This window comes from Loigolactobacillus iwatensis, assembly GCF_003950295.1.
Taxonomy (GTDB): domain Bacteria; phylum Bacillota; class Bacilli; order Lactobacillales; family Lactobacillaceae; genus Loigolactobacillus; species Loigolactobacillus iwatensis.
On record NZ_RHNP01000026.1, the window covers coordinates 1 to 42,352 of the forward strand.

The window sequence follows — 42,352 nt, forward strand, 5'->3', positions numbered from 1 at the left end:
GTGAGCTCTTTTTCTGCACAAAAATCCTGTTAATAGTTTACCATTTGTAAACTATCAACAGGAAAAAGTATAGAGCCCAATTTTAAGGGTGATCTTTTTTAGTGGCTTAAGGATTTAAATTAAACATTTTGGCAAATAAATAACGTCAGCATTGATTCAATAAAACCAGGGAGTGGAATAAAAGTCTGGATTTACGTTCTAGAATGGCGTTCGAAAATAAGCGGAGGCTGGGATTTTTGTCCCAGCCTCCGCTTACTATTTTTGATCATTTACTCTAGTACATGGACCCTAAACTGACTTTTGTACTACTTTCATTTTTTTACTTTTCGGTGGTTTGTGTTTCGGCGGTGTGATTATAGTTACCATAGATGTAAAAGTACTGGTTACTAACGCCGTCAAAAGTTGGGTTCATACTATTTTGATAAGTTTCCGCGTTGGATAAAGTTGTTGCTGAAAGGCCAAGTTCTTTACGGATTTTTTTCGATAAACGATTTAATTCCTTAGTTGAAGCAACTTGGTAGGAAGAGCCGGTAATCCAGGCATCTTGGCCTTGAAGTTGGTCAGATTTTATATCGGCGGTAGCCCCGCGGTAGTGGAGGGCAAGCGTTTTGATTTGCGCAAAGGTTAAATTGGTGCGGACATTCTTTTCTAAATCCTTTAAAACCTTGTCGTAATCAAACAGCATCTTTGGCGTAGCGGCTTTTTTCAAAATTGCTCGAATGACTTGTTGTTGCCGAATTTGCCGCCCATAATCACCACGCGGATCCTCATGGCGCATTCTAGTATAAGCAAGTGCCTGCTCACCGTTTAAGTGGTGCATTCCTTTTTTGAACTTTTGGCCGCCAGTCCAAACACTAGTGAAGGAAAATGGAATATTAACGTCAATACCACCGACGTCATCAACCAGCGTTTGAAGGGCGCCCATATTGATGGTCATGTAATAACTAACGGGAACGTTTAATAGGTGTTGGACACTATTAACGGCCATTTTAGAGCCACCTAGGTCGTAGGCAGCGTTAATCTTTTCCATAGCGTTATTCTGTGAACCACTTAATTCTGCTAGCGTATCACGGGGAATAGAGTTCAAGGTCATTTTTTTAGTATCAGGATTAATTGTTGCGAGAATAATCGTATCCGAGTTACCACGGTAAGTTCGTCCCGCAGCGCCAGTATCAGCTCCTAATAATAAAATACTAACGGGCTTGTGTTGTTGAATAGTGGTTGTCGTTGGAATACCATCCTTAGCGTACATACCCTTAATTGTCTTACCAGTATCATGATAAAATTTAACGATAAAGATACCACTGAGAATCAGAATAATTGAAATAATGAGTAATAGAATCTTAGTGAATGGGTGGCCTTTCTTAGGCGGCCGCTGTGCCATTCGCGATGGTGTATCAGTCTCTTCCATGTCTTCCTCCTATTGCTGCAATCTGTTTCTATTATAGCCGATTTTTTAATGATAGCAATTAGCGCCAAAGGTTTAAGGGATTATTATGAAATCAAAAATGTGTTTGACATTAGAAAATGATGGTGTTATTGTTAGAAACAAGTTAAATAATTCAAAGTGTTGAAGAGAAGAGTAACTGAATTATTTTTGTTAGCGAGCCCTGATTGGTGAAAGTGGGTAAAAATAAATTTGGTGAAGATGGTCTTGGAGCTTGTTAGTTGGTGCTGTAAGCAGTGCTAATTATCCGTCTGCAAACGATAACTTGCAAAGGTATAGTTAATAAGATGTACCTGATAAGGTCATGATTGTGAAATCAAGGCAAATATGGGTGGTAACGCGAAAGCTTTCGTCCCTGTTACGTTAAAGTAACGGGATGAAGGCTTTTTTATTTTATGGAGGCGAGCATATGATGTCCGTAGAGCAAGATTTAAGTAAGCAGTTGGTATTAAATACGACTAATGATTTTAAAGCGAAAACGTTAACAATTCTGGTGTTGAATTTAATGCCAAATAAATTGGAAACCGAGGGACAATTTGTCGATTTATTAAATGATCAGAATCATAATCTGGCTTTAACTTTCCTTTACCCGGAAACGCACCACTTTAAGTCGGCCGACACATTACCTTACTTACAGGAAAGTTACGCCACCTTCTCGCAAATTAAAGCAGGTTATTACGATGGGTTAATTATTACCGGGGCACCAGTAGAGACACTGGATTTTTCGTTGGTGGATTATTGGCGTGAATTTGGTGAATTGGTCGATTGGTCAAAGACACATGTTTCCCAAACTTTATTTATTTGTTGGGCGGCACAAGCAGGATTGTTTCATGATTACGGTATTAAGAAATATCCAGTTCGACCTAAAATATTTGGTATTTTTGGGCATGAAGTTCGGCAGCAGGCGCCATTAGTTGAAGGATTACCAGAGACTTTTTATTTACCACATTCACGTAACACAACATTAAAGTCCGCCGATATTCTGGCGCACCCGGATTTACGTTTATTAGTAGATGATTCCGATGTTGGTCCCGTAGTTGTTCAGAGCAGGGATGGCCGGCAAACTTTTATAACCGGGCACCCAGAATATAGTACCCAAACGTTGGCCAATGAATACCGCCGTGATTTAAAGGCGGGGATTCCGATCACTTTACCGGAAAATTACTTTTATGCCAACGATCCAACGCAGAAAATCATCAATCGTTGGCAACCAGCAAGTCAACAATTGATAAAGAATTGGTTTAAGTCATTTAAGTAAACTCATTTCCAAATTAAGTTGATTAATAAATAAACTGCACACTAATTTAAAGGAGAGAACAATAATGAGCGATAAAAAATTAAGATTTGAAACATTACAAGTTACTGCTGGTCAAACAGTTGATGAAACTGGTGCCCGGGCCGTTCCTATCTATCAAACAACCTCTTATGTTTTTAAGGACGCAAAGCAAGCTGCAGGCCGTTTTGCACTCACGGACGCAGGGAACATTTATACGCGGTTAACGAACCCAACAACAGATGTGTTGGAAAAACGAGTAGCGGCATTAGAAAACGGAACTGCCGGTGTTGCGCTGGCTACTGGATCGGCAGCAATCACGGCAGCAATTTTAAATGTGGCCGAAACGGGTGACGAAATTGTTTCGGCAAGTACAATTTATGGTGGGACTTATGATCTTTTCAGCGTTACGTTAAAACGTCTTGGAATTACGACTCATTTTGTTAATCCTGATGAACCGGCTAACTTTGAGGCGGCCATTAATGAACACACCAAGGCGTTGTACGTTGAAAGTATTGGTAATCCGGGAATTAATTTAGTTGATTTTGAAGCAATTGGTGCAATTGCCCATAAACACGGTTTAATTTTAATTGTTGACAACACTTTTGGGACGCCATACTTAGTTCGACCATTAGATCACGGTGCTGATGTTGTTGTACATTCGGCAACTAAATTTATTGGTGGTCATGGCACTTCAATGGGTGGTGTTATTGTGGAAAACGGCCAGTTTGATTATGCTGCTAGTGGTCGCTACCCGGGATTTACCACACCTGATCCTGCTTATAACGGTTTAGTTTGGACGGATGTTGCACCAGCGGCATTTACAACTAAGGCACGTGCGCAACCCTTACGTGATACTGGTGCCGCAATTAGTCCGTTTAACTCATTTTTATTAATTCAAGGTTTAGAATCACTATCTTTGCGCGTTGAGCGCCACGTTAGTAATAGTCGAAAGATTGTTGAATTTTTAAAAAATCACCCTAAAGTTGCTTGGATCAACTACCCTGAATTACCTGATAGTCCATACAAGGCGCTGGCCGATAAATATTTCAAAAATGGCGTTGGTTCAATCTTTACGATTGGCTTAACTGGTGGTGAGAAGGCGGGCAAAAACTTTATTGAAAAGCTTAATCTGTTCTCACTTTTAGCCAATGTTGGGGACGCTCATTCATTAGTAATTCATCCTGCCTCAACAACTCACGCGCAGTTAAATGAAGCAGAATTAAAGCAAGCCGGGATTACGCCGGATCTGATTCGACTTTCGATTGGGATTGAAAACGTCGATGATCTAATTGCTGATCTTGACCAGGCGTTGGCACAAGTTTAAAGGAAAGATATCGATCGGGTAGGCGGCCTTGAAGGGTTACTTATTCGATCGATATTTTTGCAAAAAAATAGAAGTCAAATTGGTTATAACAATTAAGTTAACCAATTTGATTTCTAGATTCAATCTACTTTAATGCCGAATCCTCGTTAATCAAGCGTGTAATTTTATTAATTTCGGCGTGAGCATTTTCAGCCGAATCCCGTGGAATGACGAACTGAGACTGCATTTTATGTGGATCTAAATTTAGCGGAACCGTTATTACGGATAAAAAAGAATGTTCATTAACACCCTTGTTAGTTGGTTCTTGTGCCGTTAATGCAGCAATCTTCTCGGGATGTGTTTTTAGTGGGATTAGATAATCGGCCAAAACACGGTAAGCGTAGTATTCGGCCTCTTCATAGAGTTCTCCCTGGGCGCTTAACTTAGGAATGTTTAGAAAATCAATTAAATATTGTTCATCATGTTTAGTGGTTCGAGTGGTAAAGTGGTAATCTTCGCTGTCTGTCATCATGCTTCTCCTTTAATCATCACAAAAATAACTGCTAATTTCTTAAATGTGATTTTAAGTAACATTAAGTTAAATTAACAGTTTTTTCATCTGTATCTAATGTATGCCATTTAGGTGTTATCTGCAAACTATTTGGCAAAGTATTTAACTGACGAAATTTTAGTAGTGAGAAGTGGAATAACGTAAATAGTCCAACTATAAAAGCTGTAAGGCTAATGGTATTGGTGCTCTAACTCATAGACTAGTTCAGGATCATCACCAGTTCGCTGATTTTTATTCAATTGATTGAGGCTTGTCATGTCAACATCACTTAGCGTGAAATCATAAATCGCGGCATTTTGTGCAATACGCGCCGGATTCTGTGACTTTGGAATAAAGGATAGGCCACGTTGTAAATGCCAGCGTAAAATAATTTGTGCGGGCGTCTTAGCGTATTTAGTGGCCAATTGTCCAATGAGGGGGTCCTTTAAAACGGTTCCGCGGCCTAAGGGACTCCATGCTTGAGTAATAATGTGATTTGCCTTTCCGTAATTGACTAAGGCCTCTTGTGACAAGTAAGGGTGATTTTCAATTTGATTAACAACTGGCATTTCGTTGGCCTGGGTTGCCAAGTAATCTAAGTGAGTTTGGTGAAAATTAGAGACGCCAATCTCACGAACCGTTCCTTCTTGTTTTAGATGTTCAAACGCCCGCCAAGTTGCAAAAAAACTAGAGTGAATTGGCCAGTGAACTAGGAGTAAGTCAACATAGTCAGTGCCCAAGCGTTGCAAGGAATCATCAAAGGAGGCCAACGTGTTGTCATAGCCCTGATTCTTTTCAGCAATTTTAGTGGTAATAAACAGTTCACTTCGTGGGACGTTTGTTTGTTTCAGAGCTTTACCTAACATCGTCTCGTTAGCGTAGGCCTGTGCAGTATCAAACAAACGATAGCCAGAATCAATTGCTTGGTTGATTGCCGTGTTCATTATTTTTTGATCATCTAATTTATAGACACCAAATCCTTCGATTGGCATTTTGTAACCGTCAGGAAACGAATAACGATCCATAATTGATTTTGTCATAGTATTAGCTCCTTCAAATTTAGATTCACTTTAAGTCTAGAACATTTTTGACCTAAAGCAAACTTAACTTGCCTTTTTTTCTTGTGGTTTATCGAAGAAAAAGGTTAATAAACCACCCGCGATTAATGCAACTAATACCAGCAAACAATTTCCAATTGTAAATTGCCAAGTTGGGGTAATTCCGCGCTGAACCAAAATAAGAATGGCGGCCAAAACAACGCCCCAAACGATGGCGTAAATCTGTGCTTCAAATTTCTTTAGTAAGTAGGTCATTAATCGGGCCATAATAAATAGTCCTAGAACGGCACCAATTGTAAATGGCACCAAAAGTAAAATTGTACTAAGTACGGACGCTGCAGTTTGGAAATCAGCCTTGAAAAGGGCAATAAAGAAGTCAATGACTTGGCCCATTGCGTTGTAAATTGTACCGTATTGGCCGATAACCATTAACATAATGGCACCGGAAATACCGGGGATCATCATTAAAGCAACAACGAAGAAACCGGCAAATAACATTGTCCCAAAGGCCATTGGCGAATTTAGACTGGATAAGGCAATGTGATTTTCGGCTTGACTATTTGTGGACAACTGCGTTAACCCGTAAATAAAGCCAAAGCCAATCAATGGCCAAAGTAATTGATACCAATGAAATTTTAACGGCTTAACCTTACGCCACATAAACGGAATTAGGCCTAGCATTAATCCAATAAATAGGGCGTAACTAGGTAGTGGAAACTGGACTGTTAACCAGAGAACACCCTTTGTTGCCGCTATGATGCCAATTAGGGCACCAACGGCAATCGGAGTTAGAAAGCGAAGACTGGCAAGTGGTTGGCGTCTTAATTGATTGATCTTTGCCATAATTGGTTCGTAAAGTCCAACAACAACGGCAAAAATACTACCAGACAGACCTGGAATAACGAGCGCTAACCCAATAAAAAATCCTTTAACTGCATTTAACATAGCTGACCCCCTCAATTTTTTGATCTGATTATGCTTAATTGCAAGCGTTTCTCTAAGTATACGAAATTTTTAGGGGGATTGTCACCTTATTTGGTAGTTTGATTGAACGTTAAGGGTGTGGTGGGTACTTCGATTCCGGCCTCGGCCAAGGCCCGCATATAGGCAGCTAAGTAATCGCTTTGAATGCGACCCTGAGCACCATTCTTAGTGTAAAGTACCACGCGTAAAGCCAGGTTACCGTTGCCAAGGTCCACAATCCCAAAAATATCGGGACCACTTTCAATGTCAGGGTACTTTGGTGTTAGCTCTTGGTTAACCTCATTCAAAATAGTCGTTACCTTTTTTGGATCTGTTTTTGGAAAAAGTCGGACGTCAAGTTGAATGCGCATATTGTTACGGGAAAGGTTACTAACAATATTGATGTTGCTATTTGGGATGTAATTCAAAGTACCATCGAAGCTTTTAACTTGAGTAACTCGCAGGCCAAGTGCAGTAACGATACCTTCAATACTACCGATGATAACGTGATCACCTACGTCTAATTGTTGTTCCAATAAAATAAAGAAGCCGGAAAGAATGTCCTTCACTAAATTTTGTGCGCCTAGACCAAGTGCCACACTTAAGATGCCGGCACTGGCAATCAACGTTCCAACTGGTACACCAAGAACGCTTAAAACCGCATAAAGGTAGAAAAAAAAGATTACGTATTTAACGGTATTATTAACTAAAATAAAAATTGTTTGGGAACGGCCCTCACTAATGTTGCGGTTGACCTTATAAGTGTTGAAGCTGCGGTCAATTAATAAGCGCGCTATTTTATTAATTAACCAGAATAATAATGAAAATAGAATGATTTCTAAAACTGTACCTAAAATTTTGTTAAGAATATCAATCCATTGGATACTTTCAACGAAACGAGTTAATAAATTTGCTTGATGATTAACGCTTTTATTAAGCGCAGCCTCGGTTAATTGCATTGTCGCTAGCATAATGTCACCCTTTTTTTATAATATAAATAAGTGTAACAAAGGCGACTTTAAAATAGCAAATCGCTACTCTTTGATTGAAGAAAGCGTTAAATGATGCTATCCTAAAATTATTAAGTAAAAGGAGGCTATGATATGACTGGTGGTGAAGCTGCTGCTTTAATTGCTGCAATTGCATTTCTGATTCTTGTTTTCTTTATTGTGCTCGTTTTAATTCGGGTAACAAAAATTATGCGGGAAGTTCAGACAACTGTGGCCGAAGCAAACCGCACAGTAACAACAGTAACAAGTGACGTTGATGCACTTTCAAAGGAAGTTGAAGGTTTGTTGACCAAAGCAAATGTCTTACTTGAAGATGTAAATGGTAAGGTGGCGAACTTGGACCCCGTCTTTCAGGCCGCCGGTGATCTTGGCGAAAGTGTTTCGGACGTTAATGAAGCCAGTCATCATTTGGTGGAACGGTTAACTAACATTGGTAATTCAACGGCCAAAGCTTCAACGCTGGGTCGAGTGGGGGTAGGAGCGTTACGTTTCTACCAAAATCATCGCCGCAAAAAAACAACAACTGATAATACGCAAGGGAGCGATTTATAATGGCTAAAGGAAAATTTTTGTTTGGTTTTCTACTTGGAGGTGCCACTGCATTTGCAGCAACACGTCTGTTAGCACCAGAATCAAGTGACGAATTAAAGGATAATTTAGCACGAAAGGTCAATCAGTTACGCGATAAGACCGCTGATTACGCTGATTTTGTTGACGATGCGGCCAATGACTTTACGGACGCTGCTGGTGAAACAACGGATACATTGAAGGATGCAGCCAGTGACGTTAAATCTAATTTACAAGATTCAGCGGCTGATTTGAAAGACAATGTTGCTGATGATGCGGACTATGCAGATATCAACATTGATGGCCACAGTGCCTTTGGTGAAGCCAAGGATAATATCACATCGGCAGCAAGTAGCGCTGCTGATGAGGCTGATGACAAATTAAAAGAGGCAACTGATGATTCAACTGCCTCGTCAAGTGATGCCGACGAAGATTAGTTTTAACTATTAGTTGGTGGGACCTTCGTTTGAATATTGAGGAAATAAAGAGAAGCGGCTAGGACTTTTTGTCCTAGCCGCTTCTCTTTTTTATGGCTCTATTTGGTAAGTAAGCTAAAATTTGTTGCTGTATCCTCTTAAAAGTTTGCGCAAGAAGGCTACTAAACTTTATTAGCAGTTTTGGTCAGTAATACTTTGAACTGAAGGTCTTTCCAAACACTCCCTTAAGCTAAAGTGCCTTTTTTGGATTGGTTATTAGTTAATGTACTGTAATTCCTTTGGTGTGTGGGTAAACGGTTTTGCCCCTGTTTCAGTAACGTGGACACAATCTTCAATTCGAACACCAGCAACACCAGGAATATAAATCCCGGGTTCAATTGAGAAACACATGCCAGGTTGTAATTCCATATTATTACCCGCCATAATTGAAGGAAATTCATGCGTGGAAGTACCAATTCCATGACCTAAGCGGTGAATAAAGTAGTCACCGTACCCGGCCTTGGTAATCACATCCCGGGCAATTTGATCTAATTCTGCTGCTGTAAGACCTGGTTTGACGGCTGCCTGAGCTGTTAGTTGTGCCTCCAAACAGACCTTATGAATATCAAGTGCCTTGTCACTAGGTTTACCGAAAGCAATGGTTCTCGTAGCATCGCTCATATAACCCTTGTTAACGGTGCCTAAATCGAATAAAACAAGTTCATTTGGTGCAAGTTTTGTTTCTTTAGGTTCGCCGTGAGGATCAGAGGCGTTAGTTCCAGCTTGAACAATTGTGCCAAAGCTCATTTTCATCACGCCTTGTTGCATTAACGCGTATTCAATTTCGGCGACAATCTGTTGTTCGGTTCGGCCGGCCTGAACAGCCTTAAAGCCAACACTGAAAGCATAATCGGCCTGCTTACCAGCCTCGTCCATTAGGGCAATTTCGGCGGGCGTTTTAATCAATTTGGCCTTTTCAATAAAGCGACTAGCATCGCCAGGGAAGGTTGCTTCCGGAAAATATTTCAGGATTGTTTCGTAACGGCCAACAGGTAGATCATCTTTTTCAATTGCCCAACGCAGGGAGTTTGGCTGGCGGTTTTTGATCTGTTCTGCAATGATGGCAAAAGGGTCTTCGTGATCTAAGTAACCATAATCACCATATTTCCAGCCAGCACCCTTGACTGCTTCAACTTCTAACTGAGGTCCAAAATAGAAGGGATCTTGATCTGGAAAGACTAAGAGTGCTTGCACACGTTCTTCTGGTTCAGCATAAAATCCGGAGAAATAGGCAACGCTTGTTGGGTTGCTGATGAAGGCTACATCTAAATTATTTTCTTGTAGCCAATGACTTAAACTCTGTAAGTGGTCCATAAAATCATCCTTTCTTAACTAAAGTCAGTATAGCATATTCAACACCCCGCGTTAGCAGATACCCATTAATGCTTGGTTTAAATAAATTATGAAAACAATCATGTAAGTTTTATGAAAAAAGGCTTTAAAACGCTTGCATTTGTTTTCAAACTTTGTTAAATTGGTAAAGGTGAATTTATGAAAACAAATGAAAGCGGAGAGAGGGACTTATAAATGGAAAAACAGACAATTACAATTTACGATGTTGCCCGTGAGGCAAGTGTCTCGATGGCAACCGTTTCGCGGGTTGTTAACGGTAACCCAAACGTTAAACCGGCAACGCGCAAAAAGGTTTTAGAGGTGATTGATCGTTTAGATTACCGGCCTAATGCTGTTGCTCGTGGTTTGGCTAGCAAAAAAACAACGACAGTCGGGGTTATTATTCCGGATGTAACCAATATTTATTTTTCATCATTAGCACGGGGAATTGATGACGTTGCAACGATGTATAAGTACAATATTATTTTGGCTAACTCTGATGAAAACGGTCAAAAAGAATTACAAGTGTTAAATACGTTGTTAGCTAAACAAGTGGATGGCATTATTTTCATGGGTAATCAGATTTCGACTAATATGCGTTCGGAATTTGCCCGTTCAAAAACGCCAATCGTTTTGGCCGGCTCAGTTGATTCGGATGAAGAAATTGCTAGTGTCAATATTGATTATATTGCTGCCGTTGAAGAAGCAGTTAGTACTTTAATCCGCCACGGCAATAAGAAGGTTGCTTTTGTTACCGGTAATATGGACCAACCAATTAATGGATTATACCGGTTAAATGGGTATAAAAAGGCCTTAGCAAAGGTTGGCTTACCATTTGATGAAAAGCTAGTATTTGAAACTGAATATAGTTATAAGGCCGGTGAAGCAATTTGGCCAGAAATTAAGGCTACTGATGCGACGGCCGCAGTAGTTGGTGACGATGAACTAGCAATTGGATTACTCAATGGTGCTGGTGATGATAACGCCAAATTCCCAGATGATTTTGAGATCATCACAAGTAATGATTCCAAGCTAACTGAGATGTCACGACCAAAGATGAGTTCAATCACACAACCTTTATATGATATTGGTGCGGTTGCAATGCGTTTGTTGACTAAGTTAATGAACAAAGAAGAAATTGAAAATCAAACAATTCTTTTACCTTACGGAATTGTGGAACGTGGTACTACTAAATAGTAGTTAATCGTTTTTTGATAAAGAATGTGGCGTCGAAACAAAAATCAATTTTTGTTTCGACGCCACATTTTTATTCCTCGATACTTCTTCTACCATTTTGGCAAAATAATCTTTGGTGTATACTAAAAGTGTAAGAATAAATGGAGGCGATCTCATGCGGAATTTTGCACGATCGGCAGGATGTTCGATCTTTTTTGTTATTTTTTACGCAGTTGTTTTAGTGGCGGTTATTTTTCAGGCTAACATGTTGGCCATGTTGTTGATGGCAATTGGTATGCTACTAAACGCAGTGATTAATCTGGGTGCGCGCTACCAAACTAAAAAATAGGCTAAATTAAAAAGGCAACGTAAAAAAGCAGGTAGTTTACTAACCAGAAATTGATTAGTAAACTGCTTGCTTTTTTATAATAGATTATCTACTTGTTGTTCCAATACCAATGTTCTGGCGTTTATTAATTGAAGTTGAACTACTACTTGGAATAACTTCGCCACCAAACAAGGCAGCATCAGGGTCACCACCATTAAAGTAGTTTTTCCAGAAAGCGTTATAGGCTTTTTTGGAACCCCCAATTGCAAAACGATATTTAACTGGATCAGGTGACCAGCCGGCGTAAAGTGATTTAGTTTTGCTTCCACTAATAGCCTGGCGTGAGCCTTGATAGCTTATTCGTCCAGGTAGTCGGCCAGTTGACTTAGTGACAGAAACTTCTGTCACTCCAGAAGGGCGAGTGCGTCGTTGGGTAGTTCCAAGAATGCTACTATCCGTGGTATTGATCGCATTAGCTAAGTTGGTCCAGTAGGCATTACTAACCTCACCGGAAGTATCCGTCAAGTTATACGAGTTTCCGTAGAAATTATCGTAACCAGTCCAAGTTGCTAACGTGACCTTTGGTGTGCTACCAACGAACCAACTATCCCGGTTATCATTTGAAGTACCAGTTTTACCTACAAGATTGCTGGTATTAAACGTTGCTGCACCAGGAATTTGACTGGCAGTTCCCTGAGTAACAACGGAACGCATCATGTTTGACATTACATAGGCCGTTGCAGGCGAGAAGACCTGCGTGGTTTTTGGTTTATGTTGATAAACAGTTTTTCCGTTATTATCAGTAATTTTTGAAACAACGTAAGCATCAGTGTGTTTGCCACCATTTGAAAGCGTGGTGTAAGCGCTGGCCTCATCGGCAACACTAACTCCGTATTGGGTACCACCAAGTGCTAAGCCAAGTTCTTTGTAGTCCTTATTGGTTAACTTAATCCCCATCTTTTCCATGTACGGCTTCACTGAGCCGTGTTTGCGCACTTGGTTATAGAGGTTGACAGCGGGAATATTATAAGAATATTTAAGGGCATCACGAGAACTAACAAAACGATTCTGAATTGTTTGACCGTAATCGGTTGGCTTATAGCCATTATAATTAACCTTAAAATCAGCGATCTTAGTTTCCGATCCAATGAGCTTGCGCTGAATGGCAGGACCATAAACTAATAGTGGTTTAATTGATGAGCCAGGGGAACGCTTAGTGTCAAAGGCGTGATTAATTTGTGTGACGGAAAAATCACGTCCGCCAACAAAGCCAAGGATGGCACCAGTGTGGTTATTAAGCAACACGCTACCATTTTGCGCCGGTTCTTTAACGTGAATCGTTTTGCCGGTCTGCGGGTCAGTTGACGTATCCTCATGTGTTGGACCAAATGTGTTGCCTTGTTCTTGGACCACGTTTTGCATACTATCGTAAACGGACTTATTGATTGTGGTGTAAACATGATAACCACGTTCAGTCAACAATTGGGAAGCCTGTTGGTAATACTGTTGATAAAGGTTGTTATCCTGATTGACCTCAGTTGCGGTCAATCCATCTTTTTTGTAAAGTTGCTTCATTAAAATATTTCGTGCGTCTTTAGTAACCAAGTTATAAACGTAACCGTATTTCTGGGTCGGCTCCGGATTTGGTTGCTTACTAAGAAAATCTTTTTTGAGATCGTACTTTTCAGCGGTTTGCCACTGTTGTTTAGTGATTTTATTGTCCCGGTACATTCTGAACAAAACAACGTTCTTACGGTCTAAACCAAGTGAAAGATTCTTTTTCAAAGAGCCGTTATTCTTATAAGGTGTATAGACTGAAGGACTTTGTGGTAGTCCGGCAATAAAGGCTACTTGTGGTAAGTTTAGGTCACTGGCTGGCTTTCCAAACAGCCCCTCCGCTGCTTCTTGAACACCGGCAACATTCTGGCCCTTATTATTTCGACCAAAGGTGGCGGCATTTAAGTAGGCCTGGAGAATTTCTGATTTTGAAAAGTATTTGTCGACACGTAGAGCAAGTAAAATTTCGCTAGCCTTACGTTTAAACGTCGTTTCAGAGTTTAACAATTGCATTTTAACTAATTGTTGGGTCAAAGTTGATCCACCAGTTTGCGTGCCAATTCCGGTTAAACTAGAAAAAAGGGCACGCACAACTGATTTAGGAACGACACCATGATGCTGATAGAAGTATTGATCTTCCGTTGATGTAATCGCCTTAGTTAAATTCGGTGAAATTTGATTAATTGAAACTGGCGTGCTAGTGATATTTGTTTGTAATTCACCTAATTTGACATTTTTAGCAAAATATAAATTTGAAGGTGCGTAATCACTATTAATTGCCGTTTTCATTGTATTATAACTTGGTATTGTATCCTTATTGAGTAATGACGCAAAATAACCTAGGCCAATTCCCACTGTTAATGTGCCAACAATCAATAAAAATGAAGCAATATGTAAGAATAAACTCTTTAAGACACTTATCGTGATGTTTAAATAGTAAAAGAAAGCTTCACGTGGGGTCGCATTTTCTTTGAACGTGATTTTTGGAAAACGCAAGAATTCAATAATACTATGCCCTAAACGACTAAAAAAGCCATGCATACCCTTCGTATGGTTACCCGAGCGTGTGCGTCGGTCAGACCTTGAGTTATGGTCGTCTTTCAACTTCATCCCACCTTAATAAATCAAAATACTCCTATGTATTATAACAGATTGCTTTTTAAATGCAGTGCAAAAATTAAGAAGTTAACAAAAACGAAAACTTTTTGCTGAAAATAGAGCTGGTAGTGAAATACGAAAAATGTCATGATAGTAAAAAGTGTTACTAGTGGCATAAACGAGATGTTGCATTCATATAAAATAGATATTAGTTTACCTAGGAGGCTTGGAGATGTACACAACTTTACTATTTGATCTAGATGATACGTTACTTGATTTTAAAGCAGCCGAAAAACAAGCGCTAAGTAGTCTTTTTCGAGAATTACGGTTGCCATTAACACAAACAATTCAGCAACGCTATGCTACATTAAATACTGGCTTATGGCAAGAGTATGAATTAGGAAAAATTACCCGGGAAACATTGTTGAAAACGCGGTTCACACTTTTATTTAAACAACTAGACCAGAAAATTGATGGTGTTGCCTGTGAAAAAAGGTACCGAAGTTATTTAAGCAAGGGACACGCGTTAGTTCCCCATGCCAGTGAAATTTGCGGAATCTTGAAACAAGATTTTCATTTAGAAGTTGCAACGAATGGAATTGCCAAAATGCAGTTACAACGGTTAGCGGATTCAGGCCTAGATAATTATTTTGAACGTGTTTTTGTTTCCGAAGAAGCAGGTTTTCAGAAACCACAGTTGGAATTCTTTAATTATATTGCACAAGAGTTACCATACTTTGAAAAGGAAAGGACGCTAATAATTGGCGATTCGTTGACGTCGGACATTGCTGGTGGCAATCGATTTGGGATTGATACTTGTTGGTTTAATCCTAATTTAGTTACCAATCAAACAAGTACCACACCAACATTTCAAATCAGACAATTACCCGATTTAATCAAATTATTGGGACAACAAAAATAAACACGAAATAAGCGGTAAATTTCACTGGTTTACCACTTATTTCGTGTTTTAATTTAATTTTAAAAAGTAATGATTAGACTGTTTTGCTTAACGATAGCGACTAATTGCACAGGCAGTCTGTCCTTCTGGCATTTGTTCGCTAGGGATAATCACAACTTTACCGCCAAAGTTTAACGTATAATCACTCAGATCAAAGAGTAGATTATGGCGTTGGCCGATGGGAGTGCTTTGATCTAGTCCATCGGCCGTCATAATTCCGGCCGCAAAGCCATCTTGTGCCAACAGTAGAGTATCAATTTGTCCGGCTTTGGCTGCCAAAACTAAATCTTGCGAAGTTGTAAGAATTTTTCGCTGGGGAATTGCGTTTTGGTAACGATCTAATGTAATGGCGACAATTGCAGCAGCCCACTGTTGGTGTAATGGTTCAGTTTGTTTTTGAATTTGTTCTTTACTGAGATTAGCAGGGGAGGCCGTAATTTTTAAATGCTGTGCCAAGGCACTATTTTTACTTAATTGACGGAATAACGCTTGATTTTCGCTTAAACCGAACAGAATTAAACGTTTTGAATCAGTGTGGTCGATGAGATAATCATCAATCGCCTGATAATAATTGTGGTGGTCAATCTCAGTTTCTTCATCTTTAGCGTTATGGCCGTGATAGCTGACACTACCAGCACCATCGCCGTTTGTTCGAAAATTGAGGTCACCACCCTTAATTTCTTCACCTAAGGCCTTTTTAAGTGTCGTTGGTGCGTCTTCAGGGAATGTAATTTCGCTAAACCGCTGACCTTCGTATTTAAAGAGGCGAAAACTATCTTGGTTTAAACAGAGCAACGTATAGTCAAATTGACGCTGATTATTATTGATAATGGGCATCAGATCTGGAAACCGGCTAACACTGACACGTTGAGTGACTGCTGAGTTTAAACGGGTAACCATCATTTCATTTTGATTAACGATAATTCCCAGACTGATCGACAACTGATCACGCCAAAATGTTGCGTCACTTAAGAGTGGTGTCAATTGTGCTTCAAAAGATGACCAATTTGTTTCGGGAAATAGGGTGGTAAACTGTTCCTTGGCTTCCTTTAATAAATTTTTATAAGTGATTTGTGATTTTTCTGCTTCGTTTCGCAGTGGCAGTGTGTTCAGATAAATTGAGACAAACGGGCCGTGCTGCAGATCGTTAAGTAACGTTTTCAAATCAATGTAATGTGTTGTAACCATAAGGTAGTCCTCCTTTGATGATGAAAGTATTGCCAATTCAGGCTACCTTAAGGTTAACAAGTTATCGGGATAAAAGCGATAAATATGCTAACGAGTTTTCTAATCGGAAATCTGGAAGTAGCGAATTCGTTTGTAAAGTAATGCACCAAGCCACCCAGCTGCAGCGGCCTTAATGATTGCCGGAATAATAAAGGGTATAAAGCCGGCATTAAAAGCGGCGGTGGCGGAAAGATGACCGCTAAATGCTAACCAAATAGTTCCCATGATTAACGTTGCGAACGCACCTAGTAAGTTAGCGGTTATAGCGTGAAAATAGTGATAGCCGAAATGTTGCAAGTAACTGCCGGTAATCCAGCCCGTTAATAGAAAACCAAATAGAAAGCCACCAGTTGGTCCAAATAACGCGCCAATCCCAGATGCCATTCCGGCAAAAACGGGCAATCCAATCAGGCCAAGTAGAAGATAGATTGTAATTGCCCAGCAACTGTATTTTCGTTTAAGTACAGTGGCACAGAGTCCAATGGCAAACGTCTGACCAGTTAAAGGCACTAATCCAAGTGGTACGATCAATTGCGAAAAAATGGCGATAATGATGGCAAATTCGGCTGCTAAAATAAATCCTTTTAATTGTGTGTGTGTCATTGTGGTTCTCCTTTTATTGATAATAAACTTTAGTGACTTCTCCTGAACTAATTGTCCGTTGGCCAGTAGTTGTTTGTAACAGGAGCTCACCGTGATTGTTAATGCCGGTGACTAGTCCGCTAAGCTGTTCATTGCCTTGTTTGAGCGTTACTTGTTTACCAGTTAAAAACGAATTTTCACGATAATCAGTTAGAAAATGGCCCGCAGGATAATTAGGATAAATCGTGAAAAATTGCGTTAGGATTTCGGCAATTAACTGATTACGCGTTGTTGTGGGCTTTGTTGTAAATAAGGCGCCGACTTTGTTTTGTAAGTTACCATCCAGTGGTGTATCTGGTGCCGCAAAATCTAAGCCGATTCCGATAATAACGTCAGTAATGTGCTGTGTTTCAAAGTCGGTGACCGCTTCTGACAAAATACCACAGATCTTTTTATCATTTAAGTAAAGGTCATTCACCCATTTGATTTTAGTTTTAATGCCGGTTGTCAGTTTGATTGCTCGAAAAACGGCAACGGCAGTGGCGGTTGTTAGTAAACCAACGTCGGTTAACTGAGTTGTCGGTTTGAGAAGTAAACTAAGGTAAATTCCAGAGTTCTTTGGAGAAATAAATGGCCGGCCATAACGCCCATAGCCACGTGTCTGTTGATTGGCAATTAAAACTTGGGGCACGTCATTGCGCTGGGCCGCAAGCTCTTTTGCTTTTTGATTAGTGGAAGCAAGAGTGGGATAAACACTTAACGGCAGTGTTTGCAGTTCATTTGGTAAAAAATGCTGAATAGCAGTTTTACTAAGTAGGTCATTTTCCACGTAGCGGTAACCAAATTGGGCCTTGCTTTCAATTAAGTAGCCGTCCTTTTTAAGTTGCTGAATGGCCTTCCAAATAGCAGTTCGTGAAAGGTTAAGCCGTTGAGCTAAAATTTCACCGGAAATAAATTGATCACTGGCCGTTATAAGTTCTTGAAGCAGACGTTCTTTAGTTGACATTTTTATCAGTCCTTCAATTCTTGTTAACCATATTAAATTAGTGGTTAACAGGATGATAACTTAATTAATTATAAAATGCTAGCTAAAATGATAGAGAAATATCATTTTGTTTTCGTGGGCGTATTAAATTTAGATTACGAATGGGTCAAAAGTAATTTTTTGATTAGAAAGCATGTTAAGCTTAAGTTATTAAAAGGGAGGTAATGTTGTGACCTGGGAGCATTTTTTGGAACATCGTGTTGACGACCAAAAAGGTGATGGGCACAGTGTGACCGTTGACGTGCCAAATGCTAAAGAACAGTTGACACTAAAGATTGACGCTGATGTGTACGAGACTTTGGCAAAAGAGAACGGCAAACTGGAGCAACTGGTGAAGCACTTATTAAGTCGTCACCGGAAGCAAACCACAAAAGAGACCATTGTAATCAATAAGCGTAATCTTCGGATTTTCCTTTAAACTTTGCGTATGGTTAAAAGAGCAGAAGAAGGTATAATCGCTATTGATTAACAAGAGTGCCGCAGACAAGTAATAGCTTAGTTGCGGCATTTTTTCTCGTTTGGAATCCGTTTATCAAAACCCATTGTCGAGTAATAACATTCTTTAATGAATTACCTAATTAACTTAGCCGATTGTAAATTGCTAAGCTTTTTTTTATAATTAAATTAGTTTAAAGATTGTGGAGGTAAAGGATGAATAATGAATCGGCGCAAAAAATGTGGGCAGCCTTTGTGGAAGAACATCCGGAGATCACGGCTACCTATGATGTCTGGTCTTTCGGCAGTACAGCTGAATCTGCTGATCAGTTGGCACGGTTAGTGATCGCCCATCAAAAAACTGCGACGACTTCGAATTATGCACTGTATCGGCTAACTAATGAGCCAGTGCCAACTGTGGGGCGCTATAGTGTTATTTTAGATGGTCATCAACAAGCAGTTGCCATTATTCGAACAACGGCTATTCAAGTACTTCCATTTGGGGATGTTGGTGTTGATCAGGCCTACGCTGAAGGTGAAGGCGATCAAACAATTGCTTACTGGCGAAATATTCACCGCAAAGTATTTACCGATGAGTTGGCCGCCGTTCAAAAAACGTTTACGGATCAATCATTAGTTTTACTGGAACGATTTGCGTTACTTTTTCATGATTAGGTGTATTTGAAAAGTTATTCAGGCACTTGCATTTTTCACCGGCTATTTATAAATTATTTTTTGATTTTTTCGATGGATTACATAATAAAAACAACAACTGCTAGTAATGACAAACTCAGTGGGTTAGAATAATACTAAATTTAGATTATTTTTGTACCAGCACCGAGTAGACATTAGAGAAATTAGGAGGATGTTTAATGCATTATGAAAGTAAGGTCTTCACGACTTATGCTCAAGAACTTGAGCACCGTTTAAACAAGGTATTGGCTGACATTAGCGATAATAACCACGAGTTGGTCGATGTTAAGTTAACACCGATTAAAAATGATGATAGCATTGATACTGATATGATTTTGGTTGTTGTTATTTCGCGTTAACATTTAAAAAAGAGGTTGTGAAGTGCCCCGGTATTAGATTTTAGTCCAATACCGGAGAGTCACTTTACGGCCTCTTTTTGTTTCCAAATATTATTCTAGAACGTGTGCCAAAAGTTTGGGCTCACAGCGAAACTTAACCTAATGATCTCCGGTCCAGCTTCAATTTTATCAAAAAATATAAATTAAAATTTACCGCGCCAGCTCGTAAATGGCCTCAGCGTAGATGGCGGTTGCCCGTAAAAGGTCAGTTAATGGCAGATACTCGTCAGGTTGGTGCATGACATTCTCACGATTTGGGAATAACGCACCAAAAGCAACACCACGTTTGAGCAGGCGTCCATAAGTACCACCACCAACGATCTGTTCATGTCCCTTTTCACCAGTTTGTTTTTCGTAAACTTTTAGTAGTGTTTGGACTAACGGATCGCTAGCAGGAACATAATGGGGCGTCATTGCGTGGCCCAATTGCTCAATCTTAACGTTAGGGTCCAGCGTTTTGGCTAAAGCAGCAATAATGGTAGCGACATCTGTTCCTTTAGGATAACGAACGTTAAGCGTGATCGTTGCCGCTTGGTTAATCACGTAGGTAAAGAGATCGGGACTGGCCGTTAAATCACCCATAACATCGTCAGTGTAAGCAATTTTAAGTAGCTTACCTCGAGAATCATTATGAAAATAGTGGGCAATTGTTTGCAAATACTGTTCACCTGCGGCATCGAAATTATATTTGGCCAAAAATTTGGCCAAATAAGTAGCGGCGTTAATGCCGTCTTTTGGTTCTTGCGAGTGGGCAACTTTACCATAAAGAGTGAGTGTCACTTGGTCAGCAGTTGGTTGATAATTGCCACTAATAGGATTAGCGGCCAAATAAGTTTCAAAGGCGGCTTTTAAAGTTGGTGTTACCCCGGAAATCACTGCGGTAGCTGATTGGGGAACCATATTTGTCCGTAGACCACTGGTAAAGCTAGTTAAAGTTAAGTCGGCTGATTTTATTTCACTGTTAGGTGTAAAAGTTAATTTAAAATCTGTAATACCTTTTTCACCATTAATAATTGGAAATTCGGCGTCAGGTGAAAAACCAAAATCAGGTATTTTCTCTGTTTCCTGATAACGGTTTAGGCCGTACCAACCAGATTCTTCATCGGTTCCGAGAATAAAATGAACTTGTTTGGTTAATGGCAACTTAAGGTCTCGAATAATCTTTAAAGCATAATAAGCGGCCAGGGAAGGGCCTTTGTCATCACTGGTTCCGCGACCGTATAAACGACCATCCTTATGAGTTAGTTTGAAGGGGTCGCTCTGCCAGCCAGCACCAGCAGGAACAACATCCATATGACCGAAAATTCCTAAAATTTCTTTACCTGCGCCGTATTCAATTCGACCGGCAACATTAGCAATATTTTTGGTTTTGAAGTTGTCACGTTTAGCGAGGGCTAGCATTTTCAGTAAGGCATCCCTCGGACCAGGTCCTAGAGGTGCCGCTTCAGTTGCTTGCGTATCATCGCGGGCGCTATTGATTGCAACGATGTCACTTAAATCTTGCAGTAAATCCGTTTGACGTTTTGCTACTTCTTCTTCCCAATTAATTGGCATTGTGCCACCTGCTTTCTAAAAAGGTTTATTCAGTATAGCCTGAATTAACTGAACTGCCAATTAAAATGTACCTTAGATTAGAATTGCGGTAGGATTATTTCGAAGGGTTGACCAAAGAAGTGCAAGCGTATTTTTATGAAAAACATGTGATTTGGCGCTTTTAACCACAGATTAACGTTGGAAGGGATTTTTTTAATAGTACTCGAAGCGCTACGGTTAATTAATAAAATCAGGTGAGGAATGATGATATGACAAACGAACAGATTCAAAAATTGGCCCAGGCAACTAGGTATATGCACCAAGTATTAGATCAGGATACTACTGGGCATAGCAGTGATCACATTGAACGTGTGGTACGGTTAACCCAACGCTTATGTCAGGATGAGGGAGTGGCCGATTATCTTGCTTTGATGGCCGCAACTTTACATGACGTTGTGGATGATAAATTATTTGCAAGCGTCGCAGAAGCACGTCAGGCACTGCAGCAATTTTTAGATAAAATTACCGTTGACGCAAAGGAACAGGCTGAACTATGGCAAATTATTGATCATATGTCTTACCGAAAAAATATTGATCAGAAACAGCAGTTATCAATTGCTGGTCAAATTGTTCAAGATGCCGATCGATTGGATGCGATTGGTGCGATTGGCATTGCCCGTACATTTTATTTTGGTGGCCATTTTGGTGAAAAAATGTACGATCCGCAATTAGCACCCCGAACTAATTTATCGGCTAGTGATTATAAAAGCGGCGAAAGCACGGTTATTAATCATTTTTATGAAAAGCTATTACGGTTGCAAGATCAGTTGAACACAGCGGCAGCAAAGAAAATTGCGCTAAAACGTCAAACGCGAATGCTTAATTTTTTGACAGATTTTAAGGCAGAATGGGCGGCAGAGGATTAGGAAGTGTTTGAAAAAGCGTCTAGGTTCTATTTTGTCTCGGTCACCACAAGAACTAGCAGGGTAAAGTTTGTCAGGTTACAACATGGCAAACACAAAAGCGTACTTTTTCAAACGCGATTTAGGCGTGAAGCCTGATTAAAGGGGTAAAACGGTTTTTTTCTTGTTAACTAAAAATGAAAAAGCGCTGTAACAGGTCATTATTCCTTGTTGCAGCGCCTTTTTATTTTTCCGTTACGTGTTGAATCATCTGACCAAAAATAGTAATGACGTGTTTATCGGCCAAAGAGTAGAAAATGATTTTACCTTCCCGACGATTTTTAACAAGGCCGGCCTGCTTCAAGATGTGCAGTTGATGTGAAATTGAGGACTGTGACTTTGCTAACAGGGCCACAATGGTAGAAACAGGTAGTTCTTCTTCAAACAAAGTGTAAAGGATCCGAACACGCGTCTGGTCACCAAAAACTTTAAAGAGCGTTGTCATTTTTTCTAAAACGTCATCGGCAGGAACAACTAGGTGTCCTTGCGGTAGTGGTTTATCGACCATTACAGTGATCCTCCTAAGGGTTTAACCATATTATACCAAGTGACTTGGCCGTGGGTTGAGCTTGCAACACCGGCATTAGTGAAACCAGCCGTCTCGTAAAATGGAATTAAACGTTCTTCGCAAGTTAAAGTGATCGTTTGGCGCTCATGTGTCAAGGCGTCCTTTTCTAAGGCCTTTAAAAGTGCTCGGGCAATTCCTTGTTGGCGAAAACTAGGTGCAACGGCCAGGCCCAGGACACTTTGGTAACCACCAATTGTCGGATTAGGCTGCGTTTGGTCAAACAGGTCATCACTAATGTAAGGTTGATCGATAACTGGACCGTTAATAAAGCCCACAACTTGGGATTGGACTTCGGCAACAAAAAAAGTATCGCTGATAGTGGCAATTCGATTTTCAAAGGCCGCTTTAGTTGCGGCTTTTGCGGGACTAAAACCAGCGTGTTCAATATCCAATAATGCCGGTAGATCAGTGGAACGAACGTGACGAATTTTCATAGTTAAACTCCTTAATAATTTAAATTAGTGGTGATTAAATTCATTTATAATTCTCATAAAATGGCCATTGATAACAATTGGCCTCGTCACTTGATTTAGTGCAGGTGGCTGAAGCAAGTCAATTGATGTTAGACGCTTGGATGGTGGTAGTTTAAAGTAGTCGGCCCGTTGTGCAGTAGATTGATTGGTTAAATTGACTAAAACTTGGTTACTTTGTAGCCAGCCCTGTTGGTTAATTTGAAACCAAAGCTTATCTTTAACTACTTTAACGGCAGTGATTTTACCGCTACCACTGAATAATCGTTGACTGGTTGTTGGTGTTAACGGATTATTCCATAATTGTGGACGGTACTGATTTGGTTTTAATTGGACGTTTAAACCGAGGTAGGGATGTGCTAATTGGTAATTAGTACCGAAATTTAAGTTAACGGCGTTTACCCACCGACCATCGGTTAATTCGGCTTGGGAATAACCTGCCTTGGTAACGATTGTACTAATCTGAAGTGGCTCGCCAGCAGTTACTGAGTTACTCTCTTGCTGGTGAATGTAGGGATTAGTCCAGGTGGCCGCAGAATAAGTTGTTGTGACAGTGGCCACCTGATTGACAATATGTTGGTGACTACCATTTTTTGCTTGTGCGTAGGCGGCAACAGTTGCTGGGTAATTGGTCACAACACCATCAACGTTGTTAAGGGTAATTGCCGGAATTACACTGGCCGGTTCCGTCATTTCACTCCAAACGTAGATCTTTTTGTTTAAACGGTGTATTTGTTGGATAATATCGGGCGTGACGACGGTGTCCTGGAGACTAACACCAGTCACGAATTGTAAATCGGCCATTGAAATATCTGTCAGGTCATTAGCAAGTAGTAACCGGGGAACCTTTGGGAGCAAAACGCTCATTTTTTGCAAGCTGTCAGCAGAAAATGAATGAATGATGACGCGATCTTGCATGTGGTATTGATTAATTAAAGCTGCTAGCTTGGCCTCCATATCAATTGGTTTTTGTTTATTCTTTTTGGTTTCTAAGATAAATTTGGCTTCTGGTTGGTTGGCATAATGTTCGAAGAGCTGCTGTAATGAATGAATTGGTTCACCATTAGTTTCATGGGCCTGCTGAATTTCATTAAAAGGCGTTTTGGAGATAGCCATATTTTGACCGGTAACCCGCTTTAGATTACTATCGTGTGAAACAACTAAAACACCATCGGAACTTTCTCGTAAATCAAGTTCGCAGTAGCTTGCACTGGCAGCAAAACCATCATTAAGGCTCTGAAAAGTTTCTTCAGGGGCGGCTAATGGGTCACCGCGGTGGGCAACAACTGTGAAGCCACTTAAGACTAGTTGGCAGCACAGTAAACTAATAATGCTAAGAACGCGCCAACTTAATTTCTTTAACACAACGAAAGTCACTCATTCCTATCTAAAATGAAATTCTTATCAGCTTCTAGTATAGCCGATTTTGGCTAGTTTGTAAGCTTCACGACGCGGCTTAATTAAAACTTCAAAATGAGTTGTTGGTTCACAAAAAGATATCTTGTATACTAGGAATATTGTTTATCGCTAATCTTGGTCGGCTTTGGAGGTGGATTATTTAAGCGGGCCCGTTAAATCATTGAAAGAAGGGTGAGGGATTGTTCTATCTAATCGTTAATATTATTGGGATTTTTGTTTTTTTATGTGTTGCGTTTTTATTTTCGAAAAATAAAAAGCAGATCAATTGGCGCTCAATTGTTATTATGTTGGTTATTAATTTTGTGTTGGCCTGGTTCTTAACTAGTTTTTCAGTTGGAACGGCAATCGTTAAGGGAGCCGCTGATGGCTTTAATTGGCTGGTTGATGTTGCCTACACCGGAATTGCATTCGCACTTCCCAGCTGGGTTCATATGAAAAATATGGATTTTGTAACGAGTGCATTGCTACCAATTCTGATGATTGTACCGTTATTTGATATTTTAACCTATATCGGCGTTTTGCCGTTTATCATTAAATGGATTGGCCGTGGCCTAGCTAAGATTACGGGTCAGCCAAAATTTGAATCTTTTTTTGCTGTTGAAATGATGTTTTTAGGTAACACTGAAGCTTTGGCCGTTTCGAGTCTACAGTTAAAGCAAATGAAGGGCCAGCGTGATTTGACTTTGGCCATGATGTCCATGAGTTGTGTGACTGCCTCAATTCTAGGTGCTTACACAAAAATGATGCCTGGTCAATTTATTTTAACGGCAGTTCCGATTAATATTATTAATGCCATTATTGTAACTAGTTTATTAAATCCAGTAAAAGTGACACCAGAAGAAGACACGATCGCTAAAATGACTGGGAGTGCGGCCGAGGTACCAGCCACTGCCGGAAGCGAAGCAACGGCGAGTACACCTCAAAAACGTGAACCTTTTTTCTCTTTCTTAGGAGATTCTATCTTAGGTGCCGGTCGGCTAGTCCTTATTATTGCTGCCAACGTAATCGCCTTCGTTGCCTTAGCAGCCTTAATTGATAAATTACTTAAATTAGTTAATCCGTGGCTAACCTTAGAGCATATTCTAGGAATTGTGATGTTCCCGTTTGCTTGGTTGACCGGATTAAATGTGCAAGATGCTTTTAAATTTGCACAGTATATGGGGACTAAGCTTGTGACCAACGAATTTGTTGTCATGGGGAAAGTATCACCAGTTATTAACCAATTTCAGCCCCACTTTAGAGCAATGCTGACGGTCTTTTTGACGTCCTTTGCTAATTTTTCTACCATTGGGATGGTCATTGGGGCTTTTAAGGGAATTGTTAATAAGGAAAAGAACGACTTAATTTCATCAAACGTTGGCTACTTATTGCTTTCAGGGATCCTAGTTTCTTTACTATCATCAGCAATTGTTGGTGTTTTCGTTTGGTGATTTTCGTTTTGAAACACGCCTGAATTTGAGATTAGTCGATAAAAAGTACTGGTAAATTTATTTTTAAGTCCTTCCTAGGTATAGGATAGAGAACAGGTTCAACTTCAAAAAAAGCTGAATTGTGTTCCCTATTTTTTAGTCACTTTTTAAGCAATTATATCGAAATTGAAAAGGCTTACTAGCTATGCTATGCTTTTGCTGGAAGTTCTTTTTAGATGAAGTGGGGGAATAAAATGGCAAAAAAGAAGCTTATTTTAGATTTAGATACGGGAATTGATGATGCGTTGGCTATTGCCTACGCAGTTGCTAGTGAGGAGGCCGACTTAATTGGTGTTACCAGTACGTATGGCAACGTTGTGACTAAGCAAGCGGCGGCCAATAGTTTACGTATTTTAGATTTATTGGGTCAATCCAACGTACCAGTTTACCTGGGGCTACCACACTCATCAACTAGTAATCATTTTGACGTTATGGCGGTTTCCCAAGACATTCACGGGGTTAACGGGATTGGTGAGGTGGAACTAGAAAAGTCGCAACGCCAGCCAGAAAACGAATCGGCCGTTGATTTTATGATTCGCTCGGCAAAAACTTACGGGGCCGATTTAACAATTATTCCGACTGGACCAATGACGAATTTAGCGGCGGCAATTGCCAAAGCACCTGAACTAACCGCGCTAGTTGGGAAGGTTACGTTTATGGGTGGTGCCTTGACCGTTCCAGGGAATGTTACTGAAGTAGGTGAGGCAAATATTAATCAAGATCCCACCGCTGCAGATGCGGTTCTACGCAGTTCAACCAGCTTAACAATGGTCGGCTTGGATGTCACCTTGAGAACGTTATTAACCCGTAAAGAGACTAAATTATGGCGCTCATTAGGAACTAAATCTGGGCGGGCCTTTGCCGATATTGTCGACTATTACATTGCCGCCTACGCCCGATTGAGTGCCAATTTAAAGGGTTGCGCGTTACATGATCCATTAGCAGTTGGTGTAGCGTTAGATCCTGATTTGGTCCAAACAATTGATTTAAATATGAAGGTTGAAACTGAGGCGCCCTTTGCGGCCCGGACGGTTGGGGATGTGGATCGATTGAATGAGCCCACTAACGTAAAAGTCGCTGTCAATGTTGCCGCAGAACGCTTCTTACAGCGTTTTATGCAACGGTTGACCTGGTTATTTGCACAACATTAATTAATAAATTGAGGAGCGATAAAATTGACACAAGATGAATTGAAAAAAATGGTTGGTGAAAAGGCCGCAACATACGTTGAAGATGGTATGGTTGTTGGACTTGGGACTGGTAGCACCGTCAAATTTATGGTAGACGCCCTAGGCAAGAGAGTTGCAGAAGAAGGACTAAAAATTACTGGTGTTCCGACCTCGGATCGAACAGCGGCCCAAGGTCGGCAACTTAATATTCCAATTAAAAATGTTGATGAAGTTGATCATATTGATTTAACAATTGACGGCGCCGATCAAATTGACAAAAATTTTCAAGGCATTAAGGGCGGTGGCGCGGCTCATTTATTTGAAAAAATTGTAGCTATTAATTCTAAACGTAATATTTGGATTGTTGATGAATCCAAAATGGCCACTAAATTGGGTAGTTTCCCACTACCGCTAGAAGTTATTCCTTACGGTAGTCAGCAGCTTTATAAACGACTGGCCGCTAAGCAGTTAAACCCGAATTTTCGAAAGCAGGCTAACGGTGATTTAGTCCAAACTGATTCTAAAAATTATATAATTGATTTAAAATTAGGTACAATTGATGATCCATTTGGTTTAGCTGATTATTTAAACCGGCAAGTGGGGGTTGTTGAGCATGGTTTGTTTTTAAATGTTGTTAACACAGTTATTGTTGGCTATGGCTATGGCGATGGGCCAAAGGTACTTGAAGCACCAGAAAGAGTTACTTACCAACAAACAAAGGAGCATTAGGCATGCCAACCAAGATTATTCTAGATTGTGATCCTGGGCATGACGATGCCATTGCGTTAATGTTGGCTGTTGCTTCACCAAAGATTGACCTATTGGCAGTTACATCATCCGCCGGTAATCAGACACCAGACAAAACTTTGAATAACGTTTTACGTTTATTGACGTTAATGAAACAACAGCAAGTTCCCGTGGCCGCCGGTAATCAAACACCGCTACTACAAGATTTACAAATTGCGGATGATATTCACGGAAAGACGGGCCTAGATGGCGCAACATTACCAGAGCCAGATTTTGCACCGCAACCTGTTCCCGCAGTAGAATTAATTGCGCAAACGTTACGCCAAAGTGATGTTCCAGTGACTCTGGTTGTGACTGGTCCGATGACCAACGCTGCGTTATTTTTGGCTGTTCATCCAGAGTTAAAATCAAAAATTAAACGGATTGTTTTTATGGGTGGGGCCATGGGAATGGGTAATTGGACTCCCACAGTAGAATTCAACATGTTTGTTGATCCTGAGGCCGCTAAGCTGGTGATAAATTCTGGTGTACCTTTAACCATGGCCGGCCTAAACGTTACTCATCAAGCACAAATCTTACAGAAGGACGTAGAGACAATGCGGCAAATTAATAACCCAGTTGCACAGGCGGTCACGGGGTTATTAGATTTCTATCGTATTTATTATAGCCAGCCAAAGTGGAAATTTGAAGGAACGCCCGTTCATGATCCCTGTACAATTGCATGGTTAATTGATCCGACAATGTTTGAAAGTGCTTACCGCAACGTCGATGTTGAGACTAAGGGTGATCTAACCCGTGGTGAGACATTAGTTGACTATTATCATTTGACTAATAAGCCAGAAAATACGGATGTTTTATTGAAAATTAACCGGGAAAAATTTGTTGCCTTGCTTGTTGAAGCACTTAAAACTTTTAGTTGAATTTAAATTTTTAATATGAAAAGAAGCGTTTAGTATGAGAATTTCATTGAATCAGCTCGCCGATTTAAAGGAAATCATTCAAAAGGATGATCAGACACGGCCGGCAACCTTGTTGTTTTTCATCAGTAATAAAAAGCTAAATCAGCCAACCACTCTGGGATTTGGTGCGACTGCGGATACCAGTAAAGTAAGTGAGCAACAGTATGTGGTTGAATATCGGAGCAAATATTTAAGGGCAACCCTACAGGGCCAAACTAGTTTGAAAACATTTACGAGTTCAAGAAAGGCCCTACTCGCTTTACGTGATTTTGAATTTAGTCAAACGTTTACCTTACAGCAGGCACTTAATTCAAATGAAGGTGACCTGGTTTTATTGGATGATGCTACTAAACAAGAATTATGAGATTTTGGTAATTTTTAAATGGCATTAAAATTATAAAATAGCTAGAAATATCTAATTGTTTGTGTTATATTATAGTAACCATTTATTTATCTTCCTCTAACATAACCTGTTTGAGTATGATATTGATGTAAAAGATAACTTCCTCAGCTTTTACATCAAACTTCCGAAAAAGAACCTGTGAATTTTGTGCAGGTTCTTTTTTGTTATTTAAAATAGATTGACAACGCTTACAGCGTATGCTAATATTTCTTCGTAAGGTATTTCATCATTACCTTTAAATCAATTCTCTTTCTCTCTTATGCCAACCACTGTTCCGCAGACAGTGGTTCTTTTTTTGCCTAATAAAGTAAAAACCCGTATAATAAACCGGCAGGAGATGATTTTAATGCAGGTAATCAACTTAGATTTGATACAAGAAATTATGCAAAATGACGGTAGTACGTACCTTGATATCTCCAATATGACTATGAATGGGCGTGCAGAATTGGCGGCTATTCGAGGCTATATCAAAGAAGTACGAATTATTCAACTAAACATTCCGCACTCAACAGCATTAGCAACTTATGAAAAGTACGTAAATGAACATTTTACAATACCGCCCGAAAAATTCACTGAATGGATACCGTGGTTACCTAATGATGAGGCTAGCAAGGCGGCCTACCAGACAGTTATCAGCGAGAATCATGTTGGCTAGTGAGTGCTTGAAAGAGTGTTCAGGTTCTATTTTGCCGTAGCAGATTATTATTGATTCCACTGGTGTTTGAACTCGGGGATTTAGTGCAAGGCTAACAAGGTGAAATTTGTCAGTTTGAAATGTTGCTTTTTAGGAGATATTGTTACTAATTTGGTGATGAAAAATACAGGTTAATTAAAGCCTCCTGAGTTTATCCAAGTGTAGGGACGTAAATTAATTCAGCATTTTTATTGGCTAAACTATACTTTTGGCATAACGTTTTTAATAATAAAATGAAAGAAAAATGGTTTTTTATTAAAAAATGGTTTACAAGAATGTGGCTAATATGGTATAAATAATGTGTTGAGTTTTTAGAGAAACTCGTAATTGTCCAGTAGTTCAGCGGTAGAATACCGGTCTGTTAAACCGTAGGTCGTTGGTTCGAACCCAACCTGGACAGTTAAATAACTTTATTGATAATGTTATTTATTCAACAGAGTAGTATAATCATGGTATTATGTAAAACTTTAAAAAAGGGCTTTACAATTTACTTATGATTATGGTATAAATAATATACAAGTTATATTTATTGTCCAGTAGTTCAGCGGTAGAATACCGGTCTGTTAAACCGTAGGTCGTTGGTTCGAACCCAACCTGGACAGTCTTTAGAGCATCCGCTATGCGGATGCTCTTTTTTGCGGTTTGTTAAGGTGTTTTGAAAACAATTTTGCTAGTATTTCATGATTAAATGGGCTTAAGTATTTAAGTAACCTCTACGACACTTGCCAATTTAAATAAATGCTGGCACCACCTAAATTAGTGTTATAAATTATGCTAAAATAGGATTTGTTGATTTAAATGAGAATTAGCTAAGCTGAGGCCTGATTTATTTGCCTTAATTCTAATTTTATTTAGCTGATTTTAACTTGTCTGGAGGGACGATGTTGAAAAAGTATCATTTTTTGCGCTTAAATTTAGGTTGGCGAATTTTAATTGGTCTTATTTTAGGACTAATTGTTGGCGCAATTTTTTACCAGAACAAGGTTGCAGTGGCCATTTTACAACCAATTGGGACGATCTTTATTAATTTAATTAAAATGATTGTTTTACCAATTGTTATCTCTTGTTTGGTTGTTGGAATTGCAAAAATGGGGGATATCAAGAAGCTTGGCCGTGTTGGTGGGAAGACTATCATCTATTTTGAACTAATGACAACTATCGCAATCGCTTTAGGCTTGTTGGTTGGTAATTTAACTAAACCGGGGGATTCAATCAATATTAATACCTTGAGCAAGGTATCCATTAGTCAATATACAACTGCGGCTAAATCTGCTGGGCATCAGGGCTTAGGCACAATATTTATGAATATTGTACCGACTAATTTTTTTCAAGCACTGGGCAACGGGGACATGATACCAGTGATTTTCTTCACTGTAATGTTTGGCTTAGGAATTGCTGCAATTGGCAAAAAAGGGACCTTACTGATTGACTTTTTTGATGCTGTTTCCGAAGTGATGTTCAAAATGACCAACTGGATTATGCAGCTAGCGCCAATTGGTGTTTTTGCTTTGATCGGTGTCACGATTGCTCAGTTTGGACTCAGTGCTTTAAAGCCACTGGCGCTATTTTTACTGATTACTTACGCCACAATGATTATTTTTGTTGTTGTGGTGATGGGGCTTGTGGGAAGATTATGGCACATTAATATTTTTGATTTACTACGGGTAATTAAAGATGAGGTTATACTGGCATTTTCTACGGCTAGTTCAGAAGCGGCGTTACCAAAAATTATTGAGAAAATGCAAAAATATGGTGTCAGTCAAGGAATTGTCGGCTTTGTTGTACCAACTGGTTATACATTTAACCTTGATGGTTCGGCGATTTATCAGTCCTTAGCCGCTTTATTTCTGGCACAGGCTTACCATATTCACTTAAGCATCGGCCAACAGATTACACTTTTAGTCGTACTCATGATCACCTCTAAAGGAATGGCCGGCGTTCCTGGTGCGTCTTTTGTTGTCTTATTAGCGACAATTTCAACGATTGGTGTACCTGCAGAAGGACTTGCCTTTATTGCGGGAATTGATCGGTTAGTCGATATGGGAAGAACGGCTGTTAACGTCGTTGGTAATTCTTTGGCAGCGATGATTGTTGCTAAATCGGAACATGAATTTGATGAAGCTCAGAGCCAAGAATACCTAAGCCATTTTAAAACGTTCCCTAAAACGACTAAAGTGAGCTAAACATCTGAATTTGAATTAGTTTCGGTGTAAACTAGAGCGTGTTCTCAAGTTAGGTTATGTTTGGAAAATACATTTATTAGTATTTATCTGACTGATTTAGTGTAAGCGTGCTTGAAAAGTTAACTATGGGATTTGGGTTGAAATAATTAAACTGAGCTCTTTTTAATGATTGAGGAAGTGGTAAAAGTGCAATATTTTACGGCGGATACACATTTCTTTCATGAACAATTGTTGGGAAATAATGATTTTGCACCGCGGCCATTTAAAAATGTTACGGCGATGAATCAAGCAATTATTACCGCTTGGAATGCGCGAGTGAGTGATAAGGATGTTGTTTATCATTTAGGGGATATTGCCATGCACCCCAGCAATTATCCAGGAAATGATGAAGTGTTTGAAATTCTAAAGCAATTGAACGGTCAGATTATTTTCATCAAAGGGAATCATGATAATCGGGATTTATTTAAGTTCTTGGCTAAACATAATTGGGACGTTTTTCCGGACAAACCTAAATTCAGGTTTCATGATGTAGGGGTCTTAATTAAGATGAACCATTTTCAGTTCTTTATGACTCATTACCCGATGATGATGGGAATTGTAAAGCAGACAATGAATTTGCATGGTCATATTCACCATTCAAGTGTTCCAATTGCAGAAGATATCAATGTTGGCATTGATACACCAGAGACTGTTTTTTTGAAAAATTCACCACCATTTGGGACGCCCTTTTCGGAAGCAGAATTATTTGAGATGTATTCTGGAAAGAAAGCTTACTTGATTAAAAATAAACCCGTTAATAAATATAATTAGATATTGATTAAATCACACATTGATTTTTAATAATTCCTTCGGTACAATTAAAGCCTAATTAGGGGCAATTAAAGGAGTATCAATTATGGAGGAAAATAATAAATCTTTAGCAGATTTTCGTAATTTTATATTAGCGGCATCATTACCGACTGAGCGGGAGACAGTCAATAACTTATTACTTTTGGCATTGCACAAATACCGGAAGCAACAGATGTCAACGGCTTATCTGGAATATAGTTTATTTCCGCAGCTATTACCACTACTACAGGCCGATCAGGTGAATCCAGTGCGAGGTGTTTTAGAACGTTACGGCCAGACAGTTGATTAGGGTTTGATGGCAGTTGCTTTAGGCTGACTTGACGTTCACTGATTTTATCTTTAAGGTAAAATTATAGTAAAGGAAGGAAGGCTCCTTATGGCTGAGATCATTGATTTTTTTCACACGAATGATATGCATTCGCATTTTGAGACCTGGCCACGTATTCGGCGTTATTTAAAGCAGCAACAGGACGGCTTTCGTGCAAAAGGTGATACTGTTTATACAGTGGATATTGGCGATGCCATGGACCGGATGCACCCGTTAACTGAGGCAACTAACGGCCAAATTAATACACAATTACTTAATCAGGTTGATTATGACGCAGTTACAGTTGGTAACAACGAAGGAATAGGCAATTCTAAGCGACAATTAGAACAACTGTACGAAAAGGCTAATTTCCCCGTAGTTTTGGCAAACTTAAAAGATAAAAAGACGCAACAACAACCAAAGTGGGCTCAGCCATATTTAATTAAGGTTACAAATGAAGGGACCCGCGTTGCGTTTATCGGAATGACGGCGCCTTACATTTCAACTTATCGACCTAATGGCTGGGACCCAGAATTAATTCAGAATGCAATGCCTAAGATACTCGCCGATTTAGCAGGTAAATATGATGTTTTAGTTTTGCTATCTCACCTTGGTATAACGATGGACAAACGAATTGCGGCCAAGTATCCTGAATTTGACGTTATTATGGGTGGCCATACGCACCATTTATTGCCAACCGGACTGTTAATCGGAAAGACAATGGTGGCTGCCGCCGGACGTTTTGGTGATCATGTCGGTCACGTGCAATTGACCCTTAATCAAGATCATCAAGTTCAACAAAGCGTGGCTAGTGTGGTGACAACAACAAAATTACCTGTCGAAGCTGCTGATGAGGCTGAAATTACGGGTTATTTAACAGCTGGCCATGAACAGTTGGCCAGCCAAGTTATTACCCAATTACCCCATGCCTTGACGAGTAAGCCAATTGGGCATTCGACTTTAATGGACGTAAGTTTAGCGGCGGTTGCTAGAGCGGCCAAAACGGAAGTTGCATTACTTAACACAGGGGTGTTTCTAGGTGATTTTGCTGCGGGTCCGGTAACTGCAGATGATTTACATACCGTATTACCTCACGCGATGCATTTACTGCGGGTTACTTTACGCGGAACTGACGTCTGGCGTCTAATTATGGAAATTGAAAAGAACCGTCAATTTTTGCAACATTATCAATTGCACGGTCTCGGGTTTCGCGGTAAGATTTTTGGCGATATGGTGTATAAGGGAATTACGGTAAATTTGTTAAGCCGAACGGTCTATTGGCTAGGAAAACCGCTTGATCCAGAGGCCACGTACACCTTGGCCGGAATGGACACCTACCTTTACTTTCAATTTTTCCCAACGATAAGTATTGTTGGTGATAGTGAAGTTCTGTTTCCAGGTGTACTACGTAACGCCGTTGCAAGTTATCTCAAAGATGGAAAGGAGGAAGGTAAATGAGTACGACGAAGAGTGCCACACCAGATAAGGCAACCGAGGAAAAAAGTACCGGGATTGATTTGGCCACCGAAATTTCACAAATTGCTAGTAGCGATCCAGACGAGGTTAAGCTTGACCGTGTTTTAATGGAAACAGATACTATGATGACAATTGACGGGCATCCCTATGAATTAGTGACCAATTACCATGACGGTTTTGATAAAGAAAAATTGGGTGAACGATTTAGCGATATTTTAACTAAATATGATTATGTCGTTGGCGACTGGGGCTATGAACAACTGCGGCTCAAGGGCTTTTACAGCCCAACTAATCGCCGTGCACGGCGAGATCAATTAATTACAACTTTAGAGGATTATTTATTTGAGTACTGTAATTTTGGTTGTGCTTATTTTGTCCTCCATCAAGTTAATCCACCAAAGCAACCGACAGCACCGCGGCGAAAGCGATCACGACGGCCGCGAAAGGCACAAATTAATGAACGTCAAGTTAGTGTTAAGCCAATCAAAAAAGGTGCCAAGGCTGAAAAGTCGCCGCGCAAACGGCACTTTACGATTCGTGAAAAAAGTAAGCGAAAGACAGGAGAAAATTAGCAGATGCAAAAGAAGTACAAGGCCTATTTTATTGATCTTGATGGGACACTTTATCGTGGCAAGGAGAAAATTCCTGCTGCTTCCCGGTTTATTGCACGTTTACAGGCACAAAACATTCCTTTTTTAGTGTTAACGAATAATACAACACAAACGCCTGAAGTTGTTGCTGCTAATTTAACGAAGAATTACGATATGCAGATTAAGCCTGAGAATGTGTTTACTGCTGGTTTAGCAACTGCTGCTTATATTCGGTCGTTAAATCTTGGCAACCGAGTTTACGCAATTGGTGAACTCGGTTTAAAACAAGCCATTTTAAATCAGGGTTTTCAGTTTGATGATCTTAATCCTGATTACGTTGTTGTTGGTTTGGATTGGGATGTTACGTACCGAAAATTTGAAAAGGCAACTTTGGCAATTCAAAAAGGGGCTAAATTTATCGGAACTAATGCGGATACGAATCTACCTAATGAACGTGGGCTAGTTCCTGGTGCTGGTTCTGTGATTGCTTTTGTTGAGCGATCTACCCAGCAAAAGGCGACTTACGTTGGTAAACCACAGCCAATTATGCTAGAGGCGGCGTTAAAACAGTTTGGTTTGCGCCAGGAAGAAGCCGTGATGGTGGGGGATAACTATAATACGGACATCTTAGCAGGAATTAATACTGGCGTGGATACACTGTTAGTTTACACTGGTTATTCCAAACCCGCTGATATTGAAAAGGTTATTGTGAAGCCGACGTACGAGATTCAAAGTTTAGACGAATGGGACGTTTAATGCTTTGGCGTGCCGGGCGCTTTCTAAATTGGCTAGGTCTATTTTTGTGGTTATTAAGCTTGACCATTATTCTGACCTTTGGTTCAACTTGGCTTTACCGACTTGACATTCATTATTTTGAAATCTTAAAGGGTGTCCCAATGACTACGGCAACATTGATGAAGAACTACCACCAGATGTTGAGTTACGTTACGCTACCATGGGTTCAGAATCTACACATGACGGATTTTGAAAGTTCCTTTGCGGGAACGTTACACTTTACGGATGTTCGCCATTTGGTGTTTATTGATTATGCAGTTTTTTTGGTGACTAGTGTGACGAGTTGGTTGTTTTTACGCTTTTTACACCGTAAACGACAACTATGGCAATTGATTCGGCCATTTCAATTTATGATGGGAATTCCGTTTGTTGTTCTATTTTTACTGGCAATGAACTTTCAGACTTTTTTTACTGATTTTCATAAATTGCTTTTTCGGAATAGTGATTGGTTATTTGATCCCAACACGGACCCAATCATTTTGGTTTTACCAGAAGGCTTTTTTATGCACTGTTTTATATTGGCTATTATTTTACTAGAAGTATTTTTGCTAATTGGTGTTTTAGTTGGAAAAAGGGCGTTGAAAAAGAGTCCAGATAAGATGGGTTCTTAAAAATTCAATGGTTAATTGACTAGTAAATTCCTAGGATTAAACTAAAGATTTACGGTTTAATTTTGATTTAAAATTGTTGGTGGTAATGGTTCAAGTAACTGTTTGGATCAAGTTAGAAAATTGATATTTTGAGTTAGTGTACCGTAAAATTAATTCATAAATTTAAACAAATACGTTTACACTAAATTAGTTAGGTAAGTACTAGTAAGGGTCTTTTCCAAAAACAATCGAGGTTTATAGATGGAAATTAATGAATTCACCAACCGTGCCCGCAAAATTCGTACGGCTTATCATGAATTAGAGGTCAAGCAAGATGGGCGGCCATGGACGACTGAACAGGATGCCTTGGCATTTCTCACTGATGCTGGGCTCGTTGGGCGTCTAGTTATGGCACAGCAAGGTAGTTGGCCCGCAGCACAATCAGAATTTTCACTGGACTACAAAATTGCGGAATCAATTTGGTGGTTGAGTTCTCTGGCCGATGCCAACGATATTGATATGACCACTGCACTAGAGAGCTTTTTACGGTCACGGGAACAGCATTTAAAGTAATTAAAGAAAAAGTATTAAAGAATGATTTATTGATAGTGGAGTGAACTAACAAGTTTTCTTTCCTACAGCAAACATTAAAAAAAGGGACCTCGGCAAAATTTCTGTCGTAGTCCCTCTTGGTTTTAAATAGTTTAACGGTTACTGTGTAAATAGATGTTTTAAAACTATTTTAATAATGGTTCTGCGGCGTAGCAGTTACTAATTTTTAACGGAAGATAGCTTGAATGTTCACTGTTTTTAGTCAGTATCGAGGTTAGTTGCATGATGTTGACGTAAGAGTGTGATTAAAACGGGAATTAGTGAGATTGCTACAATGCCAACGACTACAATTGAAAAATGATCTTGGACAAAGGGCATATTTCCAAAGAAATGACCTGCCATCAGGCAAACGGTTACCCAGAGAAAACCACCAAGTACATTGAAATGGCTAAATTTTCGGTAATTCATGTGGCTACCGCCAGAAATGAAAGGAACAAAGGTGCGGACAATTGGCATAAATCGGGCAATAGCAATGGCCTTGCCGCCATGCCGATTGAAGAACTGTTCGGCCTGTGCCATTTTTTGTTTATCAATGAAACGATTAAACCAGCGATAATTGGTCGCCTTGGTTCCTAGTAGGCGGCCAATCTCGTAGTTAAGTGTATCACCGAGGACAGCGGCCGCAAAGAAAGTTACAAATAGAAACCAAATGTTTAAGTGATAGGCCGGATTTGCCGCTAAAGCACTGGCTGCAAAGAGCAGTGAATCACCAGGTAAGAAAGGTAAAATAACGACACCAGTTTCAACAAAGATAAGTAAAAAGAGTATTAAATACGACCAATTACCAAAACTGTTGACCAAAGTAACAAGGTGGGTATCAATGTTTAGTACAAAATCAATTAATTGGGGCATAGACGTCTCCTTTAGTTGGTTTTCTTATTTGTTTGAGTATACTGAAAAATGGTGAACTTAGCTAGTTTTAATTGTTAGTTTAAGTTAATTCTAATAATTAGACTGAAAATTTTAAAAAAAGATTGAATCCAAATAGAATTTTGGGTTCAATCTTTACGTTTTTAGCACCATTACTTATTAAAAATAAGTGGAATTCTTCATTATTAGCTGTGGGCGATTATTTTTTAGCGAATTAATTTTTAATAAATATCGTCTTCTTCTTCGGGATGTGCGTGTGCAAGGCGACTGGCAGCGGCTGCCGCAATGGCACCTACGATATCATCTAAAAAAGTATGAATTTTACCTGGTTGATGTGCGTTCAAGATGGCGAGAATTCCAGGTTTAACTTTATCAATATAGCCATAATTGGTAAAGCCGATTGAACCGTACACGTTAACAATTCCTAACGCCATAATCTCGTCAATACCATACAGGCCTTCATCTTCGGTTAAAATACTTTGAAGCGGTTCGTCAAGTTGGTGCTTCTCAGTTAAAACGTCAAGTTGAATACCCGTGATAATTACATTTTGAACTTCACGCTTACGTAAAACGATCTCAACGCTGTTTTCACACTCGGTCTCCTGTAAGTCTTTAATGTAGTCCTTTTGTAAAAATAGGACTAACTTTGCAATGTCACTAACTTCGACACCGCGTTTGTGAAGATCAGCAACTGCGATGTCGTGTAATTTTTCTTGATTTGGGGTCATTAGTTTGATAACTTCCTTTAGCGATACTTAAGCAATTGAGGTGCTATGAAGTGGCTGCCGACGTTCGGGATAAAGTGCTACTGAAATATGGTTAACAGCAGTGGGTGCTTCGCCAAAACCAGAGGCGATTAACTTAACCTTACCAGGGTACGTAACGCTATCGCCCACACCGTAAATTCCAGGAATCTCGGTTTCAAGGTTCGTATCAACCTTAAGTGCGCGGTGCTCCAATGGTAATCCCCAATCGCGTAAGACGTGATTATCGGCCGTAAAGCCATAGTTAACTAATAGGTCATCAACTTCTAAAGTAAGTCGGTCTTCTGATTTTGCCTTTTTTAAATCAAGACTTAAACCGGCATTTTTTTCATTAACGGCATCAATTAGGTAAGGCGTTACGATTTTAACGGACGAGTTCTCCAGTCGTTTAACACTTGATTCTAAACCGCGAAAACGATCACGGCGGTGAATTAAATAAACTTGCTTAGCCGTCTTTTCTAATGTTAAGGCCCAATCGATCGCTGAATCACCACCACCGGCAATTGCAACTGTTTTACCAGCAAAGTCGGCGACGTTATGGACAAAATAGAAGACCTTTTCATCCTCCAGTGTTTGATCATAGTCAATTGCAAGTTTTCGTGGCGCAAATGAGCCACCACCGATGGCAACAATAACACTGCGCGATTTTGTTTGGCCCTTAGCAGTTGTAATTGTAAAGCCATCTTCATGTTTATCTATCGAAGTTACTTCTTCACCGCAGCGAATTGTTGGTTTAAAGTCGTCAAATTGAACAAGTTGCTTGTTCAGTTCGGTTACTAAATTTTTTCCTTGGATTTGGGGGAAACCAGCAACATCACGAATAATTTTTTCAGGATAAAGAGTTGTTACTTGACCACCAAGTTCAGGTAAACTCTCAATTAGTTGCGTATCCAGTTCCCGCATACCTGCGTAGAAAGCCGTAAACATACCAACGGGACCCCCGCCGATAACAGTTAAATCATAAATGTGTTCCGTTTTGCTCATGTATTTTTTCCTCCATTTAAACTAATATCATTAATAATGATAACTCTAGCATAAATTGATTAACCTGGGTAGATTGTTTCGGGGATTAAAAGTGTGGTGTGTAAAAAGATACCTGGATTCTAATTCTGTTATTAAGAATTATTGACTAAGTATCGGAAATTGTTTTTTAGCCTATTAGGATAAATTGGTCAAAAAATACTAAATGATAGCAATTTTTAAACGCAGCCTCATTTTACGATAAACGCTAGTATTTTCATTGGATTCTGGTATGATAATGTGAGTTAATTAATGACTTTAAAAATAAAAGCAGGGGGAAAATAATGACTTATCCACAATTAGATTTAGAAAATGTACAAGGACCTAAAGCAGTAATTACGACAACTTTAGGGGTGATTACGGTTCAGTTATTTCCAGAACAAGCACCTAAGACTGTTGAAAATTTTGTTGCCCTAGCTAATCAAGGCTATTACAATGGCATTATCTTTCACCGAGTGATTCCAGATTTTATGATTCAAGGTGGCGATCCAACAGGAACAGGTGCTGGTGGTGAAAGCTCGTTTGGCGGACCCTTTGCGGATGAATTCTCCCAGGAGCTTTTCAATCTCAATGGTGCCTTATCCATGGCCAATGCAGGGCCAAACACAAATGGTAGCCAATTTTTTATTGTGTCCAACGAAAATGTACCAGCACAAATGATTGAACAGTTGCAGGAGGCCAATTATCCTGAAGAAGTGATTGCAGTGTATAAGCAAGGCGGTACGCCCTGGCTTGATTTTCACCACACTGTATTCGGTCAGGTGATTTCTGGTATGCCAGTTGTGAAAAAGATCAGTCAGGCTGCGAGTGATGCACAGGATAAGCCTAATGAAGATGTTATTATGACAAGTGTCAAAATTGAGGAAGCCTAAGGAATAATTGGAAAGGCGAATCGATTTAGGTGTACTTTCTCTAGATTGAAATAGTAGAAAAAAAGAACGGTAGGTACGACAAAATTAGCAATTTGTCGCACCTACCGTCTTTTTATTGGGCTATTAAAATTGTGAAAGAAAGATTATCTTACTCTTTCTACTAAATTGGTTGGGAAAATACTAGTAAAAGTATGTCTCTGTGCTCGCAGCGTTCTTCTAGAAGCTGTGCGATTTTTTCTGAATGGGGAGCGGGGTTAAGCCGTTTTCGTTCTATAGTACTAATAAATAGGTGGTTAACAACAGGTTCAAATATTAGACTTATCTCTTCAAAATTTAGTTGGCACCGAGATAAATGTAGAAATTTTGCTACTGGCTCGAACAAATAAGTAGGATTTCTTTAGGGATTAATTTAAGCCAATGATTTTTTAAATTAATAATACATAGATCTAAAGTTTGAAACACTTTCAAAACCATTAGTTGCACTGATAAATTGGCTTCGCTATAATATAATCTTGAATGAGTTAAAAAAGGGGTGACTAAGATGACTTATAGAATTGGGGATGTTGTTACTGGTTATGTGACGGGAATTCAACCCTATGGCGCCTTTATAGCTTTGGATGACGAGGTTCAGGGTTTAATCCATATTTCTGAATGTCAGCATGGCTACGTTAAGGATATTAAATCACTTCTAGAAGTTGGCGACAAAGTTCAGGTTCAAGTTTTGGATATTGACGAGTTTACTCAAAAAATTAGTTTATCAATGCGTTCGCTGGAAAAGCACCGAGAGTTTTCTTCTAAATTTCGACGTAAGCACTATTGGACGAATCGTGATGATAAAATTGGATTTGCACCAATTGCGGCAAATTTATCAGGCTGGATTGCGGATGCGTTAAAAAATTTAGTAACAAAGTAAGAGGGAATAAAGATGCAAAAAATTGCGGGCACAATAATGGTATTTGATGGATCAGGAGCGCCGGAATTTTTAGTAACCAAAGATCGGCAGGATCAATTTAAATTGCTGCTAACCGATTTTAATGAACAAAAAACGCCACTTGCCAATATTTTGGAGGCACTAAAAATAAGGCTGAAGGTTGACGTTAGTGATTTACGTCTTAGTGAGTTAAGCAATGTCGAAGTCGATCAAAAGAAATTATCGTTATTTATTTTTGAATGGGGAAAAGTTTCAACTAAAACGATAGATCACTATTCGGCAGTCTTTCAGACGGAAGGTTATCAATTCAAGGCACCGCGAGAACTGCGCGAGTTGTTGAAGCGAATTGATATTCGGGGCGTTCCATATTTCAATAAAAAGGGTTAGAAGGGCAACATTTTTATAACTGAATAAATGTAAATTTATTCGGCAACTTAATTTTTTGAAATAAAATTACGATTTATCTTGACGCACTTTATGAATGTTGGTATAGTATTTGTTGTTGCCAATATAGTTTTTCTAGTTATACAATTAAGAAAAATTCTTGACAACAAATTAGATTCTTGCTAAACTATAAAAGTTGTCGCGTTAAGTAAACTTGAATATTGATTGAATAAA

At 39.5% G+C, this 42,352-nt stretch carries 45 protein-coding genes and 2 tRNA genes; 30 read left to right on the top strand and 17 right to left on the bottom strand.

The features are described 5' to 3' along the window. Positions 1-319: 319 nt before the first annotated feature. A complete protein-coding gene (locus EKM98_RS07505) occupies positions 320-1,411 on the bottom strand; it encodes an LCP family protein (protein ID WP_125981766.1) in 1,092 nt (363 codons plus the stop codon). Between the two features lie 445 nt (positions 1,412-1,856). Between EKM98_RS07505 and EKM98_RS07510 the strand changes: the two genes are divergently transcribed. Beyond that, on the top strand, positions 1,857-2,705 hold the full coding sequence (locus EKM98_RS07510; protein ID WP_225418546.1) for a homoserine O-succinyltransferase: 849 nt from the start codon (positions 1,857-1,859) through the stop codon (positions 2,703-2,705). A 64-nt stretch (positions 2,706-2,769) separates the two neighbouring features. Continuing rightward, positions 2,770-4,047 carry an O-acetylhomoserine aminocarboxypropyltransferase/cysteine synthase family protein gene (locus EKM98_RS07515; protein ID WP_125981768.1) on the top strand — a complete coding sequence of 426 codons (1,278 nt, stop codon included), beginning with the start codon at positions 2,770-2,772 and terminating at the stop codon, positions 4,045-4,047. Positions 4,048-4,171: 124 nt separating this feature from the next. Here the strand turns inward: EKM98_RS07515 and EKM98_RS07520 are convergent, their stop codons facing one another. The 4 genes from EKM98_RS07520 to EKM98_RS07535 all read right to left on the bottom strand — a co-directional run bounded on the left by EKM98_RS07520 (position 4,172) and on the right by EKM98_RS07535 (position 7,568). Next, on the bottom strand, positions 4,172-4,558 hold the full coding sequence (locus EKM98_RS07520; protein ID WP_125981770.1) for a hypothetical protein: 387 nt from the start codon (positions 4,556-4,558) through the stop codon (positions 4,172-4,174). Between the two features lie 209 nt (positions 4,559-4,767). Then, positions 4,768-5,616: an aldo/keto reductase gene (locus tag EKM98_RS07525; RefSeq protein ID WP_125981772.1), complete on the bottom strand. Its 849-nt coding sequence runs from the start codon at positions 5,614-5,616 to the stop codon at positions 4,768-4,770. A 63-nt stretch (positions 5,617-5,679) separates the two neighbouring features. Then, entirely contained in the window at positions 5,680-6,579 is a 900-nt protein-coding gene (locus EKM98_RS07530; protein WP_125981774.1) for a DUF368 domain-containing protein, read from the bottom strand. Positions 6,580-6,665: 86 nt separating this feature from the next. Further along, positions 6,666-7,568 carry a mechanosensitive ion channel family protein gene (locus EKM98_RS07535; RefSeq protein ID WP_225418547.1) on the bottom strand — a complete coding sequence of 301 codons (903 nt, stop codon included), beginning with the start codon at positions 7,566-7,568 and terminating at the stop codon, positions 6,666-6,668. Between the two features lie 132 nt (positions 7,569-7,700). Here EKM98_RS07535 and EKM98_RS07540 point away from each other — a divergent pair, with 132 nt between their 5' ends. Continuing rightward, complete coding sequence (locus EKM98_RS07540; RefSeq protein WP_125981776.1) at positions 7,701-8,159, top strand: DUF948 domain-containing protein; 459 nt, start codon at positions 7,701-7,703, stop codon at positions 8,157-8,159. Then, positions 8,159-8,611 (top strand): YtxH domain-containing protein, encoded by a 453-nt coding sequence (locus EKM98_RS07545; protein ID WP_125981778.1) that lies wholly within the window; start codon positions 8,159-8,161, stop codon positions 8,609-8,611. Before EKM98_RS07540 ends, EKM98_RS07545 begins: the two co-directional genes overlap by 1 nt. Positions 8,612-8,866: 255 nt before the next feature. On the opposite strand, the gene EKM98_RS07550 is transcribed toward EKM98_RS07545, so the two are convergent. Further along, positions 8,867-9,964, bottom strand: coding sequence for a M24 family metallopeptidase (locus tag EKM98_RS07550; protein ID WP_125981780.1), 1,098 nt, complete (start codon positions 9,962-9,964; stop codon positions 8,867-8,869). A 213-nt stretch (positions 9,965-10,177) separates the two neighbouring features. On the opposite strand from EKM98_RS07550, the gene ccpA reads away from it, so the two are divergent. Next, positions 10,178-11,179, top strand: a complete 1,002-nt coding sequence (gene ccpA / locus EKM98_RS07555) for a catabolite control protein A (RefSeq protein WP_125981782.1) — start codon at positions 10,178-10,180, stop codon at positions 11,177-11,179. Between the two features lie 154 nt (positions 11,180-11,333). Next, positions 11,334-11,507, top strand: coding sequence for a hypothetical protein (locus EKM98_RS12070; RefSeq protein WP_164512672.1), 174 nt, complete (start codon positions 11,334-11,336; stop codon positions 11,505-11,507). Between the two features lie 84 nt (positions 11,508-11,591). Here the strand turns inward: EKM98_RS12070 and EKM98_RS07560 are convergent, their stop codons facing one another. Then, a complete protein-coding gene (locus tag EKM98_RS07560; RefSeq protein WP_225418548.1) occupies positions 11,592-14,147 on the bottom strand; it encodes a transglycosylase domain-containing protein in 2,556 nt (851 codons plus the stop codon). A gap of 226 nt (positions 14,148-14,373) precedes the next feature. Between EKM98_RS07560 and EKM98_RS07565 the strand changes: the two genes are divergently transcribed. Further along, positions 14,374-15,063: a YjjG family noncanonical pyrimidine nucleotidase gene (locus tag EKM98_RS07565; RefSeq protein ID WP_225418549.1), complete on the top strand. Its 690-nt coding sequence runs from the start codon at positions 14,374-14,376 to the stop codon at positions 15,061-15,063. Positions 15,064-15,150: 87 nt separating this feature from the next. Here the strand turns inward: EKM98_RS07565 and EKM98_RS07570 are convergent, their stop codons facing one another. From EKM98_RS07570 to EKM98_RS07580, 3 genes are all read right to left on the bottom strand, one after another. Then, positions 15,151-16,290 (bottom strand): baeRF6 domain-containing protein, encoded by a 1,140-nt coding sequence (locus tag EKM98_RS07570; protein ID WP_125981788.1) that lies wholly within the window; start codon positions 16,288-16,290, stop codon positions 15,151-15,153. 99 nt (positions 16,291-16,389) lie between these two features. Next, positions 16,390-16,932 (bottom strand): biotin transporter BioY, encoded by a 543-nt coding sequence (locus EKM98_RS07575; RefSeq protein ID WP_125981790.1) that lies wholly within the window; start codon positions 16,930-16,932, stop codon positions 16,390-16,392. A gap of 13 nt (positions 16,933-16,945) precedes the next feature. After that, positions 16,946-17,917: a biotin--[acetyl-CoA-carboxylase] ligase gene (locus EKM98_RS07580; protein ID WP_125981792.1), complete on the bottom strand. Its 972-nt coding sequence runs from the start codon at positions 17,915-17,917 to the stop codon at positions 16,946-16,948. Positions 17,918-18,125: 208 nt separating this feature from the next. Here EKM98_RS07580 and EKM98_RS07585 point away from each other — a divergent pair, with 208 nt between their 5' ends. The 3 genes from EKM98_RS07585 to EKM98_RS07595 all read left to right on the top strand — a co-directional run bounded on the left by EKM98_RS07585 (position 18,126) and on the right by EKM98_RS07595 (position 19,443). Further along, positions 18,126-18,374, top strand: coding sequence for a hypothetical protein (locus tag EKM98_RS07585; protein WP_125981793.1), 249 nt, complete (start codon positions 18,126-18,128; stop codon positions 18,372-18,374). Between the two features lie 233 nt (positions 18,375-18,607). Next, positions 18,608-19,066, top strand: coding sequence for an ASCH domain-containing protein (locus EKM98_RS07590; RefSeq protein ID WP_125981795.1), 459 nt, complete (start codon positions 18,608-18,610; stop codon positions 19,064-19,066). Positions 19,067-19,263: 197 nt separating this feature from the next. After that, a complete protein-coding gene (locus tag EKM98_RS07595) occupies positions 19,264-19,443 on the top strand; it encodes a hypothetical protein (protein WP_125981797.1) in 180 nt (59 codons plus the stop codon). Between the two features lie 189 nt (positions 19,444-19,632). On the opposite strand, the gene pepV is transcribed toward EKM98_RS07595, so the two are convergent. Continuing rightward, on the bottom strand, positions 19,633-21,036 hold the full coding sequence (pepV, locus tag EKM98_RS07600) for a dipeptidase PepV (protein ID WP_125981799.1): 1,404 nt from the start codon (positions 21,034-21,036) through the stop codon (positions 19,633-19,635). A 248-nt stretch (positions 21,037-21,284) separates the two neighbouring features. Between pepV and EKM98_RS07605 the strand changes: the two genes are divergently transcribed. Further along, on the top strand, positions 21,285-21,941 hold the full coding sequence (locus tag EKM98_RS07605; RefSeq protein ID WP_125981801.1) for an HD domain-containing protein: 657 nt from the start codon (positions 21,285-21,287) through the stop codon (positions 21,939-21,941). Positions 21,942-22,161: 220 nt separating this feature from the next. On the opposite strand, the gene EKM98_RS07610 is transcribed toward EKM98_RS07605, so the two are convergent. The 3 genes from EKM98_RS07610 to EKM98_RS07620 are packed head-to-tail and all read right to left on the bottom strand — an operon-like array spanning position 22,162 to position 24,380. After that, the gene (locus EKM98_RS07610) at positions 22,162-22,485 is read right to left on the bottom strand and encodes an ArsR/SmtB family transcription factor (protein WP_125981803.1); all 324 of its coding nucleotides are present in this window, start codon (positions 22,483-22,485) and stop codon (positions 22,162-22,164) included. Then, positions 22,485-22,979 (bottom strand): GNAT family N-acetyltransferase, encoded by a 495-nt coding sequence (locus tag EKM98_RS07615; protein ID WP_125981805.1) that lies wholly within the window; start codon positions 22,977-22,979, stop codon positions 22,485-22,487. Before EKM98_RS07615 ends, EKM98_RS07610 begins: the two co-directional genes overlap by 1 nt. A gap of 24 nt (positions 22,980-23,003) precedes the next feature. Continuing rightward, the gene (locus EKM98_RS07620) at positions 23,004-24,380 is read right to left on the bottom strand and encodes a glycerophosphodiester phosphodiesterase (RefSeq protein WP_164512673.1); all 1,377 of its coding nucleotides are present in this window, start codon (positions 24,378-24,380) and stop codon (positions 23,004-23,006) included. Positions 24,381-24,613: 233 nt separating this feature from the next. Between EKM98_RS07620 and EKM98_RS07625 the strand changes: the two genes are divergently transcribed. From EKM98_RS07625 to EKM98_RS07700, 16 genes are all read left to right on the top strand, one after another. Continuing rightward, positions 24,614-25,864, top strand: coding sequence for a NupC/NupG family nucleoside CNT transporter (locus tag EKM98_RS07625; RefSeq protein ID WP_125981809.1), 1,251 nt, complete (start codon positions 24,614-24,616; stop codon positions 25,862-25,864). 233 nt (positions 25,865-26,097) lie between these two features. Beyond that, positions 26,098-27,054, top strand: coding sequence for a nucleoside hydrolase (locus EKM98_RS07630; RefSeq protein WP_125981811.1), 957 nt, complete (start codon positions 26,098-26,100; stop codon positions 27,052-27,054). A gap of 24 nt (positions 27,055-27,078) precedes the next feature. Further along, entirely contained in the window at positions 27,079-27,801 is a 723-nt protein-coding gene (gene rpiA / locus EKM98_RS07635) for a ribose-5-phosphate isomerase RpiA (RefSeq protein WP_125981813.1), read from the top strand. A gap of 2 nt (positions 27,802-27,803) precedes the next feature. Continuing rightward, the gene (gene rihA, locus EKM98_RS07640) at positions 27,804-28,739 is read left to right on the top strand and encodes a pyrimidine-specific ribonucleoside hydrolase RihA (RefSeq protein ID WP_125981815.1); all 936 of its coding nucleotides are present in this window, start codon (positions 27,804-27,806) and stop codon (positions 28,737-28,739) included. Between the two features lie 34 nt (positions 28,740-28,773). Next, entirely contained in the window at positions 28,774-29,142 is a 369-nt protein-coding gene (locus EKM98_RS07645) for a hypothetical protein (RefSeq protein WP_125981817.1), read from the top strand. A 385-nt stretch (positions 29,143-29,527) separates the two neighbouring features. After that, a complete protein-coding gene (locus EKM98_RS07650) occupies positions 29,528-29,836 on the top strand; it encodes a hypothetical protein (protein ID WP_125981819.1) in 309 nt (102 codons plus the stop codon). 367 nt (positions 29,837-30,203) lie between these two features. Continuing rightward, positions 30,204-30,275, top strand: a tRNA-Asn gene (locus EKM98_RS07655). A gap of 130 nt (positions 30,276-30,405) precedes the next feature. Then, positions 30,406-30,477, top strand: a tRNA-Asn gene (locus EKM98_RS07660). A 282-nt stretch (positions 30,478-30,759) separates the two neighbouring features. Continuing rightward, positions 30,760-32,058 carry a dicarboxylate/amino acid:cation symporter gene (locus EKM98_RS07665; RefSeq protein ID WP_125981850.1) on the top strand — a complete coding sequence of 433 codons (1,299 nt, stop codon included), beginning with the start codon at positions 30,760-30,762 and terminating at the stop codon, positions 32,056-32,058. A 186-nt stretch (positions 32,059-32,244) separates the two neighbouring features. After that, complete coding sequence (locus tag EKM98_RS07670; protein WP_125981821.1) at positions 32,245-32,868, top strand: metallophosphoesterase; 624 nt, start codon at positions 32,245-32,247, stop codon at positions 32,866-32,868. Between the two features lie 85 nt (positions 32,869-32,953). Beyond that, a complete protein-coding gene (locus EKM98_RS07675) occupies positions 32,954-33,196 on the top strand; it encodes a hypothetical protein (RefSeq protein ID WP_125981823.1) in 243 nt (80 codons plus the stop codon). A gap of 87 nt (positions 33,197-33,283) precedes the next feature. Next, a complete protein-coding gene (locus tag EKM98_RS07680; protein WP_125981824.1) occupies positions 33,284-34,672 on the top strand; it encodes a bifunctional metallophosphatase/5'-nucleotidase in 1,389 nt (462 codons plus the stop codon). Continuing rightward, positions 34,669-35,262, top strand: coding sequence for a YutD family protein (locus EKM98_RS07685; RefSeq protein WP_125981826.1), 594 nt, complete (start codon positions 34,669-34,671; stop codon positions 35,260-35,262). The genes EKM98_RS07680 and EKM98_RS07685 overlap by 4 nt, the downstream gene beginning before the upstream one ends. A gap of 3 nt (positions 35,263-35,265) precedes the next feature. Further along, complete coding sequence (locus EKM98_RS07690) at positions 35,266-36,036, top strand: TIGR01457 family HAD-type hydrolase (protein ID WP_125981828.1); 771 nt, start codon at positions 35,266-35,268, stop codon at positions 36,034-36,036. Then, positions 36,024-36,686 (top strand): TIGR01906 family membrane protein, encoded by a 663-nt coding sequence (locus EKM98_RS07695; RefSeq protein WP_125981830.1) that lies wholly within the window; start codon positions 36,024-36,026, stop codon positions 36,684-36,686. Before EKM98_RS07690 ends, EKM98_RS07695 begins: the two co-directional genes overlap by 13 nt. A gap of 240 nt (positions 36,687-36,926) precedes the next feature. Beyond that, positions 36,927-37,238, top strand: coding sequence for a nucleoside triphosphate pyrophosphohydrolase family protein (locus EKM98_RS07700; RefSeq protein WP_125981832.1), 312 nt, complete (start codon positions 36,927-36,929; stop codon positions 37,236-37,238). Positions 37,239-37,475: 237 nt separating this feature from the next. On the opposite strand, the gene EKM98_RS07705 is transcribed toward EKM98_RS07700, so the two are convergent. The 3 genes from EKM98_RS07705 to EKM98_RS07715 all read right to left on the bottom strand — a co-directional run bounded on the left by EKM98_RS07705 (position 37,476) and on the right by EKM98_RS07715 (position 39,895). Beyond that, on the bottom strand, positions 37,476-38,129 hold the full coding sequence (locus tag EKM98_RS07705; RefSeq protein ID WP_125981834.1) for a VTT domain-containing protein: 654 nt from the start codon (positions 38,127-38,129) through the stop codon (positions 37,476-37,478). A gap of 239 nt (positions 38,130-38,368) precedes the next feature. Next, positions 38,369-38,875, bottom strand: a complete 507-nt coding sequence (locus tag EKM98_RS07710) for a phosphatidylglycerophosphatase A family protein (protein ID WP_125981836.1) — start codon at positions 38,873-38,875, stop codon at positions 38,369-38,371. Between the two features lie 27 nt (positions 38,876-38,902). Further along, a complete protein-coding gene (locus EKM98_RS07715; RefSeq protein WP_125981838.1) occupies positions 38,903-39,895 on the bottom strand; it encodes an NAD(P)/FAD-dependent oxidoreductase in 993 nt (330 codons plus the stop codon). 320 nt (positions 39,896-40,215) lie between these two features. On the opposite strand from EKM98_RS07715, the gene EKM98_RS07720 reads away from it, so the two are divergent. From EKM98_RS07720 to EKM98_RS07730, 3 genes are all read left to right on the top strand, one after another. Next, entirely contained in the window at positions 40,216-40,803 is a 588-nt protein-coding gene (locus EKM98_RS07720) for a peptidylprolyl isomerase (protein WP_125981840.1), read from the top strand. 541 nt (positions 40,804-41,344) lie between these two features. Next, positions 41,345-41,716, top strand: a complete 372-nt coding sequence (locus EKM98_RS07725) for a CvfD/Ygs/GSP13 family RNA-binding post-transcriptional regulator (RefSeq protein WP_125981842.1) — start codon at positions 41,345-41,347, stop codon at positions 41,714-41,716. 12 nt (positions 41,717-41,728) lie between these two features. Further along, on the top strand, positions 41,729-42,121 hold the full coding sequence (locus EKM98_RS07730; protein WP_125981844.1) for a hypothetical protein: 393 nt from the start codon (positions 41,729-41,731) through the stop codon (positions 42,119-42,121). Positions 42,122-42,352: the final 231 nt, after the last annotated feature.

What these genes read in the sequence shown, in the direction of transcription:
- EKM98_RS07630 (WP_125981811.1), top strand. Translation starts at nt 26,098, where the DNA reads ATGGCAAAAAAGAAGCTTATTTTAGATTTAGATACGGGAATTGATGAT.
- EKM98_RS07685 (WP_125981826.1), top strand. Translation starts at nt 34,669, where the DNA reads ATGAGTACGACGAAGAGTGCCACACCAGATAAGGCAACCGAGGAAAAA.
- EKM98_RS12070 (WP_164512672.1), top strand. Translation starts at nt 11,334, where the DNA reads ATGCGGAATTTTGCACGATCGGCAGGATGTTCGATCTTTTTTGTTATT.
- EKM98_RS07595 (WP_125981797.1), top strand. Translation starts at nt 19,264, where the DNA reads ATGCATTATGAAAGTAAGGTCTTCACGACTTATGCTCAAGAACTTGAG.
- EKM98_RS07520 (WP_125981770.1), bottom strand. Translation starts at nt 4,558, where the DNA reads ATGATGACAGACAGCGAAGATTACCACTTTACCACTCGAACCACTAAA.
- EKM98_RS07610 (WP_125981803.1), bottom strand. Translation starts at nt 22,485, where the DNA reads ATGGTCGATAAACCACTACCGCAAGGACACCTAGTTGTTCCTGCCGAT.
- EKM98_RS07650 (WP_125981819.1), top strand. Translation starts at nt 29,528, where the DNA reads ATGCAGGTAATCAACTTAGATTTGATACAAGAAATTATGCAAAATGAC.
- EKM98_RS07705 (WP_125981834.1), bottom strand. Translation starts at nt 38,129, where the DNA reads ATGCCCCAATTAATTGATTTTGTACTAAACATTGATACCCACCTTGTT.
- EKM98_RS07510 (WP_225418546.1), top strand. Translation starts at nt 1,857, where the DNA reads ATGATGTCCGTAGAGCAAGATTTAAGTAAGCAGTTGGTATTAAATACG.
- ccpA (WP_125981782.1), top strand. Translation starts at nt 10,178, where the DNA reads ATGGAAAAACAGACAATTACAATTTACGATGTTGCCCGTGAGGCAAGT.
- EKM98_RS07505 (WP_125981766.1), bottom strand. Translation starts at nt 1,411, where the DNA reads ATGGAAGAGACTGATACACCATCGCGAATGGCACAGCGGCCGCCTAAG.
- EKM98_RS07720 (WP_125981840.1), top strand. Translation starts at nt 40,216, where the DNA reads ATGACTTATCCACAATTAGATTTAGAAAATGTACAAGGACCTAAAGCA.
- EKM98_RS07570 (WP_125981788.1), bottom strand. Translation starts at nt 16,290, where the DNA reads ATGGTTACAACACATTACATTGATTTGAAAACGTTACTTAACGATCTG.
- EKM98_RS07730 (WP_125981844.1), top strand. Translation starts at nt 41,729, where the DNA reads ATGCAAAAAATTGCGGGCACAATAATGGTATTTGATGGATCAGGAGCG.
- EKM98_RS07545 (WP_125981778.1), top strand. Translation starts at nt 8,159, where the DNA reads ATGGCTAAAGGAAAATTTTTGTTTGGTTTTCTACTTGGAGGTGCCACT.
- EKM98_RS07535 (WP_225418547.1), bottom strand. Translation starts at nt 7,568, where the DNA reads ATGCTAGCGACAATGCAATTAACCGAGGCTGCGCTTAATAAAAGCGTT.
- EKM98_RS07615 (WP_125981805.1), bottom strand. Translation starts at nt 22,979, where the DNA reads ATGAAAATTCGTCACGTTCGTTCCACTGATCTACCGGCATTATTGGAT.
- EKM98_RS07680 (WP_125981824.1), top strand. Translation starts at nt 33,284, where the DNA reads ATGGCTGAGATCATTGATTTTTTTCACACGAATGATATGCATTCGCAT.
- EKM98_RS07590 (WP_125981795.1), top strand. Translation starts at nt 18,608, where the DNA reads ATGAATAATGAATCGGCGCAAAAAATGTGGGCAGCCTTTGTGGAAGAA.
- EKM98_RS07525 (WP_125981772.1), bottom strand. Translation starts at nt 5,616, where the DNA reads ATGACAAAATCAATTATGGATCGTTATTCGTTTCCTGACGGTTACAAA.
- EKM98_RS07565 (WP_225418549.1), top strand. Translation starts at nt 14,374, where the DNA reads ATGTACACAACTTTACTATTTGATCTAGATGATACGTTACTTGATTTT.
- EKM98_RS07710 (WP_125981836.1), bottom strand. Translation starts at nt 38,875, where the DNA reads ATGACCCCAAATCAAGAAAAATTACACGACATCGCAGTTGCTGATCTT.
- pepV (WP_125981799.1), bottom strand. Translation starts at nt 21,036, where the DNA reads ATGCCAATTAATTGGGAAGAAGAAGTAGCAAAACGTCAAACGGATTTA.
- EKM98_RS07580 (WP_125981792.1), bottom strand. Translation starts at nt 17,917, where the DNA reads ATGTCAACTAAAGAACGTCTGCTTCAAGAACTTATAACGGCCAGTGAT.
- EKM98_RS07605 (WP_125981801.1), top strand. Translation starts at nt 21,285, where the DNA reads ATGACAAACGAACAGATTCAAAAATTGGCCCAGGCAACTAGGTATATG.
- EKM98_RS07690 (WP_125981828.1), top strand. Translation starts at nt 35,266, where the DNA reads ATGCAAAAGAAGTACAAGGCCTATTTTATTGATCTTGATGGGACACTT.
- EKM98_RS07645 (WP_125981817.1), top strand. Translation starts at nt 28,774, where the DNA reads ATGAGAATTTCATTGAATCAGCTCGCCGATTTAAAGGAAATCATTCAA.
- rihA (WP_125981815.1), top strand. Translation starts at nt 27,804, where the DNA reads ATGCCAACCAAGATTATTCTAGATTGTGATCCTGGGCATGACGATGCC.
- EKM98_RS07530 (WP_125981774.1), bottom strand. Translation starts at nt 6,579, where the DNA reads ATGTTAAATGCAGTTAAAGGATTTTTTATTGGGTTAGCGCTCGTTATT.
- EKM98_RS07550 (WP_125981780.1), bottom strand. Translation starts at nt 9,964, where the DNA reads ATGGACCACTTACAGAGTTTAAGTCATTGGCTACAAGAAAATAATTTA.
- EKM98_RS07515 (WP_125981768.1), top strand. Translation starts at nt 2,770, where the DNA reads ATGAGCGATAAAAAATTAAGATTTGAAACATTACAAGTTACTGCTGGT.
- EKM98_RS07725 (WP_125981842.1), top strand. Translation starts at nt 41,345, where the DNA reads ATGACTTATAGAATTGGGGATGTTGTTACTGGTTATGTGACGGGAATT.
- EKM98_RS07700 (WP_125981832.1), top strand. Translation starts at nt 36,927, where the DNA reads ATGGAAATTAATGAATTCACCAACCGTGCCCGCAAAATTCGTACGGCT.
- EKM98_RS07575 (WP_125981790.1), bottom strand. Translation starts at nt 16,932, where the DNA reads ATGACACACACACAATTAAAAGGATTTATTTTAGCAGCCGAATTTGCC.
- EKM98_RS07695 (WP_125981830.1), top strand. Translation starts at nt 36,024, where the DNA reads ATGGGACGTTTAATGCTTTGGCGTGCCGGGCGCTTTCTAAATTGGCTA.
- EKM98_RS07540 (WP_125981776.1), top strand. Translation starts at nt 7,701, where the DNA reads ATGACTGGTGGTGAAGCTGCTGCTTTAATTGCTGCAATTGCATTTCTG.
- EKM98_RS07675 (WP_125981823.1), top strand. Translation starts at nt 32,954, where the DNA reads ATGGAGGAAAATAATAAATCTTTAGCAGATTTTCGTAATTTTATATTA.
- EKM98_RS07715 (WP_125981838.1), bottom strand. Translation starts at nt 39,895, where the DNA reads ATGAGCAAAACGGAACACATTTATGATTTAACTGTTATCGGCGGGGGT.